Below are 54,090 nucleotides of genomic sequence, written 5' to 3'. Positions count from 1 at the left end.
AAGGGGCCGGACCGCCAGGGCACTGACTGGGCCAGGCGGAACTCCCCGGCGGCAACAGGGGTCTGACTGTGCACAACGCCGGTTTGCTGCACGAGGAGGTTCGCCATGAAGCCAGTCTCGACAAGCCGGAGCATGGTCTGGGTGCTCGGGCTGTTCATGTGCCAGATGGCGGGGGCCCAGGTGACCTCGTCCGGGCTGGCCCTCAGCGCCCAGACCATGGCTGCGCCGCACTGGCAGTGGCGCGCCGACACCATTCCCCCCGGAAGCACTGTGCAGGAGCGCGCTCAGGCGCTGGACCTGGTGCACTGGAGCGCCGCCACGGGCGCGGCCACCGGCTTTTCCCTCGGCGCGCAGACCACGCCCTGGGGCCGCTGGGCCGGCGACCAGGCACTCGGCCCGGCCGCGCGCTGGCAGCCGCGCGTGGGCGTGCACTGGCGCCAGCCCATGGGCGGGCGCTTGCGTCTGGGAGTCTCGGGCTGGATGCAGTGGTCGGGCAACTTCCGCAACGCGGCCCAGGCCGTTCAGGCGCAGCACAGCGCCGCGCTGCCCGTCTACGCCGCGCGCCTGGAGGTGCAATGGAAGTCCGCCCGCGGCGGCGGCATCATCCCCGAGTTCGGCGCGATCGGCGTACAGCTGCAGGGCGGCGGCGACGCCCGCCTGCTGCTGCGCGCGCGCCACGGCGGGCCGATGGTCTATTACCGCGCCAAGTTCTGAGGCGGGCGCGGCGGCTTCAGCCCTGCTGCTCCAGAAAGCGCTGCGCGTCCAGTGCCGCCATGCAGCCCGTGCCGGCGCTGGTGATGGCCTGGCGGTAGACGTGGTCCTGCACGTCGCCCGCGGCAAACACCCCGGGTACGCTGGTCTGGGTGGCAAAGCCCTGGTGGCCGCCCCGGGTGATGATGTAGCCGCCTTCCATTTCGAGCTGGCCGGTGAACATGCCGGTGTTGGGCGCATGGCCGATGGCGATGAAGCAGCCCTGCACCGCGATGTCCTCGGTGGCGCCGCTGTCCGCGTGCCTGATGCGCACGCCGGCCACGCCCTTGGCGTCGGACAGCACCTCATCGACCGTACAGGGGGTCTTGAGCTCGATCTTGCCGCTGGCCACGCGCTCCATCAGCTTGTCCACCATGATGGGCTCGGCGCGGAATTTGTCGCGCCGGTGAATCAGCGTGACCTTGCGCGCAAGGTTGGCCAGGTACAGCGCCTCTTCCACCGCAGTGTTGCCGCCGCCGACCACGCACACGTCTTGCCCGCGGTAGAAGAAACCGTCGCAGGTGGCGCAGGCCGACACGCCCTGGCCCATCAGCGCCTGCTCGGAGGGCAGGCCCAGGTACTTGGCCGAGGCGCCGGTGGCGATGATGAGCGCGTCGCAGGTGTAGCTCTCGCTGCCCTGCAGGCTGAACGGGCGCTGGCTCAGGTCCACGGATTGGATGTGGTCAAAGATCACTTCGGTATCAAAACGCGTGGCATGGGCCAGGAAGCGCTCCATCAGCGCCGGGCCCTGCACGCCATCGACGTCGGCCGGCCAGTTGTCCACCTCGGTCGTGGTGGTCAGCTGCCCGCCCTGGGCCATGCCGGTGATCAGCACCGGCTTGAGGTTGGCGCGCGCGGCGTAGAGCGCGGCGGTGTAGCCCGCGGGGCCGGAGCCCAGGATCAGAACTTTGGCGTGTCGTGTGTTTGGCATGGGGCAAGGGCGCAGCGGTAACGGACTGAAAAAAGCGTCAAGCCGGTCATTGTATGAACCGTGCCCCGGCCACGCCACGTGGTGTGCATGCAGTAAGCTAGGGCAACGCTGGAAAAGCCTCTGCGATGGTGCGCGTCCAGCCTGGGGATGGGCTGCAAGGCGCAAACCGTAAACCGCAGCGAGCCCAAGCCGTTGCGAGGATTTGCAACGCCGCAGACCGTCGCAGGCCGGGATGCGCGACGTGCGAGGGGCTTTTTCAGCGTCGCCTCTATTCCCTTCGACATGTCCTATTCCTCCAATAGTCTGAATGTGCCGCGCAGGACCGGCGCGCGCGGCGCGGTGGCCCGCTTCGGGCAGGAAATCCTGCTGCTGCTGGGCCTGCTGCTCTGGCTGTTCTGGCTGCTGGCCCTGTGGAGCTATTCGCCGCGCGACGAAGCCTGGTCCACGGCGGGTGCGGCGGCGGGCCAGGCGGCGATCAACTGGGTCGGGCGCCTGGGCGCCTGGGTGGCCGACGGCAGCTACTTCATGCTGGGTTTTTCCGTCTGGTGGCTGATGGCCGCCGGCGTGGTCGCGTGGTTTGGCGCGCTGGCGCGCTGGATGCGCGGCGGCGACGACGCCGTGGCAGCGCGCCGGCGGCGCATGCTGTTCTGGGGCGGCCTGGTGCTGCTGATGCTGGCCAGCTGCGCGCTGGAATGGTCGCGCCTGTACCGTCTGGAGCCGCTGCTGCCCGGCCACGCTGGCGGCTTGCTGGGTTATGCCGTCGGGCCGCTGGCCGTGCGCTGGCTGGGCTTTACCGGCTCGGGCATCGCCGGCGTGGTGCTGACGGTGCTGGGCGCGGCCTGGGTGTTCGGGTTTTCCTGGGGCACGCTGGCGCAGCGCCTGGGCATGCTGGTGGACCGCGGCCTGCAGTGGGCGCGGGTGCAGCGCGAGCGCGCGCGCGACCAGGCGGCGGGGCGGCGCGCGGCGCGCGAGCGCCAGGAGGTGCTGCTGGGCGAGCGTCCCGACGAAGGCGGGGGCGCCGAGCCGCACCCGGGCACGGTGCATATCGTCGAGCCGCCGGCGGCCGCGCAGGCCGCGCCCAGCACGCGCGTCGTGCAGGAGCGGCAAAAACCCCTGTTCACCGAACTGCCCGACAGCCCGCTGCCGCAGATCGATCTGCTGGATGCGGCGCCCGCGCGCCAGGAGTCGGTCTCGGCCGAGACGCTGGAGATGACCAGCCGCCTGATCGAGAAGAAGCTGCGCGACTTCGGCGTGGAGGTCACGGTGGTCGCGGCCATGCCCGGCCCGGTGGTCACGCGCTACGAGATCGAGCCGGCCACGGGCGTGAAGGGCTCGCAGATCGTGAACCTGGCCAAGGACCTGGCGCGGTCCCTGAGCCTGGTGTCGATCCGCGTGATCGAGACGATTCCGGGCAAGAACTGCATGGCGCTGGAACTGCCCAACGCGCGCCGACAGATGATCCATTTGTCGGAAGTGCTGGGCTCGCAGGTCTACCACGACGCCAGGAGCCTCTTGACCATGGGTTTGGGCAAGGACATCGTGGGCGCGCCGGTGGTGGCGGACCTGGCCAGGATGCCGCACTGCCTGGTGGCCGGCACCACCGGTTCGGGCAAGTCGGTGGGCATCAACGCCATGATCCTGAGCCTGCTCTACAAGGCCGAGCCGCGCGACGTGCGCCTGATGATGATCGACCCCAAGATGCTGGAGATGTCGGTCTACGAGGGCATCCCGCACCTGCTGTGCCCGGTGGTCACCGACATGAAGCAGGCCGCGCACGGCCTGAACTGGTGCGTGGGCGAGATGGAGCGGCGCTACAAGCTCATGAGCCGCCTGGGCGTGCGCAACCTGGCGGGCTACAACGCCCGCATCGCCGAAGCCCATGCGCGCGGCGAATCCATCGGCAACCCCTTCAGCCTCACGCCCGAGGAGCCCGAGCCGCTGGACCGCCTGCCGCACATCGTGGTCGTCATCGACGAGCTTGCCGACCTGATGATGGTCGTGGGCAAGAAGATCGAGGAATTGATCGCGCGTCTGGCGCAGAAGGCGCGCGCGGCCGGCATCCATTTGATCCTGGCCACCCAGCGCCCCAGCGTGGACGTGATCACCGGCCTGATCAAGGCCAACATTCCCACGCGCATCGCGTTTCAGGTGAGCAGCAAGATCGACAGCCGCACCATCCTCGACCAGATGGGCGCCGAGGCCCTGCTGGGCATGGGCGACATGCTCTACCTGCCTTCGGGCACGGGGCTGCCGATCCGCGTGCACGGCGCCTTCGTCTCCGACGACGAGGTGCACCGCGTGGTCAGCTACCTCAAGGAGCAGGGCGAGCCCGATTACATCGACGGCGTGCTCGAGGGCGGCGCCGGCGAGGGCGAGGACAGTGGCTTTGGCGCCGAAGGCGAGGGCGGCGGCGAGAAGGACCCGATGTACGACCAGGCGGTGGAGATCGTGCTCAAGGACCGCAAGGCCAGCATCTCCTACGTGCAGCGCAAGCTGCGCATAGGCTACAACCGCTCGGCGCGCCTGCTCGAGGACATGGAGAAGGCGGGCCTGGTCAGCGCCCTGACCAGCAGCGGCCAGCGCGAGGTGCTGGTGGCCGCGCGCCCTGAATGAAAGTCCCGGCCATGCAACGTTTGTTTTTCACCATTTTGATAGCTGCATGCGCTGGTGGGGCATGGGCTCAAGGCCTGAAAAGCCTGGAAAGTTTCATGCAGCAGGCACGCAGCGGCGAGGCCGAGTTCACCCAGCAGGTCACCGCCCCGGCGCGCGACGGCAAGACGGCGCCGCCCAAGGTGTCCAGCGGGCACTTCGCCTTCGAGCGCCCGGGGCGCTTTCGCTTCGACTATGCCAAGCCCTTCGTGCAGACCATCGTGGCCGACGGCAAGACCCTGTGGCTCTACGACGCTGACCTGAACCAGGTGACCGAGCGCGCCCAGGACCAGGCGCTGGGCAGCACGCCCGCGGCCTTGCTCACTTCCAAGCCCGACCTGGCCGAGCTGGGCAAGGATTTCACTTTGACCGAACAGCCCGACGCCGACGGCCTGCACTGGGTGCTGGCGAGCCCGAAGGCGCAGGACGGGCAGATTGCCAGCGTGCGCGTGGGCCTCAAGGGCGAGGTGCTGGCGCGCCTCGTCATCGTGGACCATTTCGGCCTGCGCTCGGAACTGCGCTTCAGCGACTTCAAGCTCAATGCGCCGCTGCCAGCCGGCAGCTTTCGCTTCACGCCGCCCAAGGGGGCGGATGTGCTGCGCGAATGAGCCGAATGCGGCGCGGTCTCAGGCCTGCAGGGTCTTGAGCCAGTCGCGAAAGTGCGCGCCCACCTGCGGGTGCTGCAGCGCCAGCTCAACGGTGGCCTGCAAGAAGCCTTCCTTGCTACCGCAATCGTAGCGTTTGCCGCTGTACTGGTAAGCGTAAACCGCCTCATGGCGCATGAGGCGCGCGATCGCGTCGGTAAGCTGGATCTCGCCGCCCACGCCGCGCGGCTGCTGGCGGATTTCCTCGAAGATGCGCGGCGTGAGCACGTAGCGCCCGGCCACGCCCATGCGCGACGGCGCCACCTCGGGCGCGGGCTTTTCGATGATGGAGTCGATGCGCAGCAGCGGCCCGCCCGCGTCCTCGCCCTTGACGATGCCGTAGCGCCGGGTTTCCTCCTGCGGCACTTCCTGCACCGCCAGCAGCGAGCGGCCCTGCTTTTCAAACGCCGCGGTCATCTGCGCCATCACGCCAGGCCCGCCCGGCTCGCCCACCATCAGGTCGTCGGCCAGCAGTACCGCAAACGGTTCATTGCCCACCAGCGGCTCGGCGCAGAGCACCGCATGCCCCAGGCCGAGCGAGCGCGGCTGGCGCACGAAGAGGCAGTGCATGTCCTCGGGCGTGACGCTGCGCACCAGGTGCAGCAGCGCCTGCTTGCCCGCGGCTTCCAGCTCGCTTTCGAGCTCGTAGGCGGTGTCGAAATGGTCTTCGATCGCGCGCTTGCTGCGGCCGGTGACGAAGACCATGTCGCGGATGCCCGCTTCGTAGGCTTCTTCCACCGCGTACTGGATCAGCGGCTTGTCCACCACTGGCAGCATCTCCTTGGGGCTGGCCTTGGTGGCGGGCAGAAAGCGCGTGCCCAGGCCGGCGACGGGGAAGACGGCCTTGCGGATGAGGGTGAGGGTCATGGAGCACCTGTAGTGTGGGTTTTTGCTCCCTCCCCCTCTGGGGGAGGGTTGGGGTGGGGGCCAGCGGCGGCGCAGTCGCCGGCAGCCCCCATCCCCGCCTTCCCCCAGAGGGGGAAGGAGTCATCAGCCCAGCCGGGCCAGTTGTTCCCGGATGCGCGCCAGCGTCGCGCCGAAATCGGCCACGCGCTGCTTTTCCTGGGCGATCACTGCGGCCGGGGCCTTGGCCACGAAGGCTTCGTTGGCCAGCTTGCCCCGGGCCTTGGCGATCTCGCCCGACAGGCGCGCCGCTTCCTTGGCCAGGCGCGCCTTCTCGGCCGCCGCGTCGATTTCGACGTGCAGCGCCAGGCGCGCCTTGCCGGCCACCAGCACCGGCGCCTGTCCGGCTGCGGCCTGCCAGGCGGACTCGTCCTCGAAGAGCTTGAGCTCGCTCAGCCGCGCCAGGTTTTGCAGCACGGGGGCGTGCTCGCGCAGGAAGCGTGCCTCGTCGCCGTCGTCGGCCACGGCCAGCAGGGGCAAGCGCTGTGCCGGCGACACGCCCATCTCGCCGCGCAGCTGCCGGCAGGCCTCGACCATCTGCTGCAGGTGGCGCACCTGCGCACAGGCGGCTTCGTCGATGCGCTCGGGCTGGGCCTCGGGGTAGGGCGCGAGCATCACGGAAGGCCCGGCGCGGCCGGCCACCGGCGCCACCACCTGCCACAGCGCCTCGGTGACGAAGGGGATGAGGGGGTGGGCCAGGCGCAGCATGGTCTCCAGCGTGCGGATCAGCGTGCGCCGCGTGCCGCGCTGCGCCGCCTCGTCGCCGGTCTGCAGCTGCACCTTGGCGATCTCCAGGTACCAGTCGCAGAACGCGTTCCAGACGAATTCGTAGATCGCGCCCGCCACGTTGTCCAAGCGGTATTCGGCAAAGCCCTGGGCCACGGCGGCTTCGGTCCTCTGCAGCTCGGAGACGATCCAGCGGTCGGCCGCGGAAAACGACATGCGGCCATTGGCGCAATTGCTCAGCCCGTCGAGCCCGCAGTCGTGGCCTTCGCAGTGCATCAGCACGAAGCGGCTGGCGTTCCAGAGCTTGTTGCAAAAATTGCGGTAACCCTCGCAGCGCTTGCTGTCGAAGTTGATGGAGCGCCCCAGGCTCGCGAGCGCGGCGAAGGTGAAGCGCAGCGCGTCCGCGCCGTAGGCGGGGATGCCTTCGGGAAATTCCTTTTGCGTGTTCTTCTTCACCTGCGGCGCGGTCTCCGGGCGGCGCAGGCCGGTGGTGCGCTTTTCCAGCAGCGGCGCGAGCGCGATGCCGTCGATCAGGTCCACCGGGTCGAGCACGTTGCCCTCGCTCTTGCTCATCTTCTTGCCCTGCGCGTCGCGCACCAGGCCGTGGATGTAGACGTGGCGAAAGGGCACGCGGCCGGTGAAGTGCGTGCTCATCATGATCATCCGGGCGACCCAGAAGAAGATGATGTCGTAGCCGGTGACCAGCACCGAAGAGGGCAGGTAGAGGTTGTAGTCATCGGCGGGCGCGTCGCTCTGCTCGGGCCAGCCCATGGTGGAAAACGGCACCAGGGCGCTGGAGTACCAGGTGTCGAGCACGTCCTCGTCGCGGCGCAGCTTCTTGCCGGGGGCCTGCGCCTGCGCTTCTTCCTCGCTGCGTGCGACGTAGACCTGGCCATCCTCGTCGTACCAGGCCGGGATCTGGTGGCCCCACCAGAGCTGGCGCGAGATGCACCAGTCCTGGATGTGGTTCATCCACTGGTTGTAGGTGTTGACCCAGTTCTCGGGCACGAAGCGAACCTCGCCCGAGGCCACGGCGTCGATGGCCTTTTGCGCGATGCTCTTGCCGCTGGCGTCGCCTTCGCCCACCTTGGACATCGCGACGAACCACTGGTCGGTCAGCATCGGCTCCACCGCCTGGCCGGTGCGCGTGCAGGTGGGCAGCATCAGCTTGTGCGGCTTGATCTCCACCAGAAAACCCCCGGCCTCCAGGTCGGCCACCACCGCCTTGCGGGCGGCGTAGCGGTCCATGCCGCGGTAGGCGGCGGGGCCGTTGTCGTTGATGTGCGCGTCCAGCGTGAAGATGGTGATGAGCGGCAGGCCGTGGCGCAGCGCGCAGGCGTAGTCGTTGAAATCGTGCGCACCGGTGATCTTCACGCAGCCCGAGCCGAATTCACGGTCGACGAAGTCGTCGGCGATGATGGGGATGTTGCGCTGCATCAGCGGCAGCTCCACCATCTTGCCCACCAGGTGCCTGTAGCGCTCGTCCTCGGGGTGCACGGCCAGCGCGCCGTCGGCCATCATGGTTTCGGGGCGGGTGGTGGCGATCGTCATGCCGCGCTGCATCACGCCGTCGATGGGTTGCGGGCCGTCGACGAAGGGGTAGGTGATGTAGTGCATCTTGCCCTCGGCCTCGACGCTCTCTACCTCCAGGTCGGACACGGCGGACTGCAGCTTGGGGTCCCAGTTGACCAGCCGCTTGCCGCGGTAGATCAGGCCCTGCTCATACAGGCGCACGAAGGTCTCGGTCACCACCCTGGAGAGCTTGTCGTCCATGGTGAAGTACTCGCGGCTCCAGTCCACGCTGTCGCCCATGCGGCGCATCTGCGTGGTGATGGTGTTGCCGCTTTTCTCCTTCCACTGCCAGACCTTGGCGGTGAAGGCTTCGCGCCCCAGCGCGCGCCGCTGCACGCCCTGTTCCTGCAGCTGGCGCTCGACCACGATCTGCGTGGCGATGCCCGCGTGGTCCGTGCCCGGCACCCAGACCGTGTTGTGCCCCTTCATGCGGTGGTAGCGCGTGAGGCTGTCCATGATGGTCTGGTTGAACGCGTGGCCCATGTGCAGCGTGCCCGTCACGTTGGGCGGCGGCAGCTGGATGGCAAAGCCTGGCTGGCTTGCGTCCGGCTGGCCGCTGCCGCGCACCCCCGCGCGGGCGTAGCCGCGCTTTTCCCATTCCGGCCCCCAGTGGGCCTCCAGCGGGGCGGGTTCGAAGGATTTGGACAGGCTGAACAGGCCCGGTTGTGCAGGGGTTTCGCTCATGGCATGAAAAACGGCATCCCGCGGGATGCCGTGCTAGGCAAAAGGATAAGGGCGGCCTGATTTTATGCGGTCTGCCGGCTGCTACGGCAGCAATAGCTGTCTGCGCAGGCGGGGCAAGCGCAAAAGGCGGTTTTGATGCTGAAAATTCTTGGCCCGCTCAGGGCTTGGCCAGCAGCCCTTGCACCAGCGCGCCCAGTGCGATGCCGCCCAGCGCGTAGAGCAGCATCCAGTTGCCCGCGCCCAGGCCGGCGATCGCCGGGCCGGGACAGACGCCGCTCAATCCCCAGCCCACGCCAAAGAGCGCGGCGCCCACCAGCGTGCGGGCGCCCGGGTGCATGGGGTGGCGCTGGAATTCACCCCCCAGCAGCGGGCGGCGCAGCAGGCGCGGCAGCAGTGCGTAGGCCAGGCCGGTGACGAGCACCGCGCCACCCAGCACCAGCACCAGGCCGAAGTCCTGAAAGCGCAGGAAGCTGAGCACCACCTCGGGGCGGATCATGGTGGAAGCGGCCAGGCCGAAGCCAAAGAGCATGCCGGCGGCCAGCGTCGCCAGGGCGCGTGCGGATGTCATGCCTGCAAGCTCCAGACCAGGTTGGCGGTGATCATGGCCGTGGCCATGAAGCACAGCACCGCCAGGGCCGACGGCCATTGCAGCGAACCCAGCCCGCAGATGCCGTGCCCCGAGGTGCAGCCGTGGCCCATGCGCGCGCCAAAGCCGGCGATGAAGCCGCCCACCAGCAGCTGCCAGGCCGGCACGGCGGTGGTCTCCGGCCCCGGGCCGCCCAGCCACAGCCACCACAGCAGCGCCCCGAGGACAAGGCCGGCGGCGTACTGCAGCCGCCAGATGCGCGAGCCGCGCAGCGCCGGCTGCTGGAAGAAGGGCCGCCGCACGATGAAGGACCAGGTCGAGGAGAACACGCTGCTCATGCCGCCGACCAGGCCGGTCATGGCAAACAGCAGCGCCACGCCCAGGCCGATGCACAGGCCGCCCAGCAGGTAGTGTTCCCAGCCCAGCGGAAACAGGGTGGATGCGAGGTTCATGCCGGCCATTATCTGCCTGCCCGCGCCCGCCGGCGGTGTGCGCCCTCAGGGCGATTGCGGACTTGGGGCGCTGGCGCCCTCGCGCGCGGCGGCGTCCTGCGGCGCCTGCGTGCCCGCCATGCGTCCGGTGTCGGCGTCGCGGCGCGCGACCCACCAGAACACCTGCGCCAGCCAGAGCAGCGCCACCGTCGTGGAAATGGCGGTGAGCCACTGGCCCAGGCGCTCCTGGTCGCCCAGCAGGTAGGCATTGCACAGCCGCAGCGGCGACTGCGCATAGAGCTGCCCGACGACCGCGCCCATGAGCAGCATGTTGCCCAGAAAGAAGCCCTGGGCCACCAGCCCCGCCTGCCGCCAGGACAGGCGCAGCGCCGCGCCGGCGGCCAGCAGCGCGCCGCACTTGGCCAGCTCCACCGCCGGCGCAACCAGCGCCAGGTCCAGCACGCGCGGAATCATCAGCACGGTGATGACCGTGCCCGCCAGCAGCAGCCCGCTGATGCCCGAGGCGTTCCAGCGCGCCAGGCGCTCGCGCATGCGACCGCTCAGCCCGCCGGCCAGCAGCGCGCCCGAGAGCATCCACAGCGGATACTGCAGCACCATGTGGCGCCACATGCTGGCCTCCAGCAGGGTGCGCGCCGCCGGCAGCGCCAGCACCGCGGCCAGCAGCAGGCCCGGCCAGGCCAGCCGCCGGTCGCCAAGCAATGCGATGAGTCTGCGCCCCCCGTGCCCGTTCATGAGCGCTTGGAGGCGAGCTGGCGCGCGTAGTTCAGCGCCAGCTCCTGCTCGGCCAGGTCGAACACCCGCACCATGCGCCCGCGGGCGTCGAACACCAGCAGCGCGGCGTTGTGCTCGAATTCGCCCAGTTCGTCGGGGATGACCACCACGCCCAGGCGCTCGAGCAGCGCGCGCTGCTGCGCGGCGTCGGGCACGCTGGCAAAGCGCCAGAGGTCGGGGTCGGCGCCCAGCTTGCCGGCATAGGCCTGCAGCACCGCGGCGCTGTCGTGCGCGCCGTCGAAGGACAGCGACAGCAGCCGCAGCGGCGCGGCGCCTTCGTCCTGGGGCTCGGTCTGCAGCCTGGCCTGCAGTTGCTGGAAGGTGCTGCCCAGCGACAGGCAGACCGTCTGGCAGCGGGTGTAGAAGAAGTCGGCAATCGTCACGCTGCCCCGGGCGGTGGCGGCCAGCGTGGGCGCGGGCAGCCGTGTGCCCTGCAGCGCCACCTCGGGCAGGGGCACGGGCGCGAGCGCCACTTCCAGGCGGCGCGCGCCTTCTTCGGTCCAGACGCGAAAGTCGTGCGTGAGCCAGCTGGCTGCGGCGTAGCCGCCGATCGCCACCAGCAGGCTGATCAGCGCGGTACGCAGCACCATGGGCGGCTCAGGGCTCCAGCGCCTTGAGCGCTTCGCCGCTCTCGAACGGCGTGTCGCGTCCGCTCTTGCGCTCCTGGGCCAGCAGCTCGGCGTCCACCGGCTCGTTCTGGTTCGACCAGCTGCTGCGGATGTGGGTAAGCACCCCGGCAAGCTCGGCGTCGCTCAACTGCGCAAAGCTCGGCATCAGGCCCTTGTAGGTGTTGCCCTTGACGGTGATCTCGCCGTCGATGCCGTGCAGCACGATGTTGGCCAGGATTTTGGGGCTGCCATGCACCCATTCCGAGCCGTCCAGCGGCGGGAACACCCCCGGCAGGCCGGCGCCGCTGGCCTGGTGGCAGGAGGCGCAGTTGGCCGCGTAGATCGCGCCGCCGTCGACCGCCGCGTCCGCGCCGCCACCGCCGGCGGGCTTGGCCTGCAGGTCGGCCAGCGTGCGCTCGTCACCCATCCAGGGGCGGCTGTAGGGGCCGGAGATGGCGATGTAGATGATGCCGAAGAGCACCATGCCGATGGCGATCAGCGCCGGCAGCAGCGGCATCGGCCGGATGCGCTCTTCCGGATCGGTGCTCTCGCGCTGCTGGGCCTCGGGACGTTCATTGGAATTGGGCATGCATTACCTCACAGGTTCAGTCCGGTCGGCGCGCTCATTGCGGGTCGGCCGGCACGATCGGGTAGTTGCGCTTGAGCGACTGCAGGTACTTGACCAGATCCAGCGCCTCCGGCTTGGCCACGACCACCTTGCCCTCGGGAGCGGTGCCCGGCGGCAGGTTGACCACGGTCTCGTCCTTGTCCGCCTTGTCCTTGACCTCGAACATGTAGGGGTAGGACGGCATGATCGATTCCTTGACATAGGCGCGCGGCTGGTACAGGTGTCCCAGGTTCCAGTCCAGGCTGGGCTGGCGCACGCCGATGTTGAACAGGTCGGGCCCGGTGCGCATGCTGCCCAGCAGGTGCGGGCGGTCGTAGGTGTAGTCCGCCGGCACCGACACGCGGCCCCAGCCGCGCTTGGCGTCGGGGGCGAAGCTGGCGTCGCGCGGCTGCTGGGTGTGGCAATACATGCAGCCGTTGGCGATGTAGACCTCGCGCCCGCGCAGCTCGGCGCTGGTATAGGGCTTGAGTCCGTCGGGCGCGGGGATGTCGCGCACCTGGAAGTAGGGGATGAGCACCAGCGCCGCCACGGCGATGGTGAAGGTCACCATGGTGCCGGTGATCAGCTTGACTTCATTTTCCATGGGCCACCTCCAGCTTGCGCGGCTCGTGGTTGAACAGGGCGGCGCCGGTGCGGTTGGGGCCGAAGCGCAGCACCATCACCAGCACGTGGAAGGCGAAGATCAGGTGGCTGGCAACCATCATCGAGCCGCCTATGCTGCGCCAGTAGAGGTAGGGAATGGTGAGCGTGACCGAATCCATGAAGGGACGCGACTCGTCGAGCATGGCCAGGCCCTGCAGCCACCCGCCGTAGGTCAGCGGGCCGAAGTAGATCAGGATGCCGATCGCGGCGAGCCAGAAGTGCCAGGAAATCAGCCTGGGGAAGGGCCATTCCCAGCGCAGGATGCGTGGCAGCATGAAGTAGACGGCGCCGAACAGCACCATGGTCACGAAGCCGTAGGCGCCCAGGTGGGCGTGGGCCACGGTGAAGTGCGTGAAGTGCGCGACGCGGTTGACCGAGCGCAGCGCCTCGAACGAGCCCTGCACCGACGACAGCATGTACATGAAGCCGCCGAACATCATGAAGCGCAGCGTGGGCGAGTACAGCGCCAGCTTCATGCGGCCCCACATGGTGCCGGCCATGTTCACCGAGAACGCGGCCACCGGCACGATCATCATCATGCTCTGCACGATCGAGAGCGTGATCAGCCACTCGGGCACCGGCCCGCCCACCAGGTGGTGTCCGCCGACCTGGGCGTAGAAGAATGCCAGCGTCCAGAAACCCAGGATGGACAGGTTGTAGGAGCTCACGCGCCGCCCTATCACCTTGGGCAGGAAGTAGTAGATCGCGCCCAGCGCCGCCGGCGTGAACCACAGGCCCAGCACATTGTGGCCATACCACCAGTTCATCGTGGCCTGCTCCACGCCGTAGTGCGCGCCGGGGAACTTGGCCACGGTGAACAGCAGCGCGATCCACAGCAGCGAGCCCACGTGGTACCAGGCGCTCACGTAGATTTCATGTGCCTTGCGATGCACCACTGTGGAGATCACCGGAATGATGATGCAGACGAAGCCCAGCACCAGGAAGATGCCGATCTGCCACGGGATCTCGAGATATTCCATGCCGGCCGTCCAGCCCGCGCCAAAGCCGCCGATGGCGCTGGCGATGCCGACGTTGATCAGCGCGCCGCCCATCATCACGAACAGCGGCCCGCGCAGCGGCGTGCGCATCAGGCGCGGCAGCAGCCAGACGATGATGCCCAGCTCGCAGTTGGTGATCCAGCCGTAGAGCACCGCCGTCAGGTGGTAGGTGCGCATGCGCCCGAAGGTCTCCCAGGCCTCGCCCACCAGCCAGTCGGGCCAGTGCAGCTTGAGCGAGGCGGTCAGGCCTGCGAGCGAGCCCACCACCAGCCACATCACCGCGAAGCCGATGAACATGAAGGCCGGAAACGAGGTGGAGCGGTCGGCCTCGATGCGGTCTTCCAGCTCCTGCGGGTCCTCGGCCTGCTGCAGTTCGCGGCCCTTGTCCTGGGTCTCGTCGATGGCCTGCTGCAGCCGCGCCTCGCCGCTCGGGGTCAGCGAGGGATCATCGGCCTTGCCCACCTCGCCCGGGGCAAAAATCGTGCCGGCGGCCTTGGGGTTTTCCACGAACAACCCCTTGCGCATGGACCACATGAAGGCAAAAAGCCCTATGAGGGACAGCACAAAGGCCGACAACAGGCTGACTACTGCGCTGTCCATGACGGCTTCCTTTTCTCAAGCATATTTTCAGGATGTGGGAATTGAAGAAAATCAAGTATCGGGTAGACCCGAAGATTATAGAAAGTGCCTGCCCCGCGAAGCACCAGATACCCTTATGCAAGTCCGGGTTCTCGAGAACCCGGCCGGGCGCCTGCAGCCGGCAGCGCCAGCCCTACACTTGCGCCCATGCACCGCCTGATCCTCGGCATTGAATCTTCCTGTGACGAAACCGGCGTGGCGCTGGTGCGCGTGCGCGACGCCAAGGCCCGCCCCGAACTGCTGGCGCAGGCGCTGCACAGCCAGATCGCCATGCACCAGGCCTATGGCGGCGTGGTGCCCGAGCTCGCCAGCCGCGACCACATTCGCCGCGTGCTGCCGCTCACGCAGGCCGTGCTGCAGCAGGCCGGCGTGGCGCTGTCCGCGCTCGATCTGGTGGCCTTCACGCGCGGACCAGGCCTGGCCGGCGCGCTGCTGGTGGGCGCGGGCGTGGCCTGCGCCATGGGCGCCGCGCTGGACCTGCCGGTGCTGGGCGTGCACCACCTCGAAGGCCATCTGCTGTCGCCTTTTCTCGGGGCCGACCCGCCCGAGTTCCCCTTCGTCGCGCTGCTGGTCTCGGGCGGACACACCCAGCTCATGCGGGTGGATGCGGTGGGCAGCTACGAACTGCTCGGTGAAACCGTGGACGACGCTGCCGGCGAGGCCTTCGACAAGTCGGCCAAGCTGCTCGGGCTGCCCTATCCGGGCGGGCCGGCGCTGGCCCGGCTGGCCGAGGGCGGCAGGGCCGAGGCCTTCAAGCTGCCTCGGCCCCTGCTGCACAGCGGCACGCTGGATTTTTCCTTTGCCGGCCTCAAGACCGCCGTGCTCACCCAGGCGCGCAAGCTGGGCGAGGACCTGCCGGCGCACACCGCGGACCTGGCCGCCAGCACCCAGGCGGCCATCGTCGAGGTGCTGGTGAAGAAGTCGCTGGCGGCGCTGCAGCAGAGCGGGCTGCGGCGCCTGGTGGTGGCCGGCGGCGTGGGCGCCAACGCGCGGCTGCGCGCGCAGCTGGATGCGGCCTGCGCCGCGCGCGGCCTGCGCGTGCACTACCCCGAGCTGCACCTGTGCACCGACAACGGCGCGATGATCGCCATGGCGGCGGCGATGCGCGTGCAGGCCGGGCTGGCGCGGCCGACGCGCGACTATGCCTTCGACGTGCTGCCGCGCTGGTCCTTGCAGGATATTGCTGCCTGAAACAGGCGGTGAACCCCCCTGCGCGCGACCGGCACTGCTGCACAATCGGTCTTCCATGCCGATCGCCAGACACCCCTTTGCGCTTCATCTCGGCCTCGCGGCGCTGCTGCTCGCGGGCGCGCTGACGGGCTGCGCGCGCCTGCCCGAAGCGCTGCCCGGGCCCGAGCGCAACATCGCCTTCACGCCCAACGACTTCGACCGCTCCGACATGCACACGCGCCACCTGCGCGCCGGCCAGCAGCAAAGCTGCGAGGCGGCGCGCCGCGCGCTGCTCAGCCAGGGCTACATCGTGGAGACCGCCACCGCCGAGGACGTCAAGGGGCGCAAGTACTACCAGCCCACGCCGGACGTGCACTACGAGGTGCAGATGCGCGTGGTCTGCGCGCCCGACGGGCAGGGCGTGGGCGCCACCGCGGTCTTCGCCAGCGCCATTCAGGACCGCTACGTGATCAAGAAGGTGAACAATTCCGCCTCGCTCGGCGTCGGCGGCCTGGGTTCGCTGTCGCTGCCGCTCAATGCCACCGACGACACCCTGGTCAAGGTGGGCAGCGAGACCATCAACGACGCGCACTTCTATGCCAGCTTCTTCGACCTGTTCGCGCGCTACCTGCCGGCGCCCGGGCCGCGCCTGCAGCAGCCGGTGACGGTGCAGCCGGTGGCCCAGCCGCACGCCGAGGACGCGGTCGTGGCGCCGCTGACGGGCACGGTGCAGTAGCGCGCGCCGGCGCGCTTCATCCGCCGTTTTCAGGGCGTGCGGCGCCTGGACGCCGCGGCTGGCGCAGCGCGCCCCAGGGCAGGCGGCGCAGCGCGCGGCGCAGCTCGGCCGGCGACGCTTCTTCGGGCGCCGCGCCGTAGCGCGCGCGCTCCAGGCGCAGCAGCCAATCGGCCAGCGGCTCGGCATCCGCGCCCGCCGCCTCGCGCAGGTGCCGGGCCATGGTGCGTGCGGGCAGGTGCTCGGGCAGCGCCAGGTGGGCGCGGCGCAGGTGCCGGTGCAGCTCCTGCATCAGCCGCTGCCAGGGGTCGAGCCGGTAGCGCTCGCGCAGCACCCAGGCGGCGCCCGCCAGCGCAGCAGCGGCGGCGAGCAGGCCGAGCACGCGCACCAGGTCGCGCCAGTCGGGGTCGCGCAGGCCCAGGCGCTTGAGCAGGTCGAGCTGGCGCTCCTGCGTGTAGTTCAGCACCCACTGCGTCCAGCGGTTGTCCAGCGCCTCCCAGACCGAGCGCAGGCGCTGCAGCATGGACGGGCTGATGACCGCACCCAAGGCGGTGCCGAAGGCGCCGCGCGGCGCCTGCAGGCGCTGCAGCGTGCCTATGCGCCCGGGCGCCACCGCGCCCGTCGGGTCCACCCGCACCCAGCCGCGCTCTTGCATCCAGACCTCGGTCCAGGCGTGGGCGTCGCTCTGGCGCACCGTCCAGTAGCCGTCCAGCGGGTTCATCTCGCCGCCCTGGTAGCCGGTGACGATGCGCGCGGGGATGTCCAGCGCGCGCATCAGCACCACGAAGGCCGAGGCGATGTGCTCGCAAAAACCCTCCTTGCGATCGAACCAGAAGGTGTCGGCGGTGTTCTGGCCGTAGGCGCCCGGCTCCAGCGTGTAGCGGTAGCCGCCGCTGCGCAGGCGCTGCAGCGCGGCGTCCACCAGGGCCTGGGCGCCGCCGCCGAGCTCGGCGCGCATGGACTGCGCCAGCGCGCGCGTGCGCGGGTCGGAGTCGGGCGGCAGCTGCAGGTAGGGGCGCAGCATGGGCGTGCGCTCGCGCGGGCCGTGGCGAAAGCGCAGATAGCTCGCGGCCTCGTAGCGCAGCACGCTGGTGACGGGGCGCAGCGTCACCCACTGCAGCTCGGGCGTCATCTGTGCGCGCATGCCCTGGGGCAGCTGGGGAGGCTCGGCGGGTACGTCCAGCGTCAGCAGCCAGGGGCGGCGGCTTGCTTCCATGGTCATCTCGTAGCGCACCGGCTCGCCCTGCACCTGCAGCTCGGCGGGGGCCGGAATCGCCCAGCCCAGGGTGCGTGCCTCGGGCTGCAGCAGCGCGTACCAATCGCGGCCGTTGAAGGCGCTGAGCACCGGACCGCGGAAGTACAGCGCGGACTGTGGCGGCGGCTCGCCGCCCGGCGTGTGAAAACGCACGCGCAGCGCCACGCTGTCGTCCAGCGCCAGCTGCGCGATCGCGCCCACGCTCATCTGGCCGGACAGGCCGCTGCGCCCCGTGGTGTCGTCGCCCGGCACGCCCCACAAGGGCGCAAAGCGCGGGAAGAAGACGAACAGCGCGAGCATGATCGGTGCGCCCAGCAGCGCCATGCGCGCGGCGGCGGCGAGCGAGGAGGCCAGGCTCGGCCGCCCGGCCGGGCGGTGCGCGTTGACCAGCGCGGTGAGCAGGCCGAGCAGGGCCAGCAGCATCATCAGCGCCACGCCCAGCGCCTGCGAAAACAGGAAGTTGGACAGCAGCGTGAAGAAGCCCAGGAAGAAGACCACCATGGCGTCGCGGCGCGCGCGCAGCTCCAGCGTCTTGAGCGCCAGCAGCATGACGACGAGGGTCACCCCCGCATCCGGTCCGACGATGGTGCGAAAGCTCGCCAGCGTGAAGCCGGTGACGGCCAGCAGCAGCAGCCAGATGACCGGGCGCGAGGGCAGCGGGTGCAGCCGCCAGGCGAGTGCGCCGCGCCACAGCAGCAGCAGCGCCCCGAGCACCGAGGCCCAGGGCGGGATGTGCGCCACCAGTGGCGCGATGCAGCAGGCCACCACCAGCAGCAGAAACAGCGTGTCGCGCGTGTCGCGGGGCAGGCTGTGCAGACGCTGCATCATGCGCGGCCTCGGGTCGGCCAGTGGCAGAAACTATCCGAAAGATAGCTGCCAGCGCTTGCCAGGTAAGCGTTTGAGGCGTATTTCATGCAGAATCAATGGACGGCCAGCGCGTGCAGGCAGCGCTCGCGCTGGGCCGCTCCGCTGCCTTGCGCCACGGTCACCGCGCCCAGGCGCAGCCCGTAGCTCAGCCCCAGGCGGTCGGCCTGCAGCACCCAGGCCGCCAGGCGCGAGAGCGCGGCCTCGGTGTCGCGCAGGGCGGTGGCCTGCAGGCTGAGCCAGAGCTGGCTGCGCTGGTCGGCCTGGGCGTCGCGGCTGACCAGCGCGTCGCTGCCGCTGGCCAGGGCCTGCGCCGCCTTCTTCCAGACGATGAGGCGCTGCGCGTCGCCGCGCCGGTAGGCGCGCACGCCGCCGTGCTCGCTGCTGGCGCTGCTGCTGGCCGCGCCGCCCTGGCCGGCCAGCGGCTCGCCCGCGGGCAGGGGCGGGCAGGCGGCCTCGGGCTGGGGATAGACCAGCACCTGCGCCTTCGGCCGCCACCAGGCCCACACGCGAAACAGGCCCATGGGGTAGAGCGTCTGGATGGCCAGCGGCGGCACCGCCTGCAGTCCGCGCCGCGCGGGCGCGAAGCTCAGCTCCAGCGCCGCGCTGCCCTGGGGCGGCACGTCCGTCCAGGACCACAGCCGCGGCTGGCGCAGCGACAGCGCTATGCCATGGCGCCCGCTGGCGCGCGTGTTGATCAGCTGCACCTGCAGCCGCACGCTGGTGCCGGCGAATTGCGGCGTCGGCGGCGCCAGCACGAGCTGCAGGCCGCGCAGCGTGGCGTGGCTCACCCAGGTGCTCACGGCCGCGCAGCCGGCCAGCAGGAAGGTCAGCAGATAGCCCAGGTTGAGCTGGAAGTTGATCGAGGCCACCAGCAGGATGAGCAGCGTCAGCGCCAGCATCCAGCCCGCGCCCGTGGGCAGGATGTAGATGTTGCGCTGCGTCAGGCGCAATTGGTCGCCCGGCGGCACGCGCGCCATCCACCAGCGCTGCCAGCGCGCGGCCAGCCAGGCATGCGGGGCGGCGACGCTGCTCATGGCAGAGCCACGGCCTGCACCATGGCCTGCACCTGCTCGACGCTGCCGCGGCCCGCGCCGCTCACCGGCTGCATGCGGTGGGCAATGGTCTGCGCGAGGATGGCCTGCACGTCGTCCGGTGCCACGTAGCCGCGCCCTTCGATCAGCGCCTGCGCGCGCGCCGCGCGCACCAGTGCGATCGCCGCGCGCGGCGACAGCCCCTGCACGAACCACTTGCCCGAACGCGTCGCCGCGATCAGCGCCTGCACGTAGTCCAGCAACGCGGGCGCCACGTGCACCGCCTGCACCTGCGCCTGCAGCAAGGCCAGCTCGCGCGCGTCGAGCAGCGCCGGCAGGTGCTCGAGCTGCTCGCGCCGGTCTTCGCCAGCGAGCAGCGCGCGCTCGGCCGCACGGTCGGGGTAGCCCAGCGAGATGCGCATCAGAAAGCGGTCGAGCTGGCTTTCGGGCAGCTGGAAGGTGCCGATCTGCTCCTGCGGGTTCTGCGTCGCGATCACGAAGAACGGCTGGGGCAGGGGGCGGGTTTCGCCTTCCACCGAGACCTGTTTTTCCTCCATCGCCTCCAGCAGCGCGCTCTGGGTGCGCGGGCTGGCGCGGTTGATCTCGTCGGCCAGCAGCACCTGGGTGAACACCGGGCCGGGGTGAAAGACAAAGGCCTCCTTGCCGCGCTCGTACACCGCCACGCCGGTGAGGTCGCTGGGCATCAGGTCGGAGGTGAACTGCACGCGCGCGAACGCCAGCCCGAAGCTGCGCGCCAGCGCATGCGCCAGCGTCGTCTTGCCCACGCCGGGCACGTCCTCGATCAAGAGGTGTCCACCCGCGAGCAGGCAGGCGACGCTGTCCTGGATCTGCGTCGGTTTGCCCACGATCACCGTGTTAAGCTGGCTCAAAAGCGCCTGGATTTTTGCCGGTATGTCCATGGCCGCGACGTTATCCCAAAAGCAGCGTGGAGACAGAGCGTGAGCAGAACGGGCTTTTATACCCACCCTGATTGCCGCAGGCACGAAATGGGGGCTGGCCACCCGGAATGCCCCGAGCGCCTGGATGCCATCCACAACCGCATGCTGGTCACGGGCCTGGCCGACGTGCTGGACCAGCGCGAGGCGCCGGCCGCCGCGCTGGCCGACATCGAGCTGGCGCACGACCGCTGGTACGTGGCCTCGCTGCGCGGCATGTCCGAGCGCATTGCCGAAGAAAAGGCCGCCGGCGGCCCGGCCCACGCGCAGGTGGACCCGGATACGTCGATGAACGCCTGGACCTGGAACGCCGCCCTGCGTGCCGCCGGCGCGGCGCTGGACGCCACCGACGCGGTCATCGCCGGCGAGCTGGAAAACGCCTTCTGCGCGGTGCGCCCGCCCGGGCACCATGCCACGCACGCCAAGTCCATGGGCTTTTGCTTCTTCAACAACGTGGCCGTGGCCGCCAAATACGCGCTCAAGCGCCACAACCTGAAGCGCGTGGCGGTGATCGACTTCGACGTGCACCATGGCAACGGCACCGAGGACATCCTCGCCGGCGACGATCGCGCGCTGATGTGCAGCTTCTTCCAGCATCCCTTCTACCCCTACAGCGGCGACCAGCGTCCGGCGGCCAACATGTGCAACGTGCCGGTGGCCGCCTACACCCGCGGCATGGACATCCGAGAGATCGTCGACCTGGTCTGGATGCCGCGCCTGGAGGCCTTCAAGCCGGAGATGATCTTCATCAGCGCGGGCTTCGACAGCCACCGCGACGACGAAATGGGGCAGCTCGGGCTGGTGGAGGCCGACTTTGCCTGGATCACCTCGCGAATCAGGGACGTCGCACGGCGTTTTTCCAAAGGGCGTATCGTTTCCTGTCTGGAAGGCGGCTACGCGATGAACCCGCTGGCGCTGAGCGTTGAGGCGCATCTGCGCGCGCTCGCCGATTTGTGATGCAAGAGGCAAAGAGACCATGACCGATACCGCCGAGCTGCTGCGCACCGAGCGTGACGCACGCGGCGTATACACCCTGACGATGAACGACCCCAAGCGCTTCAACGCGCTGGGCTCGGAGATGCTGGCCAGCCTGCAGGCCGCCTTGCAGCAGGTGCAAGCCGACCCCGACGCGCGCATGGTGGTGCTCGCAGGCGGCGGCCGTGCGTTTTGCGCCGGTCACAACCTCAAGGACATGTCGGCGCATCCCGACCTGGCCTGGTACCGCGAGCTGTTCACCCAGTGCAGCCGCGTGATGCTCGCCATCAACCAGCTCGACGTGCCGGTGCTCGCGCGGGTGCAGGGCATCGCGGCGGCCGCCGGCTGCCAGCTCGTGGCCCAGTGCGACCTGGCGGTGGCCAGCACCGAGGCGCGCTTTGCCACCAGCGGCATCCACTACGGCCTGTTCTGCTCCACGCCCAGCGTGCCGCTGGTGCGCAACGTGCCGGCCAAGCGCGCGATGGAGATGCTGCTCACCGGCGACTTCATCGACGCGCAGACCGCGCTCGAGGAAGGCCTGGTCAACCGCGTCGCGGCGCCCGACCAGCTCGATGCCGAGGTGGCGGCGCTGGTGGACGCCGTGGTGGAGAAGCCCCGCGCGGCCGTCGCCATGGGCAAGAAGCTGGTCTATCAACAGCGCGAGCTGGGCCTGCAGGCCGCCTACCAGCTCGCCGGCCAGACCATGGCCGCGAACATGATGGACGCCGACGCCCAAGAGGGCGCGCTGGCCTTTGCCGAAAAGCGCGTGCCGAGCTGGAAGCCGCATTGAGCGCGCCCGCGCTGTCACCGACACGACGCAGGCGTTTGAGCCGCGGCTGGCATAATCAAAAAAGCACGACCGTTCGTTTTATTTGAAACGGCGGGCAAGGCGCCAGCACTATAGAATCTTCGGGTTTACGTACACGTCAACGCTATCAACTCCAGGAGCCGCAGCATGAAGGTTTTGGTCCCCGTCAAACGCGTGGTGGACTTCAATGTCAAGGTCCGCGTGAAGTCGGACAACACGGGTGTGGACATCGCCAACGTCAAGATGAGCATGAACCCCTTCGACGAGATTGCCGTCGAGGAGGCCGTGCGTCTCAAGGAAAAGGGCGTGGTCAGCGAGGTGGTGGCGGTGTCCTGCGGCGTCGCCCAGTGCCAGGAAACCCTGCGCACCGCCATGGCCATAGGCGCGGATCGCGCCATCCTGGTGCAGACCGACGAAGAGCTGCAGCCGCTGGCCGTGGCCAAGCTGCTCAAGGCGCTGGTGGACAAGGAACAGCCGGGCCTGGTGATCCTGGGCAAGCAGGCGATTGACGACGACGCCAACCAGACCGGCCAGATGCTGGCCGCGCTGGCCGACCTGCCGCAAGCGACCTTTGCCAGCAAGGTCGAAGTGGCGGACGGCAAGGCCACGGTCACGCGCGAGGTGGACGGGGGTCTTGAGACCGTCAGCATCACCACGCCCGCGGTCATCACCACCGACCTGCGCCTGAACGAGCCGCGCTACGTCACGCTGCCCAACATCATGAAGGCCAAGAAGAAGCCGCTCGATACCGTGACGCCTGCCGACCTCGGGGTGGATGCGGCGCCACGCCTGAAGACCCTGAAAGTGAGCGAGCCGCCCAAGCGCGGCGCCGGCGTGAAGGTGCCCGACGTGGCCACGCTGGTCGAGAAGCTGCGCAACGAAGCCAAGGTGATCTGAGGTAAAGGAACACAGAACATGACCGCACTCGTCATTGCCGAACACGACAACGCCAGCCTCAAGGCTGCAACCCTGAACACCGTTACCGCCGCCGCTGCCTGCGGGGGCGAGGTGCATGTGCTGGTCGCCGGGGAGAACGCCGGCGCCGCCGCGCAGGCCGCCGCGCAGATCGCCGGCGTGGCCAAGGTGCTGCACGCCGAGGGCGCCAGCCTCAAGGACGGGCTGGCCGAAAACCTCGCCGCCCAGGTGCTGGCCGTCGCGGGCGACTACAGCCACATCCTGTTTCCGGCCACCGCCAGCGGCAAGAACGTGGCACCGCGCGTGGCCGCCAAGCTCGATGTGGCGCAGATTTCCGACATCACCAAGGTCGACGCGCCCGACACCTTCGAGCGCCCGATCTATGCCGGCAACGCCATCGCCACGGTGCAGTCGGGCGATGCGGTCAAGGTGATCACGGTGCGCGGCACGGGCTTCGATGCCGCCGCGGCCAGCGGTGGCTCGGCTGCCGTGGAGACCGTGGCTGCCGTGTCCGACAGCGGCAAGAGCAGCTTCGTCGGGCGCGAACTCAGCAAGAGCGACCGTCCCGAACTGACGGCCGCCAAGGTCATCGTCTCGGGTGGCCGCGCGCTGGGCAGCAGCGAGAAATTCAATGAAGTGCTCACCCCGCTGGCCGACAAGCTCGGCGCCGCCATCGGCGCGAGCCGCGCGGCGGTGGATGCGGGCTATGCGGCCAACGACCTGCAGGTGGGCCAGACCGGCAAGATCGTCGCGCCCGACCTCTACATCGCCTGCGGCATTTCAGGCGCCATCCAGCACCTCGCGGGCATGAAGGATTCCAAGGTGATCGTCGCGATCAACAAGGACGAAGAAGCGCCGATCTTCAGCGTGGCCGACTACGGTCTGGTGGCGGACCTGTTCGACGCCGTGCCGGAACTGGTCAAGGCACTCTGAAGCGCCAGTCGGCTACCGGGGCATCGCACGCGATGCCCTTTTTTTCACCTGCAGGACCCCGCCATGAGCTATATCGCCCCCGTCAAGGACATGCTGTTTGCCATCGAACACCTTGCGCGCATCGACCAGATTGCCCGGATGCCGGGCTTCGAGGAAGCCGGCCTGGACACCGCGGCCGCGGTGCTGCAGGAGTGCGCGCGCTTCAACGAGGGCGTGCTCGCGCCGCTGAATGCAGAGGGCGATGTGCGCCCCAGCAGTTGGAAGGATGGCGCCGTCACCACCACTCCGGGCTTCAAGGAGGCTTATCGCCAATTCATCGAAGGCGGCTGGCAGGGCGTGCAGCACCCGGCCGAGTTCGGCGGCCAGGATCTGCCCAAGACCATCGGCGCGGCCTGTGTGGAGATCCTCAACGCCGCCAACCTCAGCTTTGCGCTGGCGCCGCTGCTGACCGACGGCGCGATCGAGGCGCTGCTGACCGCGGGCAGCGATGAACTCAAGGCCGTCTATCTGGAAAAGCTGGTCTCGGGCCAGTGGACCGGCACCATGAACCTGACCGAGCCGCAGGCTGGCTCGGACCTTGCGCTGGTGCGTACCCGCGCCGAACCCCAGGGCGACGGCAGCTACAAGGTCTTCGGCACCAAGATCTTCATCACCTATGGCGAGCACGACATGGCCGAGAACATCGTCCATCTGGTGCTCGCGCGCGTGCCCGGCGCGCCCGAGGGCGTCAAGGGCATCAGCCTGTTCGTCGTGCCCAAGTTCCTGGTGAATGCCGACGGCGGCTTGGGCGCGCGCAACGACGTGCACTGCGTCTCCATCGAGCACAAGCTGGGCATCAAGGCCAGCCCCACGGCCGTGCTGCAATACGGTGATGGCACGGCGGCGAGCATTGCAGACAGCGCCGGCCCCGGCGCCGTGGGTTATCTGGTCGGCGAGGAAAACCGCGGTCTCGAGTACATGTTCATCATGATGAACGCCGCGCGCTATGCGGTGGGCATGCAGGGCATCGCGGTGGCCGAGCGCGCCTACCAGCGCGCCGTCGCCTACGCCCGCGAGCGCGTGCAAAGCCGCCCGGTCGATGGCAGCCTGGCGGGCAGCGCGCCCATCATCCACCACCCGGACGTGCGCCGCATGCTCATGACCATGCGCGCGCTCACCGAAGGCTGCCGCGCGATGGCGACGGTGGCGGCGGCGGCCTACGACACGGCGCACCGCCACCCCGATGCGCAAACACGCAAGGACAACCAGACCTTCTACGAATTCCTCGTGCCGCTGGTCAAGGGCTATTCCACCGAGATGAGCCAGGAGGTCACCTCGCTGGGCGTGCAGGTGCACGGCGGCATGGGCTTCATCGAAGAGACCGGCGCGGCCCAGCACCTGCGCGATGCGCGCATCCTGACCATCTACGAAGGCACCACGGCGATCCAGGCCAACGACCTGGTCGGGCGCAAGACCATGCGCGACGGCGGCACCGTGGCGCGCGCGCTCGCCGGGCGCATCGAGCAGACCGAAGCGCAGCTGCGCGCCAGTGGCAGCGCGGCGGCGCTGGCCATGGCTGCGCGCCTGGCCAGCGCCCGAGCGGCCTATCTGGAGGTGGTGGGCTACATCACCGCGCTGGACGCCAGGCAGCACATCAACGCAGTCTTCGCGGGCAGCGTGCCCTATCTGATGCTGGCTGGCAATCTGGTGGCGGGCTGGCAAATGGCGCGCGCGCTGCTCGTCGCCCAGGAAAGGGCAGGCCAGGAGGAGGATGCGGCCTTCATGCAGGCCAAGATCACCACCGCGCAGTTCTACGCCGAGCACATCCTCACGCGCGCCCCGGCGCTGCGCGACGCCATCGTGCACGGTGGTGAAAGCGCCTGCGCGCTGGCGCTGGAAGCTTTCTGAACCAGCTTCCACAAAGATAGCTGGCAGCGCTTGACCAGCAAGCGTTTGAGCCTGATTTCATTGGTACTTTTTTGGAGCATACTCTCATGGCCTTGCCCCCGGTGTTCAAGAAGCTGCGCCTGCCGGTGATCGGCGCGCCGCTGTTCATCATCAGCAACCCGCAACTGGTGATCGCCCAATGCCAGGCGGGCATCGTCGGCGCGATGCCGGCGCTCAATGCGCGCCCGGCCTCGCAGCTTGACGACTGGCTGGCCGAGATCACCGAAACCCTGGCCGCCTGGGACCGGGCGCACCCCGAGCAGCCGGCGGCGCCGTTCGCCATCAACCAGATCGTGCACAAGAGCAACGACCGGCTGGAGCACGACATGCAGATGTGCGCCAAGTACCGGGTGCCCATCGTCATCTCGTCGCTGGGCGCGCGCGAGGATGTGAACCACGCGGTGCACGACTGGGGCGGCGTGGTGCTGCACGACGTGATCAACGACCGCTTTGCCCACAAGGCGATAGAAAAGGGCGCCGACGGTCTGATCGCGGTGGCCGCGGGGGCGGGCGGGCATGCAGGCGTCAAGAGCCCGTTTGCGCTGGTGCAGGAGATCCGCCGCTGGTTTGACGGGCCGCTGGCGCTTTCCGGGGCGATCGCCACCGGCGACGCGGTGCTCTCGGCCCAGGCCATGGGCGCCGACCTGGCCTATATCGGCTCGGCCTTCATCGCAACGCAGGAGGCGCGCGCGCAGGAGGCCTACAAGCAGGCGATCGTCGATGGCACGTCCGACGACATCGTCTACACCAACCTGTTCACCGGCGTGCATGGCAACTACCTCGCACCGTCGATACGCGCCGCCGGCATGGACCCCGAGCACCTGCCCGAGTCCGACCCGAGCAAGATGAATTTCGGCGGCAACGCCGCGGCCAAGGCCTGGAAGGACATCTGGGGCTGCGGCCAGGGGATTGCTGCCGTCACCGACGTGCGCCCGGCAGCCGAGATGATCGCCCGCCTGCAGCGCCAATACCATGCCGCGCGCGAGCGCCTGCAACTGAACTGAGGGCCGCTCAGCCTGGGCGCTTGCGATGGCCGGCCCGGCTGGCCGGGCGCCCGTTGTTCTCCTTCGCAGCCTGCGCGGCCATCTCCCCCCAAGCGCGTCGGGGCCGGCGGCGTGCCGGATCTGTTCAGCGGTGCAGCTCGCCCGCGCTCTCGGGCTGCCAGGTGATGGCGTCCACGCGCACCGTCACGTGGCCGGTGGGGCTGGGCATGGGCAGCTCCTGGCCGACGCTCAGGCCCAGCAGCGCGATGCCCACGGGCGCGAGGACCGACACCTTCTCGGCCGAACCGTCGAGGTCTTTGGGGTAGACCAGCTGCAGCGTGCTGGTCTTGCCGGTTTCCACGATGGTGAAACGCACCGTGGAATTCATCGTGACCACGTTGGCCGGCATGTCTTTGGGCTCGAGCACGTCGGCGCGGTCCAGTTCGGCTTCCAGCGCCTCGCGCCCCGCAAAGCTCGGGCCATCCTTTTCAAGCAGCCTCTGCAGGCGCTCGTAGTCCAGCGACGACAGAGTGATCTGGGGTTTGCCTACCATGGTCGGATTCCTATCAAAATTTCTTGTCTGGCATTTGGCGCGCGCAGACGGACAAAAGCCCGGGCAACCGCCGTTGTCCGGGCCAGAGCGTCATGCAAGGGCTTGCGCCGACATGCGTTGATCCGGATTGTGCCGTGGATTGCCGCAAACGCCAAGCGGGCCCCTGCGGCGGGGCGCCAGTGCCGCGCCAGAAAAAAGCCCGCCGGCGGTGTGCGGGCGGGCTGTTCTTGCAGGGCCTGCGTGGCCGATCAGCGCTCGCCTATGGGCGTGACCTTGCGTTCCGGCGCCCCGACGTAGAGCTGGCGCGGGCGGCCGATCTTGTATTCGGGGTCGCTGATCATCTCGTTGAGCTGGGCGATCCAGCCCACGGTGCGTGCCAGCGTGAAGATGCCGGTGAAGAGCTTGACCGGAATGCCGATCGCGCGCTGCACGATGCCGGAGTAGAAGTCCACGTTCGGGTAGAGCTTGCGCTGCACGAAATAATCGTCTTCCAGGGCGATCTTCTCGACCTGCTTGGCCAGGGCGAAGAGCGGGTCTTTTTCCAGGCCGAGTTCGGCCAGCACCTCGTTGCAGGTTTCCTGCATGAGCTTGGCGCGCGGGTCGTAGTTCTTGTAGACGCGGTGGCCAAAGCCCATCAGCTTGACGCCGCTGTTCTTGTCCTTGACCTGCTCCATGAACTCGCCCACCTTGGCGATGCCGCCGTTGGCCTGGATGTTCTCGAGCATGTTCAGGCAGGCCTCATTGGCGCCGCCGTGGGCCGGGCCCCAGAGGCAGGCCACGCCGGCCGCGATCGCGGCGAACGGATTGGTGCCCGAGCTGCCGCACAGGCGCACGGTGGAGGTGGAGGCATTCTGCTCGTGGTCGGCGTGCAGGATGAAGATGCGGTCCATTGCGCGCTCGATCACCGGGTTGACCTGGTAGTCGGCCGAGGGCACGCCGAACATCATGCGCAGGAAGTTGCCCGCGTAGGACAGGTCGTTGCGCGGATACATGTAGGGCTGGCCCACGCCGTACTTGTAGGCCATGGCCACGAGCGTGGGCAGCTTGGAGATCAGGCGGATCGCGGCGATCTCGCGGTGCTCGGCGTTGTGGATGTCGGTGCTGTCGTGGTAGAAGGCCGAGAGCGCACCGATCAGGCCGGTAAGCACCGCCATCGGGTGGGCGTCACGGCGAAAGCCGCGCATGAAGAACTGCATCTGCTCGTGCACCATGGTGTGGCTGATCACGAGCTTGTGGAATTCGTCGCGCTGGCCGACGTTGGGCAATTCGCCCTTGAGCAGCAGGTAGCACACGTCCAGGAAGTCGCACTGCGTTGCCAGCTGCTCGATCGGGTAGCCGCGGTAGAGCAGGCGGCCTTTTTCACCGTCGATGAAGGTGATGCTGGACTGGCAGGAGGCGGTGGACAGGAAACCGGGGTCGTAGGTGAACATGCCGGTCTGGCTGTAGAGCTTGCGGATGTCGACCACGTCCGGGCCTATGGTGCCGTGGTAGACGGGCAGGTCCACGCTGGGGCTGCCGTTGTTGAACGACAACGTCGCCTTGTGTTGTGCCAATTGCATAGTCATCTCGGAGTTCCTTGTTAGTGTGGCAATGGGGTGGCCGTCACGACGGCAAGCCGCCCGGCGGGCGCTGACGGATCAGTTCCAGCACGGCATGCACCTGCGGCACATCCAGCTCGTCGGCGGGCTCGGTGCGGCGCAGGAAGAGCTCGAGCAGGTCGTTGTCGGGCAGGTTCATCAGCAGCGTAAGGCCATAAGCTTGTTCCTCGCTTACGCGCTGGCCGTGGACCTGGAAGAAACGCTCGATGAAGATGTCGTTTTCCAGCAGCCCGCGGCGGCAGCGCCAGCGCAGGATCGAGGTCTCGCGCTCGTCCAGCAGGTCGGGCGGGGGCATGGCCGCTTACAGCGCGCGGTGCGTCATCAATTCCTTGATCTTGCCGATGGCGCGATTGGGGTTGAGGTGCTTGGGGCACACGTCCACGCAGTTCATGATGCTGTGGCAGCGGAACAGCCGGTAGGGGTCTTCCAGGTTGTCGAGGCGCTCGCCCGTGGCCTGGTCGCGGCTGTCGGCCAGGAAGCGGTAGGCCTGCAGCAAGCCGGCGGGGCCGACGAACTTGTCCGGGTTCCACCAGAACGAGGGGCAGGCGGTGGAGCAGCTCGCGCACAGGATGCACTCGTACAGGCCGTCGAGCTCTTCGCGCTCTTCGGGGGACTGCAGGCGCTCCTTCTCGGGTGGCGGCTCGTCGTTGATCAGATAGGGCTTGATCGAGTGGTACTGCTTGAAGAACTGCGTCATGTCCACGATCAGGTCGCGGATCACGGGCAGGCCGGGCAGGGGCTTGAGAACGATGGTCTCGGGCAGTGTGTGCATGTTGGTCAGGCAGGCCAGACCGTTCTTGCCATTGATGTTCATCGCGTCCGAGCCGCAGACGCCTTCGCGGCACGAGCGGCGAAAGGCGATGGTCGGGTCTTCCCTCTTGAGCTTGAGCAGGGCGTCCAGCAGCATGCGCTCATGGCCGTCGAGCTCCACCTCGTGGGTTTCCATGTAGGGGCGTTCGTCCTTGTCCGGGTCGTAGCGGTAGACTTTGATGGTGCGCTTCATGATTCCATTACCTCGTGTGAACGAACCGCTCAGAACGTGCGGACCTTGGGGGGAATGCTGTCCACGCTCAAGGGCTTGAGGTTGACCGGCTTGTAGTCCAGCCGGTCGCCGTCGCGATACCAGAGCGTGTGCTTGAGCCATTCCTCGTCGTTGCGACCGAGCGGGAATTGCGGATGGTCGGCCGGGTGCTCGTAGTCGTAGACCATGTGCGCTCCGCGGCATTCCTTGCGCGCCGCTGCCGAGGCGATGGTGGCGCGCGCCACCTCGATGAGGTTCTCGACCTCCAGCGCCTCCATGCGCGCGGTGTTCCAGACCAGGGACTTGTCCTTGAGCGCGATGTGCTCGACCTCTTCGGCAATGCCCTTGACCATCTCCACGCCTTCGTCGAGCATCTTCTGCGTGCGAAACACGCCGGCGTGCGTCTGCATCGTGGTGCGCAGTTTGCCCGCCACGTCCTGTGAATACAGGCCGTCGGTCGAATCCTGCAGCTTGTTCAGGCGCGAGAGCGAATAGTCGGAGGCGTCGGCCGGTGCATCATGGTGCTCGCCGTAGCCGCGCACATACTCGGTGATGTGCTTGCCCGCAGACTTGCCGAACACCAGCAGGTCGAGCAGGGAGTTGGTGCCCAGGCGGTTGGCGCCGTGCACCGACACCGCCGAGCATTCGCCCACGGCATACAGACCGGACACGACCTGGTTCTGCTGCCCGTCCCAGACCACTACCTGGCCGTGGATGTTGGTCGGGATGCCGCCCATCATGTAGTGGATCGTCGGCACCACGCCGATCGGCTCCTTGGTGATGTCCACGTTGGCGAAGTTGTGGCCGATCTCTTCCACTGAAGGCAGGCGCTTGTGGATGGTCTCGGCGCCCAGGTGATCCAGCTTGAGCAGGATGTGGTCCTTGTTCGGGCCGCAGCCACGACCTTCCTTGATCTCCTGGTCCATCGAGCGCGAGACGAAGTCGCGCGGTGCCAGGTCCTTGAGCGTGGGCGCGTAGCGCTCCATGAAGCGCTCGCCCTCGCTATTCAAAAGAATAGCGCCTTCGCCCCGGCAGCCTTCGGTCAGCAGCACGCCGGCGCCGAACACGCCCGTGGGGTGGAATTGCCAGAATTCCATGTCCTGCAGCGGGATGCCCGCGCGCGAGGCCATGCCCAGGCCGTCGCCGGTGTTGATGTAGGCGTTGGTGGTGGCCGCGAAGATGCGCCCCGCGCCGCCCGTGGCCAGCAGCACCGCCTTGGCGTGCAGCTCGTAGAAGTCGCCGGTTTCCAGTTCCAGCGCGGTCACGCCGATCACGTCGCCCTGGGTGTTGCGGATGAGATCCAGCGCCATCCACTCGACGAAGAAATTGGTCTTGGTGCGCACGTTCTGCTGATAGAGCGTGTGCAGCATGGCGTGGCCGGTGCGGTCGGCGGCGGCGCAGGCGCGCTGCACCGGCTTTTCGCCGTAATTGGAGGTGTGGCCGCCGAAGGGGCGCTGGTAGATGGTGCCGTCGGGGTTGCGGTCGAACGGCATGCCGAAGTGTTCGAGCTCGATCACCACGTTGGGGGCTTCGCGGCACATGAACTCGATCGCGTCCTGGTCGCCCAGCCAGTCACCGCCCTTGACGGTGTCGTAGAAGTGGTAGTGCCAGTTGTCCTCGCTCATGTTGCCGAGCGAGGCCGACACGCCGCCTTGCGCCGCCACCGTGTGCGAGCGCGTGGGAAAGACCTTGGTGAGGCAGGCCACGTTCAGGCCCGAGCGCGACAACTCCAGCGCAGCACGCAGACCGGCGCCGCCGGCGCCGACGATCACGACGTCGAACTTGCGCTTGGTGATATTGGCTTTGGTGTAGCTCATGCTTGACTTTCGCTCGGAAGAATTTACAGACGCCACAACACCTGGATGGCCCAGCCGCCGCAGGCGACCAGCCAGAAGGCGGTGACGAGATAGAACACGAGGCGCAGACCGTCGGGCTTGACGTAGTCCATCCAGATGCTCTGCACGCCGACCCAGGCGTGCCATATCAGCGCCACGATGGTGGCGAAGGTGATGGACTTCATCCACTGGCTGGCGAAGATGCCGGCCCAGGTTTCATAGCCGATCGGGCCGCTGCTGGCGATCAGCTGCACCAGCAGCGCGATGGTGAACAGCGCCATGATGATGCCCGACAGGCGTTGCACGAGCCAGTCGCGCAGGCCGTAGTGGGCGCCGACGACGAGCCGCTTGGGACCGTAGGTGGTAGCCATGGAAATCTCCTTGATTCAGAAAATGCGCCGCTGCGCCATCAGTACAGGCCAAACAGCTTGGCGCCGAGGATGGCGGTCAGGCCGAAGGCCAGGATCAGCGTGGCCGCCGCCGTGCGGCGCCCGCGGCTCTTGGTCGTCATGTGGGTGATGTCGAAGTAGATGTGGCGCACGCCCGCAATGAAGTGCTGCAGGTAGGCCCAGATCAGCGCCAGCACGACGAGCTTGATGAACCAGCCGGGCACGAAACCTGCCCCTTCGCTGAACACGGAGGTGAAGCGGTTGAAGGAAAGCTCGGAGGACACCGAGGTGTCGAACATCCAGATGATGAAGGGCAGCAGCAGGAAGATCAGCAGCCCGCTGATGCGGTGCATGCCCGAAACCAGCGCCGCCAGCGGCCAGCGGTAGGTGGGCAGGTCTGAGAAGACGTTGAGGTTGCGGAACTCCGGGCGTTTCTTGGCGGTCTCTGGCATGGTGTGCTTTCGGAAAGTGGGAATGCGTTCAGTCGGGGCGCACAGCGTCGGCAACCGGAAATTCTAGGACACCACGGCCATGACCGGACGCATGACCGTGAAATTGGGCGCAGGGATGGCCATCGGGCGCGTGCAGCATGGTGCCGGCCTCAGGCCAGGGTGTTGCGGTAGTGGTGCGTGTCGGTGCGGTACAGACCGCGGCGCAGCTCCATCGCAAGGTCGTTGTAGGTATAGGCCACGCGCTCCACGCTGAGCACGGGCGTGTCCACGTCCACCTCGAGCAAGGCGGCCTGTTCGGCGTTGGGGTGTACGGCGCGCAGCTTTTCATCGGCGCGCACCATGCGCACGCCGAAGTCTTCCTCGAACATCGCATAGGTCGGGCCCGGGTAGCTGGCCATGCGTTCGGCGCTCAAGCCCTTGAAGGCCTGGGCCGGCAGCCAGATGTCCTCAAGTATGGCGGGCGTCTGCGCGAACAGCAGCACGCGCCGGGCATGCATCACCGCGTCGCCCGTGCGCAGCGCCAGCAGACGGGCCATCTCGGCGGTGGCGCGCATGCGCTTGCATTCGAGGATCAGACGCCGCGCAGGACCTTCGCTGTGCTCGTCGCCCTGGTCGGGGCGCAGCCGCAGAAAGCGGTACTGCACCTGCTGCTCGGCGTGGGTGGAGACGAAGGTGCCCTTGCCCTGGCGGCGCATCAGCAGGTTGTCGGCCGCGAGCTCATCGATCGCCTTGCGCACCGTGCCCTGGCTCACGCGAAAGCGCGCCGCCAGGTCCATTTCGCTGGGGATGGCTTCGCCCGGCTTCCATTCGCCCGATTGCAGCCCCTGCAGGATCAATCCCTTGATCTGCAGATACAGGGGGCTGAAGGCGGGCGTATCCAGTGTGGAGGAGGAAGCGTTGCTCATGAAAGGCTGCCGGCGCAGCCGGCGCGGCGCAGGTGCTTGGCCGCTGCGGGTAGCGCCAATTATATCTTATATAAGACATAAGACAAATTGACGCGGGAGCGATGGAGGCAGTAAAATCCTGCGGTTTCGCCGGGGTTTGCAGCGCGCCAGCAGATCGGGACGCCACAGCCACGGTTTTACTGCGTCTTACCGTTTCCACTGGAGTATCACATGAGCAAGAAACCCGTCCGCGTGGCCGTCACCGGTGCTGCGGGTCAGATCGGCTACGCCCTGCTGTTTCGCATTGCCTCGGGCGAAATGCTCGGCAAGGACCAGCCCGTCATTTTGCAGCTGCTGGAAATCCCGGCGGAGAAGGCCCAGAACGCGCTCAAGGGCGTGATCATGGAACTGGAAGACTGCGCCTTTCCGCTGCTCGCGGGCATCGAGGCGCACTCCGACCCGATGCAGGCCTTCAAGGACACCGACTATGCCTTGCTGGTGGGCGCGCGCCCGCGCGGCCCCGGCATGGAGCGCGCCGACCTGCTGGCCGCCAACGCGCAGATCTTTACGGCCCAGGGCAAGGCGCTGAACGCCGTGGCTTCGCGCAACGTCAAGGTGCTGGTCGTGGGCAACCCCGCCAACACCAACGCCTACATCGCCATGAAGTCGGCTCCCGACCTGCCGCGCGAGAACTTCACCGCCATGCTGCGCCTGGACCACAACCGCGCCGCCAGCCAGATCGCGCACAAGCTGGGCGTGCCTGTCGGTGACATCGAGAAGCTGGCCGTCTGGGGCAACCATTCGCCCACCATGTACGCCGACTACCGCTTCGCCCAGGTCAATGGCAAGCCGGTCAAGGACGCGATCAACGACCAGGACTGGAACGCCAATGTCTTCCTGCCCACGGTGGGCAAGCGCGGGGCGGCCATCATCGAGGCGCGCGGCCTGTCCTCGGCGGCCTCGGCGGCCAACGCGGCCATCGACCACATGCACGACTGGGCGCTGGGCACCAACGGAAAGTGGGTGACCATGGGCATTCCGTCCAACGGCGACTACGGCATTCCCAAGGACGTGATGTTCGGCTTCCCGGTCACCACCGAAGGCGGCAAATACAGCGTGGTGCAGGGCCTGGAAATCGACGCCTTCTCGCAAGGGCGCATCGACAAGACCCTGGCCGAGCTGCAGGGCGAGGCGGACGCCGTCAAGCACCTGCTCTGAGCCGCTTGTCGCACACGCGCGCCATGCCCGACTGGAACCCGGCGCTGTACCTGCACTTTGCGCCGCAGCGTACGCGCCCCGCGGCGGAACTGCTCGCGCGCGTGCCCCTGGTTTCGGTGCGCGAGGTGGTCGATCTCGGCTGCGGCCCAGGCAATTCCACCGCCTTGCTGGCGCAGCGCTACGCGAGCGCGCGGGTGCTGGGGCTGGACAGCTCTGGCGCCATGGTGGAACGTGCGCGCGCTCTGGTGCCGCAAGCCGTCTTCAGGCACCAGGACCTGCGCGCCTGGCTGGATGCGACCGAGCAGGGCGCAGGCAGCGAGCCCGCGCCGGAGTTGATCTTTGCCAACGCGACGCTGCAGTGGGTGGATGGGCACGAACGCCTCTTGCCCCGGCTGTTTGCCAGCCTGGCTCCGGGCGGCGTGCTGGCCGTGCAGATGCCCGACAACCTGCATGAACCCGCGCACCGGCTGATGCGGGAACTGGCGCGGCTGCCGCGTTTTGCGCCCCACCTGGCCGACGCGCCGTCGGCGCGCACGCCGCTGCTGGCGCCCGATGCCTACTACGACCTGCTGGCCGCGCCGTCGGCGCGCGCGGTGGAGGTGGACGTCTGGCGCACCACCTACCTGCACTCCATGGAGTCGCCCGACGCCATCGTGCAATGGTTTCTGGCCACGGGACTCAGGCCTTTTGTCGCGGCCTTGCCTGCAGCGCTGCAGGGCGACTTTGTCGATGCCTACCGGGCGCGCATTGCCGACGCCTGTCCCGCGCGCGCCGACGGCCGCCACCTGTTGGCGTTTCCGCGTTTGTTCATCCTTGCCAAGCGTATGCCATGACCCAGCACCTTGTTGCAACCCATCCCGCCCGGGTCTTGCTCGGCCCGCAGGCCGGCGCCGCCGTGTTGCCGGTGTGCGACCACTACAGTGGCGTGCAGACGCGCATGCGCAAGAGCCTGCAGCTGCAGGCCGAGATGACGCGCGAGTTCGGTACCTGCGTGTTCGACGTCACGCTGGACTGCGAGGACGGCGCTCCCGTGGGCGGCGAGGCGCAGCATGCACGCCTGGTGGCCGCGCTGGTGCGCGAGAGCGATCCGGGCGCGCGCGTGGCGGTGCGCGTGCATCCGGTCGATCACCCGGCGTTTGCGCAGGACATGGACACCATCCTCGGCGAGGCGGCCGACCGGTTGTGCCACGTCATGCTGCCCAAGGTGGAAAGCGTGGACGATGTTCTTTTCGCTGAAAAAGCCCTGCAACGCAATGCCGGCGCGCGCTTGCCGCTACATGTTTTGATAGAGTCGCCGGCGGCGGTGCAGCGCGCCTTCGACATCGCCGCGCACCCGCGGGTGCAGAGCCTGTCCTTCGGGCTGATGGATTTCGTCTCGGCGCACGGCGGTGCGATACCGGCGTCGGCCATGGGCTCGGCGGGCCAGTTCAGCCACCCGCTGGTGGTGCGCGCCAAGCTTGAAATCGCCAGTGCCTGCCACGCGCACGGCAAGGTTCCGTCGCATTGCGTGGTCACCGAGTTCAAGGACACGGCCGCCATGCAGGCCGCCGCCCGGCGTGCCAGCCAGGAGCTGGGCTATACGCGCATGTGGAGCATCCACCCGGCGCAGATCCGGCCCATTCTGGCGGCGATGGCGCCGGCCGACACCGAGGTCGCCGATGCCGCGCGCATTCTGCTCGCGGCCCAGACGGCCGAGTGGGCGCCGATCAGCGACGCCGGCACTCTGCATGACCGCGCGAGCTACCGCTACTTCTGGCAGTTGCTCCAGCGTGCCCATGCCACCGGCATGGCCTTGCCGCCCACGGTGGCGCACTGGTTTTCCTGATATACAGCATGCTCGTACCGTATTCGTCCTCACAGGTGATCGCATGAAACCCCTGATCCTGGCTTCCCTGCTGGTACTGGCGCCGGCGCTGTGCTGGGCTGCCGATGCTTCCGCGCCCGCAGCCACGTCGGCCAAGGCCGCTGCCAAGCCGGTCGCCAAGGCACCGGCGCGCAAGGCGCCGGCCGCGGCGCACAAGGCCAAGCCCACCAAGACCGCCAAGGCCGCGGCCAAGAAGCCCAAGGCCGAACCGGCAGCCGAGACGGTGCCCGAGGTGATCGTGCTTACCGAGCAGGAGCGCGCGCTGGGCGAGCGGGTCTATACCGGCCGTATCGTCTGCGAGCTCGGCGCGACCGTCCAGATCGATGCCGACCCGGCTTCACCCGGCGCCTTCTTCGTCTCCGGGCGCGGCTTCAAGTACCACATGCGCCCGGTGGTGGCGGCCACCTCGGCGGTGCGCCTGGAGGATCAGAAGGCCGGCGCGGTGTGGATACAGATCGCCAACAAGTCCATGCTCATGAACCAAAAGCTCGGCCAGCGCATGGCCGACGAGTGCATGAGCGAGCAGCAGGCCCAAGTCACGCAGGCGCTCAAGACCACGCCCGCACCCAGCCTGTTCGATTCCGCGCCGATCGGCAGTCGCTGAGCTCGCAGCCAAGGGTTCTGCCGCGGCGCTGCGCCGGGCACGGCGCAGCCATGCCAGATTTTTATTTGACGATGTACTTTGGAGAAGAAAGAAATGTTGCAAGCCTACCGTGAACACGCCGCCCAGCGCGCGGCGCTCGGCATACCGCCGCTGGCGCTGTCGGCCCAGCAGGTGGCCGAACTGGTCGAGCTCATCAAGAATCCGCCGGCAGGCGAGGCCGCCTTCCTGCTGGATCTGCTGGTGCACCGCGTGCCGCCGGGCGTGGACGATGCGAGCCGCGTCAAGGCCTCGTTTCTCGCCGCGATCGCGCTGGACGAGATCAAGGTGGAGCTGATTTCGCGCGAGCGCGCCACCGAGCTGCTGGGCACCATGGTCGGTGGCTACAACGTGCAGCCGCTGGTCAAGCTGCTGGACGACCCGGCGGTGGGCAGGATTGCCGCGCAGGGCCTGAAGCACACGCTGTTGATGTTCGACTACTTCAACGATGTGGCAGCCAAGGCCAGACAGGGCAATGCCCTGGCCAGCGAGGTGATCCGGAGCTGGGCCGACGCCGAATGGTTCACCAGCCGCCCCCCGGTAGCCGACAGGCTGACGGTCACGGTCTTCAAGGTGCCCGGCGAGACCAATACCGACGACCTTTCCCCGGCGCCCGACGCCACCACGCGCCCGGACATTCCGTTGCACTACCTGGCGATGCTCAAGAACGCGCGCCCCGACGCCGCCTTCCAGCCCGAGCAGGACGGCGTGCGCGGCCCCATCCAGTTCATCGAGGACCTGAAGAAAAAGGGCCATGTCGTCGCCTACGTGGGCGACGTGGTGGGCACGGGTTCGAGCCGCAAGTCCGCCACCAACTCCGTCATCTGGGCCACGGGCGAGGACATCCCCTTTGTGCCCAACAAGCGCTTCGGCGGCGTGTGCCTGGGCGGCAAGATCGCCCCGATTTTCTTCAACACCCAGGAAGACTCGGGCGCGCTGCCGATCGAGGTGGATGTGTCGAAGATGGAAATGGGCGACGTGATCGACATCTACCCCTATGCGGGCAGGATAGAGAAGGGCGGTGAAAAGATCGCCGACTTCGCGCTCAAGAACGAGGTGCTGCTCGACGAGGTGCAGGCCGGCGGGCGCATCAACCTGATCATCGGCCGCTCGCTCACGGCGCGCGCGCGCGAGTTCCTGGGGCTGGCACCGTCCACCACCTTCCGCCTGCCCAAGGAGCCGGCGCCCTCCAAGGCCGGCTTCACGCTGGCGCAGAAGATGGTCGGCCGCGCCTGCGGCCTGCCCGAGGGCCAGGGCGTGCGCCCCGGCACCTATTGCGAGCCGCGCATGACCACCGTCGGCAGCCAGGACACCACCGGCCCGATGACGCGCGACGAGCTCAAGGACCTGGCCTGCCTGGGCTTCTCGGCCGACATGGTGATGCAGAGCTTCTGCCACACCGCCGCCTACCCCAAGCCGGTGGACGTGAAGACGCACCACGAGCTGCCCGAGTTCATCAGCACGCGCGGCGGCGTTTCGCTGCGCCCGGGCGACGGCATCATCCACTCCTGGCTCAACCGCCTGCTGCTGCCCGACACCGTGGGCACGGGCGGTGATTCGCACACGCGCTTTCCCATCGGCATTTCCTTCCCCGCGGGCTCGGGGCTCGTGGCCTTTGCCGCCGCCACGGGCGTGATGCCGCTGGACATGCCCGAGTCGGTGCTGGTGCGTTTTTCCGGGCAGATGCAGCCCGGCGTGACGCTGCGCGACCTGGTGCACGCGATTCCGCTGTTTGCCATCAGGCAGGGGCTGCTCACCGTGGCCAAGGCGGGCAAGAAGAACATCTTCTCGGGCCGCATCCTGGAGATCGAAGGCTTGCCCCACCTCAAGTGCGAGCAGGCCTTCGAGCTCTCGGACGCCTCGGCCGAGCGCAGTGCCGCAGGCTGCACGATCAAGCTCGACAAGGAGCCGATCATCGAATACCTCAAGTCCAACGTGGTCTTGATGAAGAACATGATCGCCGACGGCTACCAGGACGCCAAGGCCCTGCACCGGCGCATCGAGAAGGTGCAGGCCTGGCTCGCCAACCCGCAACTGCTCGAGGCCGACAAGGACGCCGAATACGCCGCCGTGATCGAGATTGACCTGAACCAGATCAAGGAACCCATCGTCTGCTGCCCGAACGACCCGGACGACGCCAAGTTCCTCTCGGAAGTGGCCGGCACCAAGATCGACGAGGCCTTCATCGGTTCGTGCATGACCAACATAGGGCATTTCCGCGCGGCGGCCAGGCTGCTCGGTGGCCAGCGCGACATCCCGTCCAAGCTCTGGGTGGCGCCGCCCACCAAGATGGACGAGAAGGAACTGGTGGGCGAGGGGCATTACGCCGCGTTCGGCAGCGCAGGCGCACGTACCGAGATGCCGGGCTGCAGCCTGTGCATGGGCAATCAGGCGCAGGTGCGCAAGGGCGCGACGGTGATATCGACCTCGACGCGCAATTTCCCCAACCGCCTGGGGCGCGACACCAACGTCTTCCTGGGCTCGGCCGAGCTCACCGCGATCGCCTCGCGCATGGGCAGACTGCCCACGCCCGAGGAATATCTGGAAGCCATCAAGGTGGTGGATGCCGACAAGGCCAACATCTACCGCTACATGAACTTCAACGAGATCGAGGAATACAACAAGGTGGCCGAAACCGTGCAGAGCTGACGCCGGGCACGCCGCGCAAGACCCCGCCCGGGTTCAGGCCCGGGCGGGGTTTTTCATCCGTCAACGCCGGTCGTGCGGACTCCGAAACGCCAGGGCATTGCGCTTTTTTTTTCAAGGGTCTTTTAGGCCCCTGGCGCTTGTGTGCCAAGCGCTGAAAGCTATGAAATCGGGAGTTTCAGCGGCTTGCCGTCAGGCGCGGATAGAACAGGGTGTTCTCGCGCTGGATACGCTGGTGCAGGGCCTTGATGACGGTGTTGGCGTCGCTGCGAAAGCCTTCGGGGTCGGCGGCCAGGGCCTTGGCGCTGCGCCAGCGCCGGCAAAAGTCGTCGAAAGCCTGGGCCAGGCCCTGCATTTCGTCCTGGAAACGTTGCGCCAGGGCGGTCATGTCCGGGTCCTGCAGCGCATGGATGGCGGGGTAGAGCACCTTGTTTTCGGTGGTCAGATGCAGGCCCACGCGCGAACGCAGCTTCATGATGGCCCGGGAAAGCTCCTGGGCGTTTTCGGCTACCCCGGCCTTGCTGTGGTCGCGCATCTCCTTGATGGCGCGGAGGATGTCGGTGTGCTGCTCCACGAAGCGGCTGGTGTCCATCGGGTCTCCTTCGTCGTTGAGGGGGCTAATCCTTGGGGCGGAATCCGATGATCAGCGAGGACGGCACGCGCCCGTCCACGTCGCGCGGCAGGGTCTGCGTGCGCGACAGCGCACGCAGCACCGCATCGTCCCACGCCGGGTTGCCGCTGGAGCGGGTAATGCGCGCGCCGACGATGGTGCCGTCGGGCGCCGCGCGCACCTCGACCTCGGCGCGCGGATTGTCGGCGATGGAGTCGGGATAGACGATATTGGGTCTGACCTTGGCGGCCACCTTGCCTGCGTAGGAACCTGAAGGGCCGCTGCTCTGCTGTGCCGTCCCCGTGGCCGCGGGGCCGCCGCTGGCGCCCGCCAGCCCCGCGATGCGTTTGAGCTGCTCCTGGCGCAGCGCTTCGGCGCGCTTGGCATCGGCTTCGGCCTTGCGTTTTTTTTCCGCCAGCTTGCGCTGCTTCTCCTTCTCGGCTTTTTCTTTCTCGGCCTTCTCTTTCTCGGCTTTTTGGCGGGCCAGCTTTTCTTTCTCGGCCTTTTCCTTTTCCGCCTTTTCCTTTTCCGCCTTGGCCTTCTGCGCCGCCAGCTTTTCCTGGCGCTGGCGCTCCTGCGCTTCCTGGCGCTCCTTTTCTTCCTGGGCGCGCTTTTCCTGCTCCAGCCGGGCCTGGCGCTGTTTCTCTTCTTCCTGGCGTTTCCTTTCGCGTTCCAGCGCGATGTCCGCTTCGCTCGGCCGGGGTGGTTCTTCCACCTTGGGCGGTGGTGGCGGCGGGGGCGGTTCCGGCGCGGGAGTCGGTGGCGGGGCGGGTGCGGGTTCGGGCGCGGGCGCGGGCGCGGGCGCGGGCGGCGGCGGGGGGGGCGCGATGGCCTTGGGCGCGGCCTGCTGGGGCACGGCCGACCAGAGCTCGGCCTCCACCGCGGGCTGGTCGGCGCTGCTCTTCCAGTTCACGCCCCAGGTCAGCGCCGCGATCAGCGCGACGTGGGCCAGCACCGCCAGCGCAATCGCGCGCTTGCGCCCGCCCGGCATGGTGGGGGCGAAGAGGTCGTGCTCGCTCGGGCCTGCCACCGTCGTCACTTGCCGGTCTTGACGGCCAGCGCCACGCGCTTGACGCCGGCGCGCTGCAGCGCCGCCATGGCCTGCACCACCTCGTCGTAGGCAACGCTCTTGTCGGCGCTGATCAGCACCGGCGTGTCCTCGGGCTGGTCCTTGAGCCAGTTGCTGGCCACCGCACCCAGGTTCTGCAGCGCCACGCTGCGCTCGTTGCCATCGGCCTTGAACAGCAGGCCGCCGTCCTTTTGCACGATCACGTCGGCGCGCATCTTCGGCGGCGTGCTGCCCTTGCCGACCGAGGGCACGTTGATGGCCCCGGGGGTGAGCATGGGGGCGGTCACCATGAAGATGATGAGCAGCACCAGCATCACGTCGATGAAGGGCACCATGTTGATCTCGTTCATCGAGCGGCGGCGGCCGTGGCCGCGGCTGGCCATGACGGGCATGCTGGGCCTCCTCCTCAGTGCGGCGCGGTCGCCGGCGGCTGGCCGCCGAGGTTGCGCTGCAGGATGTTGGAGAACTCCTCGATGAAGGTCTCCTGCTGGATGGCCACGCGGTCGATGTCGCGTGCGAAGCGGTTGTAGGCGATCACGGCCGGTATCGCTGCGAACAGGCCCAGGGCGGTGGCCACCAGCGCCTCGGCGATGCCGGGGGCCACGGTGGCCAGCGTCACCTGTTCCATGCCGGCAAAGCCGGTGAAGGCATGCATGATGCCCCAGACGGTGCCGAACAGGCCGACGTAGGGGCTGACCGAGGCGACCGAGCCGAGAAAGGACAGGTTGGATTCGATCACGTCCATCTCGCGCTGCAGGCTGGCGCGCATGGCGCGGCGCGCGCCGTCCAGCAAGGTGCCCGCATCCTGGATGTGGCGCTCGCGCAGCTTGTGGAATTCGCGCATGCCGCTGGCGAAGATGCGCTCCATCGGCCCGCAGCCGGCGGCGTTCTTCACCGCCGCGGCGTACAGGTCGTTCAGGCGCGCGCCCGACCAGAAATCGCGCTCGAAGTCGTCATTGAGCGCGTTGATCTTCTTGAGCCCGTAGATCTTGCGAAAGATCGCGGCCCAGCTGGCCACCGAGACCACGAGCAGCAGCAGCATGACGAGCTGCACCACCCAGCTGGCATTGAGTACCAGGGCCAGAATGTTCAAATCCTGCGGCGAATTCATGGATGAAGTTGTTGGAGTAGTGTCGGGGGAATGCGCCGGGGGCGCAGCGTCTGCACGTCGACCCAGCCTATGCGGATGCTGGCCTGCGCCAGCACGGTCGGCGGCGCACCCGGGGTGCCCGGCGCCAGCAATGCCTGCTGCTGCACGGTGATGCTGGCGCGGCTGTGCCCGGCCAGCGCGGTGGTGATCAACAGCTCATCGTCCAGCCGCGCGGGGCGCAGGTAGCGCAGCTGCGCGTCGGTGACCACGAACATCGCGCCCAGCGTGGCCTTGAGCTGCTGCTGGCCGTGGCCCAGCGCGCGCAGCCATTCGGTGCGCGCGCGCTCGAAGAACTTCAGGTAGTTGGCGTAGAACACGATGCCACCGGCATCGGTGTCCTCCCAGTACACCCGCACGGGCCAGCTGAAGGCCATCAGGCCAGCTCCCGGCGCAGGCGCGCCACCGCTTCGTGCAGCTGCGCCATGCTGTTGGCGGTGGAAAAGCGGATGAAGTGTGCCGTCTCGGCATGCCCGAAATCGCGCCCCGGCGTGGCCGCCAGGTGGGTGCGGCGCATCAGCTCAAGCGCGAAGTCCCAGCTGCCCTGGACACCCAGTTTCCGCGCGGCTTCAGCGCAGTTGGCCCAGGCGTAGAAGGCGCCGTCCGGCATGACGGGTACCTTCAGGCCGAGTTGGTTCAGGGCCGGGATGAAGTAGTCGCGCCTGGCCTTGAATTCGGCCCGGCGCTGCTCGTACAGCGCGATGCTCCCGGGCTCGAAGCAGCCGAGCGCCGCATGCTGGGCCACGGCGGAGGCGCAGATGAAGAGGTTTTGCGCCAGTCGCTCGACCACTGGCACCATGGCCTCGGGTACCACCATCCAGCCCAGGCGCCAGCCGGTCATGTTGAAGTACTTGCTGAAGCTGTTGATGCTGATGATGTCGTCGCCGAGCGCCAGCGCGGTCTGGCCGAAGGCCTCGTCGTGGGACAGGCCCAGGTAGATCTCGTCGATCAGCGTGAGGCCGCCGCGCGCGCGCACCAGCTCGTGGATGGCGCGCAGCTCGTCGGCTGCGATCGAGGTCCCCGTGGGGTTGGAGGGCGAAGCTAGAAGCACGCCGCGCGTCTTCGCGCCCCAGGCGGCCTGCACCTTGGCGCTGCTGAGCTGGTAGCGCTCTTCGGCGCTGGTCGGGATCAGTACCGGCACGCCCTCGGCGGCGCTCACGAAGTGCCGGTTGCAGGGGTAGCCGGGGTCGGACATGAGAATTTCGTCGCCCGCGTTGATCAGCGCCAGGCACGCCAGGTGCAGTGCGGCCGACGCCCCGGCGGTGACGACGATGCGCCGCGCCGGCACCTGGACGCCAAAGCGCTGCGCGTACCAAGCGCTGATGGCTTCGCGCAGGCTGTCCAGCCCGAGCGAGTTGGTGTACTGGGTGCGCCCGTCGCGGATGGCGCGCTCGGCCGCCTCGGCCACCGCGGGTGGCGCGGTGAAATCCGGCTCGCCCACGTTCAGGAAGATCATGGGCTCGCGCCCCCGGGCGGCCTCGCGCGCCATGGTCTGGGCGGTCTTGGCCATCTCCATCACGTAAAACGGGTCTATCCGCTCGGTGCGGGCGGCAAATTGCATGGGGCTCGGTCTCCGTCGGGATTCAGTTGCGGGGTTTGCCGCCCTGGTCGGCAGCGACTTCGGCGCTGCGCAGCTCGGGCGCGAGGTGGTTGAGCACGCCGTTGACGTACTTGTAGCCGTCGGTGCCGCCGAAGGACTTGGACAGTTCGATGCACTCGTTGAGCACCACGCGCCAGGGGATGTCGGGGCAGTGCTTGAATTCGTAGGCGCCCATCCAGAGCACGGCGTGCTCGATCGGGGAGATCTCGGCCCAGCTGCGGTCCAGGTGGGGTTCGAGGCAGGCGTCGAGCTCGGTCGCGCCGGCGATGCAGCCGTGCAGCAGCGCGTCGTAGTGGGCGCTGTCGGCCTTGTGAAAGCCCGACAGGTCGCGCGTGTACACGTCGATGTCGGTGGCCGGGTTGCCGCCCACCAGGTGCTGGTACAGGGCCTGCAGCGCGAATTCGCGCGCGCGCGAGCGGCCCGAGAGCTGGCTGCTCTTGCGCGCGGTGTAGGCCGGCCGGGTGGCGGTGCTCACGAAAGTGCCTCCAGCAGATTGGCCATCTCCACCGCCACGTAGGCCGCGTCGCGTCCCTTTTCGCCCTGGCGCGTGATCGCCTGCTCGAGGTTCTCGGTGGTCAGGATGGCATTGGCGATCGGCAACTGGTAGTCGAGCGCAACGCGGCCCACGCCGGCGCTAGAGTCGTTGGAGACCAGCTCGAAGTGGTAGGTCTCGCCGCGGATCACGCAGCCGATGGCGATCAGCGCGTCGTGGTCGCCCTGTTCGGCCATGGCCTGCAGGGCCACGGGAATCTCCAGCGCGCCCGGCACCTGCACGTGGGTGATGTCCTCCTGGCGCACGCCCAGGTCCTGCAGGGCTTGCAGGCAGGCGCTGGCCATGGCGTTGGTGATGTTGGCGTTGAAGCGCGCCTGCACGATGCCGATGTGCAGGCCCTTGCCGTCGAGCCGCACCGCGCTGCCCTTGTCCGCGTTTTGCATGTTCAGTCCTTGGGGATGTAGCCGGTGATCTCCAGACCATAGCCGACCATGCTCGGCAGGCGCCTGGCCTGACCCATGAGCTGCATGCGCGCCACGCCCAGCTCGCGCAGGATCTGCGCGCCTATGCCGTATGTGCGCAGATCCATGCGCCCGCGCTCGGGCGCGTGCGTGGCGCGCGCCGTGCCCTCGAAGCGCGCCAGCAGCCGCTCGGCGCTTTCGTCGCAGTTGAGCAGTACCGCCACGCCGCGGCCCTGCGCCTCGATGTAGCGCAGGCTCTCGTGCAGGCTCCAGGAATGCATGCTCGCGCCGACCTCGAGCAGGTCGAGCGTCGACAGCGGCTCGTGCACGCGCACGGCCACGCTCTCCTGCGGCTGCCACTGGCCCTTGACCAGCGCCAGGTGCACGTTGTGGCTGGGCGCATCGCGAAACAGGTGGGCGGTGAATTCGCCCCAGGGCGTTTGCAGGCTGCGCTGGCTGAGCTGGCGCACCAGCGATTCGGTCAGGCTGCGGTGGCCGATCAGGTCGGCAATCGTGCCCACCTTCAGCCCGTGTTCGGCGGCAAACAGCTGCAGGTCGGGCAGGCGCGCCATGGTGCCGTCGTCTTTCATCACCTCGCAGATCACCGCGGCGGGCGAGCAGCCGGCCATGGCCGCCAGGTCGCAGCCGGCTTCGGTATGGCCGGCGCGCATCAGCACGCCGCCATCGACCGCCTGCAGCGGGAAGATGTGGCCGGGCTGCACCAGGTCGCTGGCCTTGGCGCCGGGGGCCACCGCGGTGGCCACGGTGTGCGCGCGGTCGGCGGCGGAGATGCCGGTGGACACGCCCTCGGCCGCCTCGATGGAGACGGTGAAGGCGGTGCCCAGCTTGGCGCCGTTGTGCGCCACCATGGGCGGCAACTGCAAGCGCTCGCAGGCTTCGCGGCGCAGCGTCAGGCAGATCAGGCCGCGCCCGAAGCGGGCCATGAAGTTGATCGCCTCGGCGCTGACGTGGTCGGCCGCCAGCACCAGGTCGCCTTCGTTTTCGCGGTCTTCCTCATCGACCAGGATGACCATGCGGCCGGCCGCAAGCTCGGCCACGATGTCCTGAACCGGAGAGATGGGTACGGGGGTGAGTGTGGTTTGCATGCAAAGGGCTTTCGCTTGGGCCGCGACCAGCGCCAGCGCCGCTCCCGGCCGAGGAAAGCCCCAAAGAACATGCGCTGTGCCTCTGGACAGAGGACGCCGGGGATGGTTCCCCGCAAGCCGGCGATTTTAGGGCAAGGTCGCATGGATCCGTGGCGTGCGCCGCAGCGCGAGGCGCCGTGCGGCCCCGTCTCGCTCGTTCATTCAGAAGGAGGAGCCTTCCAGGTCCACGTCGCTTTCGGGGTAGGCGACGCAGGGCAGCACGTAGCCGTCGGCCACGTCCTGGTCGGACAGGACGATGAACTCGTGCTCGTAGCGCACCCGCCCGCTGGTGAGCCGGCCCATGCAGGTGCCGCAGCTGCCGTCGCGGCAGGACGAGGGCCAGTCGATGCCCGCCAGCTCCAGCGCGTCGAGCAGGGTCAGCGTGCGCGGCGCGGGGATGTCCTGCGCCTGGCCTTCGACGTGTGCGGTGTAAGACTTGGGAAGGTCCATGGCGAAAATAAAAATTTGTATGAAATACGGCTCCAGCCCTTGCTGGAAAAGCGCTGGCAGCTATTAAAAAGGGAGATTGCAGCCAGTGGCGGGGATGGCCGGATTCTTTCACGTCCGGCCCGGGCCAACCCCGCGCCTGCCCATGGGCACAGTAGGATCGTGGTCGCTGTCCAAAGGAGTTTCACATGAACGACACCGACCGCGCGGCGGATTTCTCCGCCGGCGCCGCCTGGGTGCAGGGCCGTTACCTGCCGATCGCCCAGGCCACGCTGCCACTGACCGACTGGGGTTTCCTGCGCTCGGACGCTGCCTACGACGTGGTGACCGTCTGGGACGGCGCCTTCTTCCGGCTCGATGCCCACCTGCGGCGCTTTCGCGCCAGCTGCGAGGCCTTTCGCCTGCAACCGGGGCGCAGCGACGAGGAAATCGCGCAGATCCTCATGCAGTGCGTGCGCCTGTCGGGCCTGCGCAATGCCTATGTCGAGATGATCGTCACGCGCGGCCAGCCGCCCTGGGGTTCGCGCGATCCGCGCCAGGCAGTCAACCAGTTCCATGCCTTTGCCGTGCCCTATGTCTGGATCGCCAACGAGGAACAGCGCCAGCGCGGCCTGCGCATGCAGGTGAGCGACGTGCCGCGCATACCCTCGGCCAGCGTGGACGCCAGGGCCAAGAACTACCACTGGCACGACCTCACGCGCGGCCTGCTGCAGGCGCTGGACGCGGGCTTCGACACCGCGGTGCTGGGCGACGGCGCGGGCCACGTGGTGGAAGGCCCTGGCTTCAACGTCTTCGCGGTCGATGCCGGCGGGCGGATCGCCACGCCCGACCAGGGCGTGCTCGAAGGCATCACGCGCCAGACGGTGATCGACATCGCGGATGCGCTGGGGCTGGCGCTGCAGCAGCGGCCGCTGCCGGTGCAGGAGCTGCGCGCGGCGCGCGAGGTGTTCGTCACCAGCTCCGCCGGCGGGGTGCTGCCCGTGACCGAGCTCGATGGCCAGCCCGTGGGCAGCGGTGCGCCCGGGCCGCTGACCCGACGCATCACCGAGACCTACTGGGCCTGGCACAAGGACCCGCGCTACAGCCGCGCGGTGGACTACGGCGGCGCGCCCTGATCAGCGTAGCAAGGCGTCGAAACCTGCGGCCGGCAGAAACAGCCGGCCCTGGCGGTACAGCCGCGTGGGGCCGGGCAGGGCGCGCTCCTTGACGGAATGGCGCGCGTCGCCCGGGTAGCACAGCACCTGGGTGTCGCCCTCCTGGTAGATCTCCGGCGCGATGGCGGGCGCCAGGCGCTCGCGCGCGGCGGCCAGCGCCTGGCTTGCACTGGCGTAGCGGCACAGATGAGCGAGGCTCATGATTTGCGGCGGTGCCAGCTCGATGTGCCCGTCGCGGTAGTGCTGCAGCGCGCTCTGCGGCGTGCTCCACAGGCTGGCCGTGGTCTCCTGGGCGTCGTGCAGCGCCTCCTGGCCGGCCGGTGCCCGGGCAAGAAAGAAGCGTGCGTCAAAGCGGCGGGTGCGCAGCACCGGCGTGGCGGGGGTGATCCAGCGCGACCAGGGCACCAGCGCGCGCGTGGCCATGCGCAGCTGCAATTGCGTCAGCACCTGGGCGAAGCCCAGGCCTTCGGCCAGCAGGCGGCGCGCGCGCAGGTTGTCGAACTGTGCGCCCGTGCTGCCGGCGTCGGCCAGCAGCAGGCCGCATTCTTCCAGCGCTTCGCGCAGCGCCGCCACGTGCAGTCCGGCGGCCATGGCGGCGTCCGTGCCGGGCTCGCCCAGGCGGGCTTGCAGCGCAGGCAGGGTTTCGTCAAGCAGGCCGAAGCTGTGCGCGTCCGAGTCGCTGTGTTCCAGCTTGCCACCAGGGAAGACGAACATGCCCGCCATGTTGGCCAGCGCCGCATTGCGCTGCAGCAGCAGGGTCTGCAGACCCTCGGGGCTGTCGCGCAGCAGCACGATGGTGGCGGCGGGGCGCGGCTGCGCCAGCTTGTCGGGCGCCGTCATGCCGGGCGTCCTGCGCGCGACGGCCGGCGTGCCGGTGCTGGCTTACATTGCGCCGATCGCAATGCGTACAACTTGATGAAGGAGGCGTGCATCATGGGTCTGGATTTCACGGGACGGGTGGCCATCGTAACGGGCGCCGGCGGCGGCCTGGGGCGCGAGCATGCGCTGGCGCTGGCGGCGCGCGGCGCCAAGGTGCTGGTCAACGATCTCGGGGCGGCGGTCGATGGCAGTGGCCATTCGGTGTCGGCGGCGCAGCAGGTGGTCGAGCAGATCCGCGCGGCCGGTGGCGAGGCCATGGTCAATGGCGCCTCGGTCACGGACTTCGCCGCGGTGCAGGCCATGGTGCAACAGGCCGCCGACGCCTGGGGCAGGGTGGACATATTGGTGAACAACGCCGGCATCCTGCGCGACAAGTCGTTTGCGAAGATGTCGATGGAAGACTTCCGCCTGGTTGTCGACGTGCATCTCATGGGCGCAGCGCACTGCTGCAAGGCGGTGTGGCCGCTGATGCAGGCGCAGCAGTACGGGCGCATCCTCATGACCACCTCGTCGACCGGGCTGTACGGCAACTTCGGGCAGGCCAACTACGGCGCGGCCAAGCTCGCGCAGGTCGGTCTGATGCAGACCCTGGGCATCGAAGGCGCGAAGTACGGCATCCGCGTCAACGCCCTGGCGCCGACGGCTGCCACGCGCATGACCGAGGGTCTGATGACCGAGGGCGCGCTGCAGCAGCTGGCGCCTGCCGCCGTCGTGCCCGCGATGCTGGTGCTGGTGCATGAGAGTGCGCCCACGCGCACCATTCTGTGTGCCGGCGCCGGCAGCTTCGAGGCCGCGCACATCACGCTCACCCAGGGCATCCACCTCGGCACCGGCGCGCAGGTGCCCGAGGCACTGGCCCAGCGCTTGCAGGCCGTGCTGGCGCCCGAGGGTCAGCAGGTGCCGGACAGCGGCCAGGCCCAGGCAATGCACGAACTGGGCAAGGCTGGCGCGGGCGTGCGCTGAAGACCGGGGGTGCCTGCAGGTGATTGCCACCCGCGGCCTCGCGCCCTGGCCTGGCGTGCTAAGTTTCGCACCTTCCTGAAACCGGCATGCACCAAACCATGAGCACATTGCAAGCGCGCATTGCGGCGCTGGGCGCCGAGCGCCTGCGCGGCATGCGCCGGGGCATAGAAAAAGAAGGTCTGCGCGTGCTGCCCAGCGGCCAGCTGGCGCTCACGCCGCACCCGGGCGCGCTGGGTGCGGCGCTCACGCACCCGAGCATCACCACGGACTACAGCGAATCGCTGCTGGAACTCATCACCCGGCCCCATGCGAGCGTGCAGGACTGCGCCGCCGAGCTGGCCGAGCTGCACCAGGCGGTGGAGCAGGTGCTGGCGCGCCAGGTTGAGCCCGAAATCCTCTGGAACGCCAGCATGCCGTGTCGCCTGCCGCCCGACGAGACCATCCCGCTGGGGCGCTATGGCTCATCCAACATCGGGCGCGCCAAGAGCGTCTACCGCATGGGCCTGGGCCATCGCTACGGTCGGCGCATGCAGACCATTGCGGGCATCCACTACAACTGGTCGCTGCCGGGTGTGGGCACGGATGAGTATTTCGGCCTGATCCGCAACTTCCGCCGCCATTCCTTCGTGCTGCTGTACCTGTTTGGCGCATCGCCCGCGCTTGCGCCCTGCTTCGTGCGCGGGCGCGAGCACGGCCTGCAGCCGCTGGGCGACGGCAGGCGGGGCATGGGCCTGCCGCATGCGACCTCGCTGCGCATGGGGCGCCTGGGCTACCAGAGCGATGCCCAGGCGAGTCTGGCGGTGAGCTACAACGGCCTGCAGGGCTTTGCCGCGTCGCTCTACGACGCGCTGACCCAGCCCTATCCGGCCTATGAGGCCATGGGCGTGCGCAGCCTCGGGGGCGACTACAACCAGCTGGGCACCAGCCTGCTGCAGATCGAGAACGAGTTCTACGGCACGATACGCGCCAAGCGCACGGTGCGCAGCGGCGAACGTCCGCTGCATGCGCTGCGTGAGCGCGGCGTCGAGTACGTGGAAGTGCGCCTGATGGACATCAACCCGCTGGTGCCCACCGGCATCAGCATGCAGGCCATGCGCGTGCTGGACGTGTTCCTGCTGCACTGCCTGCTCTCGGACAGCCCGCCCGATACGCCCGAGGAAATCAGCGCCCTCAAGCACAACCAGCATCTGACGGCCGAACGCGGGCGCGAACCCGGCCTGCGCCTGAGCCGCGGACAGGAACAGCCCATGCTGGTGGACTGGGCCGCGCAGGTGCTAGACGAGTGCGTGCCGATCGCCGATCGCCTGGACGCGCTGCTGGACACCGCCGAATACGGCCTGGCGCTGAATGAGGCGCGTGCGCTGCTGCAGCGTCCCGAAGCGACGCCCTCGGCGCGCGTGCTGGCCGAAATCACCGGTCTGCACGACAACGACTACATCGCCTTTGCTACCACGCGTTCGCTGACCGCGCGCCAGATGCTGCTCTCCAGCCCCTGGACGCGGGCGCAGGAGCAGCACTATTGCCAGCTGGCGAGCGATTCCTTCGTGCGCCAGCGCGCCATGGAAGAGGCCGACACGCTGAACTTCGAGGACTGGCTGGTGCGCTACATGGCCGAGGATCAGCTTGTCGTCTGATTCGCCCGCGCCTGTGGCGCGATGCTCTTGGGCCGGTAGTCGCACCAAGGCGCGACGCTGCATTCCCAGCAGCGCGGCAAGCGGGCCTGGCAGACGTAGCGGCCATGCAGGATCAGCCAATGGTGCGCGTCGGGCAGGTATTCGGGCGGCACGCGGCTGAGCAGCTTGAGCTCCACGGCCAGGGGCGTCTTGCCGGGCGCGAGGCCGGTGCGGTTGCTGACGCGAAAGATGTGCGTGTCCACCGCCATCGTGGGCTCGCCGAAGGCCACGTTGAGCACCACGTTGGCCGTCTTGCGCCCCACGCCCGGCAGCGCCTCCAGGGCTTCGCGCGTGCGCGGCACCCGCCCGCCATGGCGCTCGAGCAGGAGCTGGCAGGTCTGCATCAAATTCTTCGCCTTGGTGCGATACAGCCCTATGGTGCGCAGGTAGTCTTCAAGCCTCGGCAGGCCCAGCGCCACGATGGCCGCCGGCGTGTTGGCCACCGGAAAGAGCCGGCGCGTGGCCTTGTTCACGCCCACGTCGGTCGCCTGCGCCGACAGCAGCACGGCGGCCAGCAGCTCGAACACGTTGGTGTATTGCAGCTCGGTCACGGGGTGGGGGTTGGCCGCCTTGAGCGTGGCAAAGAATGCCTGTATCGATGCCTGGTTCATGGCCGCGATTGTCGCCGCGCACGGCCCGGCGCGCGATTGGCGACAATCGCCGTTTTCTTGTTCCAACAACCACGAGACACCTTGATGCCGATTTCCTTCGCCAGCCGCCTCGACCAGGTGGAAACCTCCGCCATCCGCGAACTCTTCAAGCTGCTGGGCAAGCCCGGCATCATCAGCTTTGCCGGCGGCTTTCCGGACAGTGCGATGTTCGACGTTGAAGGCATCCGCGAAGCCACGCAGCGGGCGCTGAGCGAGGAGCCCGGCAGCGCCCTGCAGTATGGCGCCACCGAGGGCTACCCGGCGCTGCGCGAACAGCTGGCCGGCTACATGGCGCTGCGGGGTGCACAGGGCATCCAGCCCGAAGACCTGATCGTCACCACCGGCAGCCAGCAGGCGCTGGACCTGGTGGGCAAGACGCTGATCGATCCAGGCGACAAGGTGATCGTCGAAGGCCCCACTTTTCTTGCAACCATCCAGTGCTTTCGCCTTTACGGCGCCGAGCTTGTCAGCGCTCCCATCGACGCCGACGGCGTGCAGGTCGATCGCCTGGAGCAACTGATTGCCGAACACCGGCCGCGCCTCGTCTACCTGATTCCGACCTTCGGCAACCCCAGTGGCGCGACGCTGAGCCTGCAGCGGCGCAAGCGCATCCTGGAGCTTGCGGTCGAGCACCAGACGCTGATCGTCGAGGACGACCCCTACGGCGCGCTGTACTTTGACGCCCCGCCGCCCGCGAGCCTGCTGGCGCTGTCGGCCCAGGTGCCGGGCAGCCGCGAATTGCTGGTGCATTGCGGCTCCTTGAGCAAGGTGCTCTCGCCGGGCCTGCGCGTGGGCTGGATGATTGCCCCGCCCGCGCTGCTGGCCAAGGCCACGATGTGCAAACAGTTCAGCGATGCGCACACCAGCACCTTTGCGCAGGCGACGGCCGCGCAATACCTCAGGGCCGGGCGCATGCCGGCGACGCTGGAGCGCGTGCGCGCTGTTTATGCGCAGCGCGCCCGCACCATGGGCGAGGCCCTGCGCGCGGAGCTGGGCGGGGCCATCGACTTCGTGCAGCCGCATGGCGGCCTGTTCATCTGGGCACGCCTGACCGGTGCCGGCGGCAAGCTGGCCGACGGCAGTGCGTTTGCCCGCAAGGCGATCGAGCAGGGCGTGGCCTTCGTGCCCGGCGCGCCTTTCTACTGCGCCCATCCGGATCCGGCGACGCTGCGGCTGTCGTTTGCCACCGCCGATGAGGCAAGGATCCGCGAAGGCGTCGCGCGCCTGGGCCGTGCGCTGGACGCCTGAGCGCGCCATGTCCAGGGAGCAAGACCGGCTGCAGGCCCTGGAGCTCAAGGCCGTGTGGGCCGAGGACCTGCTCGAGCAGCTGAATCTGAGCGTCTACCGCCAGGCGCAGGAAATCGAGCGGCTGCGCCAGCAGCTGGCGCACCTGCGCCAGCAGTTGCGCGACGGCGCGGCGCCGGCGCAGCAGCCCGACCCGCACGATGAGATTCCACCGCACTATTGACAGGACAGCGCCCGGGCAGACGGGCGCAGTCGATAAAATGCATCTCAAATGACACTTTATGTGCGGACGAGTGCATGCATCTGACCCAGTGGACCGACTACGCGCTGCGCGTGCTCATGTATTGCGCAGCCTTCGAGGACCGTGAAAAGCCGGTCACCATCAGCGAAATCGCGCAGGCGCACGACATCTCGCGCAGCCATCTGACCAAGATCGTGCGCCAGCTGGCGGCCATCGGCGTGCTGGACACCACGCGCGGGCGCGGCGGCGGCATGCGGCTGATGCGCCCGCCTGCGGACATCTCCGTCGGCTTCGTCGTGCGCGCCACCGAAACCGGCTTCGACATGGTCGAATGCTTCAGCCGCGACCACAGCAGTTGCCGCATTAGCAACAACTGCAACCTCAGAGGTGTGCTCGAGCGCGCCACGCGCAGCTATCTGGCGGTGCTCGACGAGGTGACGCTTGCCGATCTGGCGCCGATGCGCGCCAGCAGCGTGAC

55 protein-coding genes and 1 pseudogene (2 of these 56 running past the window's edge) are annotated in these 54,090 nt (G+C 68.3%); 23 read left to right on the top strand and 33 right to left on the bottom strand.

What is annotated here, in order from left to right; translation table 11 throughout:
• Both FOZ74_RS00535 and FOZ74_RS00530 read left to right on the top strand, forming a co-directional pair.
• Window positions 1-26: the final stretch of an efflux transporter outer membrane subunit gene (locus FOZ74_RS00535; protein ID WP_255437824.1), read on the top strand. It extends 1,426 nt beyond the left edge of the window; the window shows 26 of its 1,452 coding nt (coding positions 1,427-1,452); its start codon lies off the left edge, out of view; the stop codon is at window positions 24-26.
• Between the two features lie 79 nt (window positions 27-105).
• On the top strand, window positions 106-714 hold the full coding sequence (locus tag FOZ74_RS00530) for a hypothetical protein (protein WP_146911177.1): 609 nt from the start codon (window positions 106-108) through the stop codon (window positions 712-714).
• A 16-nt stretch (window positions 715-730) separates the two neighbouring features.
• Here the strand turns inward: FOZ74_RS00530 and trxB are convergent, their stop codons facing one another.
• Window positions 731-1,681: a thioredoxin-disulfide reductase gene (gene trxB / locus FOZ74_RS00525; RefSeq protein ID WP_146911176.1), complete on the bottom strand. Its 951-nt coding sequence runs from the start codon at window positions 1,679-1,681 to the stop codon at window positions 731-733.
• A gap of 282 nt (window positions 1,682-1,963) precedes the next feature.
• Here trxB and FOZ74_RS00520 point away from each other — a divergent pair, with 282 nt between their 5' ends.
• Window positions 1,964-4,294 carry a DNA translocase FtsK gene (locus tag FOZ74_RS00520; RefSeq protein WP_146911175.1) on the top strand — a complete coding sequence of 777 codons (2,331 nt, stop codon included), beginning with the start codon at window positions 1,964-1,966 and terminating at the stop codon, window positions 4,292-4,294.
• Window positions 4,295-4,305: 11 nt separating this feature from the next.
• Window positions 4,306-4,938 carry an outer membrane lipoprotein periplasmic chaperone LolA gene (gene lolA, locus FOZ74_RS00515; RefSeq protein WP_146911174.1) on the top strand — a complete coding sequence of 211 codons (633 nt, stop codon included), beginning with the start codon at window positions 4,306-4,308 and terminating at the stop codon, window positions 4,936-4,938.
• Between the two features lie 18 nt (window positions 4,939-4,956).
• Here the strand turns inward: lolA and galU are convergent, their stop codons facing one another.
• The 9 genes from galU to FOZ74_RS00470 all read right to left on the bottom strand — a co-directional run bounded on the left by galU (window position 4,957) and on the right by FOZ74_RS00470 (window position 14,144).
• Window positions 4,957-5,841: a UTP--glucose-1-phosphate uridylyltransferase GalU gene (gene galU / locus FOZ74_RS00510; protein WP_146911173.1), complete on the bottom strand. Its 885-nt coding sequence runs from the start codon at window positions 5,839-5,841 to the stop codon at window positions 4,957-4,959.
• 123 nt (window positions 5,842-5,964) lie between these two features.
• Entirely contained in the window at window positions 5,965-8,859 is a 2,895-nt protein-coding gene (locus tag FOZ74_RS00505; RefSeq protein WP_146911172.1) for a valine--tRNA ligase, read from the bottom strand.
• A gap of 157 nt (window positions 8,860-9,016) precedes the next feature.
• Window positions 9,017-9,427 (bottom strand): YeeE/YedE family protein, encoded by a 411-nt coding sequence (locus FOZ74_RS00500; RefSeq protein ID WP_146911171.1) that lies wholly within the window; start codon window positions 9,425-9,427, stop codon window positions 9,017-9,019.
• Window positions 9,424-9,897 (bottom strand): YeeE/YedE family protein, encoded by a 474-nt coding sequence (locus FOZ74_RS00495; RefSeq protein ID WP_146911170.1) that lies wholly within the window; start codon window positions 9,895-9,897, stop codon window positions 9,424-9,426. The genes FOZ74_RS00500 and FOZ74_RS00495 overlap by 4 nt, the downstream gene beginning before the upstream one ends.
• A gap of 45 nt (window positions 9,898-9,942) precedes the next feature.
• Window positions 9,943-10,629: a hypothetical protein gene (locus FOZ74_RS00490; RefSeq protein ID WP_186764626.1), complete on the bottom strand. Its 687-nt coding sequence runs from the start codon at window positions 10,627-10,629 to the stop codon at window positions 9,943-9,945.
• A complete protein-coding gene (locus tag FOZ74_RS00485) occupies window positions 10,626-11,258 on the bottom strand; it encodes an SCO family protein (protein WP_255437702.1) in 633 nt (210 codons plus the stop codon). The genes FOZ74_RS00490 and FOZ74_RS00485 overlap by 4 nt, the downstream gene beginning before the upstream one ends.
• 7 nt (window positions 11,259-11,265) lie before the next feature.
• Window positions 11,266-11,865: a c-type cytochrome gene (locus FOZ74_RS00480; protein ID WP_146911169.1), complete on the bottom strand. Its 600-nt coding sequence runs from the start codon at window positions 11,863-11,865 to the stop codon at window positions 11,266-11,268.
• A gap of 34 nt (window positions 11,866-11,899) precedes the next feature.
• A complete protein-coding gene (locus FOZ74_RS00475) occupies window positions 11,900-12,487 on the bottom strand; it encodes a cbb3-type cytochrome c oxidase subunit II (RefSeq protein WP_146911168.1) in 588 nt (195 codons plus the stop codon).
• Window positions 12,477-14,144: a cbb3-type cytochrome c oxidase subunit I gene (locus FOZ74_RS00470; protein WP_146911167.1), complete on the bottom strand. Its 1,668-nt coding sequence runs from the start codon at window positions 14,142-14,144 to the stop codon at window positions 12,477-12,479. Before FOZ74_RS00470 ends, FOZ74_RS00475 begins: the two co-directional genes overlap by 11 nt.
• A 186-nt stretch (window positions 14,145-14,330) precedes the next feature.
• On the opposite strand from FOZ74_RS00470, the gene tsaD reads away from it, so the two are divergent.
• Window positions 14,331-15,374 carry a tRNA (adenosine(37)-N6)-threonylcarbamoyltransferase complex transferase subunit TsaD gene (tsaD, locus tag FOZ74_RS00465; protein WP_146911166.1) on the top strand — a complete coding sequence of 348 codons (1,044 nt, stop codon included), beginning with the start codon at window positions 14,331-14,333 and terminating at the stop codon, window positions 15,372-15,374.
• A 55-nt stretch (window positions 15,375-15,429) separates the two neighbouring features.
• Window positions 15,430-16,089: a DUF2242 domain-containing protein gene (locus tag FOZ74_RS00460; protein WP_146911165.1), complete on the top strand. Its 660-nt coding sequence runs from the start codon at window positions 15,430-15,432 to the stop codon at window positions 16,087-16,089.
• A 16-nt stretch (window positions 16,090-16,105) separates the two neighbouring features.
• Here FOZ74_RS00460 and FOZ74_RS00455 read toward each other — a convergent pair whose 3' ends face one another.
• The 3 genes from FOZ74_RS00455 to FOZ74_RS00445 form a co-directional block, all read right to left on the bottom strand.
• A complete protein-coding gene (locus tag FOZ74_RS00455) occupies window positions 16,106-18,169 on the bottom strand; it encodes a transglutaminase TgpA family protein (RefSeq protein ID WP_146911164.1) in 2,064 nt (687 codons plus the stop codon).
• 92 nt (window positions 18,170-18,261) lie between these two features.
• On the bottom strand, window positions 18,262-19,242 hold the full coding sequence (locus tag FOZ74_RS00450; RefSeq protein WP_146911163.1) for a DUF58 domain-containing protein: 981 nt from the start codon (window positions 19,240-19,242) through the stop codon (window positions 18,262-18,264).
• Window positions 19,239-20,159: an AAA family ATPase gene (locus tag FOZ74_RS00445; protein ID WP_146911162.1), complete on the bottom strand. Its 921-nt coding sequence runs from the start codon at window positions 20,157-20,159 to the stop codon at window positions 19,239-19,241. Before FOZ74_RS00445 ends, FOZ74_RS00450 begins: the two co-directional genes overlap by 4 nt.
• A gap of 87 nt (window positions 20,160-20,246) precedes the next feature.
• Between FOZ74_RS00445 and FOZ74_RS00440 the strand changes: the two genes are divergently transcribed.
• The 6 genes from FOZ74_RS00440 to FOZ74_RS00415 all read left to right on the top strand — a co-directional run bounded on the left by FOZ74_RS00440 (window position 20,247) and on the right by FOZ74_RS00415 (window position 26,756).
• A complete protein-coding gene (locus tag FOZ74_RS00440; protein ID WP_186764625.1) occupies window positions 20,247-21,152 on the top strand; it encodes a histone deacetylase family protein in 906 nt (301 codons plus the stop codon).
• A gap of 19 nt (window positions 21,153-21,171) precedes the next feature.
• Entirely contained in the window at window positions 21,172-21,960 is a 789-nt protein-coding gene (locus tag FOZ74_RS00435; protein ID WP_146911160.1) for an enoyl-CoA hydratase, read from the top strand.
• 165 nt (window positions 21,961-22,125) lie between these two features.
• Entirely contained in the window at window positions 22,126-22,875 is a 750-nt protein-coding gene (locus tag FOZ74_RS00430; protein WP_146911159.1) for an electron transfer flavoprotein subunit beta/FixA family protein, read from the top strand.
• Window positions 22,876-22,893: 18 nt separating this feature from the next.
• A complete protein-coding gene (locus tag FOZ74_RS00425) occupies window positions 22,894-23,826 on the top strand; it encodes an electron transfer flavoprotein subunit alpha/FixB family protein (RefSeq protein WP_146911158.1) in 933 nt (310 codons plus the stop codon).
• Window positions 23,827-23,889: 63 nt separating this feature from the next.
• A complete protein-coding gene (locus FOZ74_RS00420; RefSeq protein ID WP_146911157.1) occupies window positions 23,890-25,713 on the top strand; it encodes an acyl-CoA dehydrogenase C-terminal domain-containing protein in 1,824 nt (607 codons plus the stop codon).
• An 86-nt stretch (window positions 25,714-25,799) separates the two neighbouring features.
• Complete coding sequence (locus tag FOZ74_RS00415; RefSeq protein ID WP_146911156.1) at window positions 25,800-26,756, top strand: NAD(P)H-dependent flavin oxidoreductase; 957 nt, start codon at window positions 25,800-25,802, stop codon at window positions 26,754-26,756.
• Window positions 26,757-26,880: 124 nt separating this feature from the next.
• On the opposite strand, the gene rnk is transcribed toward FOZ74_RS00415, so the two are convergent.
• The 8 genes from rnk to FOZ74_RS00375 form a co-directional block, all read right to left on the bottom strand.
• Window positions 26,881-27,288 (bottom strand): nucleoside diphosphate kinase regulator, encoded by a 408-nt coding sequence (rnk, locus tag FOZ74_RS00410; protein WP_146911155.1) that lies wholly within the window; start codon window positions 27,286-27,288, stop codon window positions 26,881-26,883.
• A gap of 248 nt (window positions 27,289-27,536) precedes the next feature.
• Window positions 27,537-28,847 (bottom strand): citrate synthase, encoded by a 1,311-nt coding sequence (locus tag FOZ74_RS00405; RefSeq protein WP_146911154.1) that lies wholly within the window; start codon window positions 28,845-28,847, stop codon window positions 27,537-27,539.
• Between the two features lie 43 nt (window positions 28,848-28,890).
• On the bottom strand, window positions 28,891-29,181 hold the full coding sequence (locus tag FOZ74_RS00400) for an FAD assembly factor SdhE (RefSeq protein ID WP_146911153.1): 291 nt from the start codon (window positions 29,179-29,181) through the stop codon (window positions 28,891-28,893).
• A gap of 6 nt (window positions 29,182-29,187) precedes the next feature.
• A complete protein-coding gene (locus FOZ74_RS00395) occupies window positions 29,188-29,889 on the bottom strand; it encodes a succinate dehydrogenase iron-sulfur subunit (protein ID WP_146911152.1) in 702 nt (233 codons plus the stop codon).
• Between the two features lie 29 nt (window positions 29,890-29,918).
• Window positions 29,919-31,724, bottom strand: coding sequence for a succinate dehydrogenase flavoprotein subunit (gene sdhA / locus FOZ74_RS00390; RefSeq protein WP_146911151.1), 1,806 nt, complete (start codon window positions 31,722-31,724; stop codon window positions 29,919-29,921).
• Between the two features lie 23 nt (window positions 31,725-31,747).
• A complete protein-coding gene (gene sdhD / locus FOZ74_RS00385) occupies window positions 31,748-32,113 on the bottom strand; it encodes a succinate dehydrogenase, hydrophobic membrane anchor protein (protein WP_146911150.1) in 366 nt (121 codons plus the stop codon).
• Window positions 32,114-32,151: 38 nt separating this feature from the next.
• The gene (gene sdhC / locus FOZ74_RS00380) at window positions 32,152-32,583 is read right to left on the bottom strand and encodes a succinate dehydrogenase, cytochrome b556 subunit (protein WP_146911149.1); all 432 of its coding nucleotides are present in this window, start codon (window positions 32,581-32,583) and stop codon (window positions 32,152-32,154) included.
• A 149-nt stretch (window positions 32,584-32,732) separates the two neighbouring features.
• Window positions 32,733-33,488 (bottom strand): GntR family transcriptional regulator, encoded by a 756-nt coding sequence (locus tag FOZ74_RS00375; protein WP_146911148.1) that lies wholly within the window; start codon window positions 33,486-33,488, stop codon window positions 32,733-32,735.
• 210 nt (window positions 33,489-33,698) lie between these two features.
• Between FOZ74_RS00375 and FOZ74_RS00370 the strand changes: the two genes are divergently transcribed.
• From FOZ74_RS00370 to acnB, 5 genes are all read left to right on the top strand, one after another.
• Entirely contained in the window at window positions 33,699-34,685 is a 987-nt protein-coding gene (locus FOZ74_RS00370; RefSeq protein ID WP_146911147.1) for a malate dehydrogenase, read from the top strand.
• A 23-nt stretch (window positions 34,686-34,708) separates the two neighbouring features.
• Window positions 34,709-35,518 carry a trans-aconitate 2-methyltransferase gene (tam, locus tag FOZ74_RS00365; protein WP_146911146.1) on the top strand — a complete coding sequence of 270 codons (810 nt, stop codon included), beginning with the start codon at window positions 34,709-34,711 and terminating at the stop codon, window positions 35,516-35,518.
• Window positions 35,515-36,510, top strand: a complete 996-nt coding sequence (locus FOZ74_RS00360) for an HpcH/HpaI aldolase/citrate lyase family protein (RefSeq protein WP_146911145.1) — start codon at window positions 35,515-35,517, stop codon at window positions 36,508-36,510. Before tam ends, FOZ74_RS00360 begins: the two co-directional genes overlap by 4 nt.
• A gap of 43 nt (window positions 36,511-36,553) precedes the next feature.
• A complete protein-coding gene (locus tag FOZ74_RS00355; RefSeq protein WP_146911144.1) occupies window positions 36,554-37,153 on the top strand; it encodes a hypothetical protein in 600 nt (199 codons plus the stop codon).
• Between the two features lie 93 nt (window positions 37,154-37,246).
• Entirely contained in the window at window positions 37,247-39,838 is a 2,592-nt protein-coding gene (gene acnB / locus FOZ74_RS00350) for a bifunctional aconitate hydratase 2/2-methylisocitrate dehydratase (protein WP_146911143.1), read from the top strand.
• Window positions 39,839-40,013: 175 nt separating this feature from the next.
• On the opposite strand, the gene FOZ74_RS00345 is transcribed toward acnB, so the two are convergent.
• The 10 genes and pseudogenes from FOZ74_RS00345 to FOZ74_RS00300 all read right to left on the bottom strand — a co-directional run bounded on the left by FOZ74_RS00345 (window position 40,014) and on the right by FOZ74_RS00300 (window position 46,810).
• On the bottom strand, window positions 40,014-40,427 hold the full coding sequence (locus FOZ74_RS00345) for a hemerythrin domain-containing protein (protein ID WP_146911142.1): 414 nt from the start codon (window positions 40,425-40,427) through the stop codon (window positions 40,014-40,016).
• Between the two features lie 25 nt (window positions 40,428-40,452).
• The gene (gene tolA, locus FOZ74_RS00340) at window positions 40,453-41,475 is read right to left on the bottom strand and encodes a cell envelope integrity protein TolA (RefSeq protein ID WP_146914018.1); all 1,023 of its coding nucleotides are present in this window, start codon (window positions 41,473-41,475) and stop codon (window positions 40,453-40,455) included.
• Between the two features lie 5 nt (window positions 41,476-41,480).
• The gene (locus tag FOZ74_RS00335; RefSeq protein ID WP_146911141.1) at window positions 41,481-41,906 is read right to left on the bottom strand and encodes an ExbD/TolR family protein; all 426 of its coding nucleotides are present in this window, start codon (window positions 41,904-41,906) and stop codon (window positions 41,481-41,483) included.
• A 14-nt stretch (window positions 41,907-41,920) separates the two neighbouring features.
• Window positions 41,921-42,625 carry a protein TolQ gene (tolQ, locus tag FOZ74_RS00330; protein ID WP_146911140.1) on the bottom strand — a complete coding sequence of 235 codons (705 nt, stop codon included), beginning with the start codon at window positions 42,623-42,625 and terminating at the stop codon, window positions 41,921-41,923.
• A complete protein-coding gene (gene ybgC, locus FOZ74_RS00325; protein WP_146911139.1) occupies window positions 42,622-43,038 on the bottom strand; it encodes a tol-pal system-associated acyl-CoA thioesterase in 417 nt (138 codons plus the stop codon). Before ybgC ends, tolQ begins: the two co-directional genes overlap by 4 nt.
• Window positions 43,038-44,222, bottom strand: coding sequence for a pyridoxal phosphate-dependent aminotransferase (locus tag FOZ74_RS00320; RefSeq protein ID WP_146911138.1), 1,185 nt, complete (start codon window positions 44,220-44,222; stop codon window positions 43,038-43,040). The genes ybgC and FOZ74_RS00320 overlap by 1 nt, the downstream gene beginning before the upstream one ends.
• A gap of 22 nt (window positions 44,223-44,244) precedes the next feature.
• Window positions 44,245-44,706: pseudogene (gene nusB, locus FOZ74_RS00315) on the bottom strand (transcription antitermination factor NusB); the annotation flags it as partial.
• A gap of 26 nt (window positions 44,707-44,732) precedes the next feature.
• Window positions 44,733-45,197, bottom strand: coding sequence for a 6,7-dimethyl-8-ribityllumazine synthase (ribH, locus tag FOZ74_RS00310; RefSeq protein ID WP_146911136.1), 465 nt, complete (start codon window positions 45,195-45,197; stop codon window positions 44,733-44,735).
• A gap of 2 nt (window positions 45,198-45,199) precedes the next feature.
• Window positions 45,200-46,321, bottom strand: coding sequence for a bifunctional 3,4-dihydroxy-2-butanone-4-phosphate synthase/GTP cyclohydrolase II (gene ribBA / locus FOZ74_RS00305; protein ID WP_146911135.1), 1,122 nt, complete (start codon window positions 46,319-46,321; stop codon window positions 45,200-45,202).
• A gap of 201 nt (window positions 46,322-46,522) precedes the next feature.
• Complete coding sequence (locus tag FOZ74_RS00300; RefSeq protein ID WP_146911134.1) at window positions 46,523-46,810, bottom strand: 2Fe-2S iron-sulfur cluster-binding protein; 288 nt, start codon at window positions 46,808-46,810, stop codon at window positions 46,523-46,525.
• A gap of 185 nt (window positions 46,811-46,995) precedes the next feature.
• On the opposite strand from FOZ74_RS00300, the gene FOZ74_RS00295 reads away from it, so the two are divergent.
• Window positions 46,996-47,922, top strand: a complete 927-nt coding sequence (locus FOZ74_RS00295; RefSeq protein ID WP_146911133.1) for an aminotransferase class IV — start codon at window positions 46,996-46,998, stop codon at window positions 47,920-47,922.
• On the opposite strand, the gene FOZ74_RS00290 is transcribed toward FOZ74_RS00295, so the two are convergent.
• On the bottom strand, window positions 47,923-48,801 hold the full coding sequence (locus FOZ74_RS00290) for an NUDIX hydrolase (protein ID WP_146911132.1): 879 nt from the start codon (window positions 48,799-48,801) through the stop codon (window positions 47,923-47,925). It lies immediately after the preceding gene.
• Between the two features lie 93 nt (window positions 48,802-48,894).
• On the opposite strand from FOZ74_RS00290, the gene FOZ74_RS00285 reads away from it, so the two are divergent.
• Window positions 48,895-49,803 (top strand): SDR family NAD(P)-dependent oxidoreductase, encoded by a 909-nt coding sequence (locus FOZ74_RS00285; protein WP_146911131.1) that lies wholly within the window; start codon window positions 48,895-48,897, stop codon window positions 49,801-49,803.
• Window positions 49,804-49,901: 98 nt separating this feature from the next.
• Window positions 49,902-51,437: a glutamate--cysteine ligase gene (gene gshA, locus FOZ74_RS00280; protein WP_146911130.1), complete on the top strand. Its 1,536-nt coding sequence runs from the start codon at window positions 49,902-49,904 to the stop codon at window positions 51,435-51,437.
• On the opposite strand, the gene nth is transcribed toward gshA, so the two are convergent.
• Window positions 51,422-52,087 (bottom strand): endonuclease III, encoded by a 666-nt coding sequence (nth, locus tag FOZ74_RS00275; protein WP_146911129.1) that lies wholly within the window; start codon window positions 52,085-52,087, stop codon window positions 51,422-51,424. The two genes, gshA and nth, sit on opposite strands and share 16 nt — an antisense overlap.
• A 90-nt stretch (window positions 52,088-52,177) precedes the next feature.
• On the opposite strand from nth, the gene FOZ74_RS00270 reads away from it, so the two are divergent.
• The 3 genes from FOZ74_RS00270 to FOZ74_RS00260 all read left to right on the top strand — a co-directional run.
• Window positions 52,178-53,374: an aminotransferase-like domain-containing protein gene (locus FOZ74_RS00270; RefSeq protein ID WP_186764676.1), complete on the top strand. Its 1,197-nt coding sequence runs from the start codon at window positions 52,178-52,180 to the stop codon at window positions 53,372-53,374.
• 7 nt (window positions 53,375-53,381) lie between these two features.
• Window positions 53,382-53,594 carry a SlyX family protein gene (locus tag FOZ74_RS00265; protein WP_146911127.1) on the top strand — a complete coding sequence of 71 codons (213 nt, stop codon included), beginning with the start codon at window positions 53,382-53,384 and terminating at the stop codon, window positions 53,592-53,594.
• A gap of 74 nt (window positions 53,595-53,668) precedes the next feature.
• Window positions 53,669-54,090: the 5' portion of an RrF2 family transcriptional regulator gene (locus tag FOZ74_RS00260; protein WP_146911126.1), read on the top strand. The gene runs 46 nt beyond the window's last position; only the first 422 of its 468 coding nucleotides appear in the window; its start codon is at window positions 53,669-53,671; its stop codon lies off the right edge, out of view.

It is taken from the genome of Comamonas flocculans, assembly GCF_007954405.1.
In the GTDB taxonomy this organism is placed as follows: domain Bacteria; phylum Pseudomonadota; class Gammaproteobacteria; order Burkholderiales; family Burkholderiaceae_C; genus Comamonas_C; species Comamonas_C flocculans.
This window is presented reverse-complemented; position numbering and strand designations above follow the sequence as displayed.

What these genes read in the sequence shown, in the direction of transcription:
- FOZ74_RS00530 (WP_146911177.1), top strand. Translation starts at nt 106, where the DNA reads ATGAAGCCAGTCTCGACAAGCCGGAGCATGGTCTGGGTGCTCGGGCTG.
- trxB (WP_146911176.1), bottom strand. Translation starts at nt 1,681, where the DNA reads ATGCCAAACACACGACACGCCAAAGTTCTGATCCTGGGCTCCGGCCCC.
- FOZ74_RS00520 (WP_146911175.1), top strand. Translation starts at nt 1,964, where the DNA reads ATGTCCTATTCCTCCAATAGTCTGAATGTGCCGCGCAGGACCGGCGCG.
- lolA (WP_146911174.1), top strand. Translation starts at nt 4,306, where the DNA reads ATGCAACGTTTGTTTTTCACCATTTTGATAGCTGCATGCGCTGGTGGG.
- galU (WP_146911173.1), bottom strand. Translation starts at nt 5,841, where the DNA reads ATGACCCTCACCCTCATCCGCAAGGCCGTCTTCCCCGTCGCCGGCCTG.
- FOZ74_RS00505 (WP_146911172.1), bottom strand. Translation starts at nt 8,859, where the DNA reads ATGAGCGAAACCCCTGCACAACCGGGCCTGTTCAGCCTGTCCAAATCC.
- FOZ74_RS00500 (WP_146911171.1), bottom strand. Translation starts at nt 9,427, where the DNA reads ATGACATCCGCACGCGCCCTGGCGACGCTGGCCGCCGGCATGCTCTTT.
- FOZ74_RS00495 (WP_146911170.1), bottom strand. Translation starts at nt 9,897, where the DNA reads ATGAACCTCGCATCCACCCTGTTTCCGCTGGGCTGGGAACACTACCTG.
- FOZ74_RS00490 (WP_186764626.1), bottom strand. Translation starts at nt 10,629, where the DNA reads ATGAACGGGCACGGGGGGCGCAGACTCATCGCATTGCTTGGCGACCGG.
- FOZ74_RS00485 (WP_255437702.1), bottom strand. Translation starts at nt 11,258, where the DNA reads ATGGTGCTGCGTACCGCGCTGATCAGCCTGCTGGTGGCGATCGGCGGC.
- FOZ74_RS00480 (WP_146911169.1), bottom strand. Translation starts at nt 11,865, where the DNA reads ATGCCCAATTCCAATGAACGTCCCGAGGCCCAGCAGCGCGAGAGCACC.
- FOZ74_RS00475 (WP_146911168.1), bottom strand. Translation starts at nt 12,487, where the DNA reads ATGGAAAATGAAGTCAAGCTGATCACCGGCACCATGGTGACCTTCACC.
- FOZ74_RS00470 (WP_146911167.1), bottom strand. Translation starts at nt 14,144, where the DNA reads ATGGACAGCGCAGTAGTCAGCCTGTTGTCGGCCTTTGTGCTGTCCCTC.
- tsaD (WP_146911166.1), top strand. Translation starts at nt 14,331, where the DNA reads ATGCACCGCCTGATCCTCGGCATTGAATCTTCCTGTGACGAAACCGGC.
- FOZ74_RS00460 (WP_146911165.1), top strand. Translation starts at nt 15,430, where the DNA reads ATGCCGATCGCCAGACACCCCTTTGCGCTTCATCTCGGCCTCGCGGCG.
- FOZ74_RS00455 (WP_146911164.1), bottom strand. Translation starts at nt 18,169, where the DNA reads ATGATGCAGCGTCTGCACAGCCTGCCCCGCGACACGCGCGACACGCTG.
- FOZ74_RS00450 (WP_146911163.1), bottom strand. Translation starts at nt 19,242, where the DNA reads ATGAGCAGCGTCGCCGCCCCGCATGCCTGGCTGGCCGCGCGCTGGCAG.
- FOZ74_RS00445 (WP_146911162.1), bottom strand. Translation starts at nt 20,159, where the DNA reads ATGGACATACCGGCAAAAATCCAGGCGCTTTTGAGCCAGCTTAACACG.
- FOZ74_RS00440 (WP_186764625.1), top strand. Translation starts at nt 20,247, where the DNA reads ATGGGGGCTGGCCACCCGGAATGCCCCGAGCGCCTGGATGCCATCCAC.
- FOZ74_RS00435 (WP_146911160.1), top strand. Translation starts at nt 21,172, where the DNA reads ATGACCGATACCGCCGAGCTGCTGCGCACCGAGCGTGACGCACGCGGC.
- FOZ74_RS00430 (WP_146911159.1), top strand. Translation starts at nt 22,126, where the DNA reads ATGAAGGTTTTGGTCCCCGTCAAACGCGTGGTGGACTTCAATGTCAAG.
- FOZ74_RS00425 (WP_146911158.1), top strand. Translation starts at nt 22,894, where the DNA reads ATGACCGCACTCGTCATTGCCGAACACGACAACGCCAGCCTCAAGGCT.
- FOZ74_RS00420 (WP_146911157.1), top strand. Translation starts at nt 23,890, where the DNA reads ATGAGCTATATCGCCCCCGTCAAGGACATGCTGTTTGCCATCGAACAC.
- FOZ74_RS00415 (WP_146911156.1), top strand. Translation starts at nt 25,800, where the DNA reads ATGGCCTTGCCCCCGGTGTTCAAGAAGCTGCGCCTGCCGGTGATCGGC.
- rnk (WP_146911155.1), bottom strand. Translation starts at nt 27,288, where the DNA reads ATGGTAGGCAAACCCCAGATCACTCTGTCGTCGCTGGACTACGAGCGC.
- FOZ74_RS00405 (WP_146911154.1), bottom strand. Translation starts at nt 28,847, where the DNA reads ATGCAATTGGCACAACACAAGGCGACGTTGTCGTTCAACAACGGCAGC.
- FOZ74_RS00400 (WP_146911153.1), bottom strand. Translation starts at nt 29,181, where the DNA reads ATGCCCCCGCCCGACCTGCTGGACGAGCGCGAGACCTCGATCCTGCGC.
- FOZ74_RS00395 (WP_146911152.1), bottom strand. Translation starts at nt 29,889, where the DNA reads ATGAAGCGCACCATCAAAGTCTACCGCTACGACCCGGACAAGGACGAA.
- sdhA (WP_146911151.1), bottom strand. Translation starts at nt 31,724, where the DNA reads ATGAGCTACACCAAAGCCAATATCACCAAGCGCAAGTTCGACGTCGTG.
- sdhD (WP_146911150.1), bottom strand. Translation starts at nt 32,113, where the DNA reads ATGGCTACCACCTACGGTCCCAAGCGGCTCGTCGTCGGCGCCCACTAC.
- sdhC (WP_146911149.1), bottom strand. Translation starts at nt 32,583, where the DNA reads ATGCCAGAGACCGCCAAGAAACGCCCGGAGTTCCGCAACCTCAACGTC.
- FOZ74_RS00375 (WP_146911148.1), bottom strand. Translation starts at nt 33,488, where the DNA reads ATGAGCAACGCTTCCTCCTCCACACTGGATACGCCCGCCTTCAGCCCC.
- FOZ74_RS00370 (WP_146911147.1), top strand. Translation starts at nt 33,699, where the DNA reads ATGAGCAAGAAACCCGTCCGCGTGGCCGTCACCGGTGCTGCGGGTCAG.
- tam (WP_146911146.1), top strand. Translation starts at nt 34,709, where the DNA reads ATGCCCGACTGGAACCCGGCGCTGTACCTGCACTTTGCGCCGCAGCGT.
- FOZ74_RS00360 (WP_146911145.1), top strand. Translation starts at nt 35,515, where the DNA reads ATGACCCAGCACCTTGTTGCAACCCATCCCGCCCGGGTCTTGCTCGGC.
- FOZ74_RS00355 (WP_146911144.1), top strand. Translation starts at nt 36,554, where the DNA reads ATGAAACCCCTGATCCTGGCTTCCCTGCTGGTACTGGCGCCGGCGCTG.
- acnB (WP_146911143.1), top strand. Translation starts at nt 37,247, where the DNA reads ATGTTGCAAGCCTACCGTGAACACGCCGCCCAGCGCGCGGCGCTCGGC.
- FOZ74_RS00345 (WP_146911142.1), bottom strand. Translation starts at nt 40,427, where the DNA reads ATGGACACCAGCCGCTTCGTGGAGCAGCACACCGACATCCTCCGCGCC.
- FOZ74_RS00335 (WP_146911141.1), bottom strand. Translation starts at nt 41,906, where the DNA reads ATGCCCGTCATGGCCAGCCGCGGCCACGGCCGCCGCCGCTCGATGAAC.
- tolQ (WP_146911140.1), bottom strand. Translation starts at nt 42,625, where the DNA reads ATGAATTCGCCGCAGGATTTGAACATTCTGGCCCTGGTACTCAATGCC.
- ybgC (WP_146911139.1), bottom strand. Translation starts at nt 43,038, where the DNA reads ATGGCCTTCAGCTGGCCCGTGCGGGTGTACTGGGAGGACACCGATGCC.
- FOZ74_RS00320 (WP_146911138.1), bottom strand. Translation starts at nt 44,222, where the DNA reads ATGCAATTTGCCGCCCGCACCGAGCGGATAGACCCGTTTTACGTGATG.
- ribH (WP_146911136.1), bottom strand. Translation starts at nt 45,197, where the DNA reads ATGCAAAACGCGGACAAGGGCAGCGCGGTGCGGCTCGACGGCAAGGGC.
- ribBA (WP_146911135.1), bottom strand. Translation starts at nt 46,321, where the DNA reads ATGCAAACCACACTCACCCCCGTACCCATCTCTCCGGTTCAGGACATC.
- FOZ74_RS00300 (WP_146911134.1), bottom strand. Translation starts at nt 46,810, where the DNA reads ATGGACCTTCCCAAGTCTTACACCGCACACGTCGAAGGCCAGGCGCAG.
- FOZ74_RS00295 (WP_146911133.1), top strand. Translation starts at nt 46,996, where the DNA reads ATGAACGACACCGACCGCGCGGCGGATTTCTCCGCCGGCGCCGCCTGG.
- FOZ74_RS00290 (WP_146911132.1), bottom strand. Translation starts at nt 48,801, where the DNA reads ATGACGGCGCCCGACAAGCTGGCGCAGCCGCGCCCCGCCGCCACCATC.
- FOZ74_RS00285 (WP_146911131.1), top strand. Translation starts at nt 48,895, where the DNA reads ATGGGTCTGGATTTCACGGGACGGGTGGCCATCGTAACGGGCGCCGGC.
- gshA (WP_146911130.1), top strand. Translation starts at nt 49,902, where the DNA reads ATGAGCACATTGCAAGCGCGCATTGCGGCGCTGGGCGCCGAGCGCCTG.
- nth (WP_146911129.1), bottom strand. Translation starts at nt 52,087, where the DNA reads ATGAACCAGGCATCGATACAGGCATTCTTTGCCACGCTCAAGGCGGCC.
- FOZ74_RS00265 (WP_146911127.1), top strand. Translation starts at nt 53,382, where the DNA reads ATGTCCAGGGAGCAAGACCGGCTGCAGGCCCTGGAGCTCAAGGCCGTG.